The sequence below is a fragment of the bacterium genome (assembly GCA_035454885.1).
In the GTDB taxonomy this organism is placed as follows: Bacteria; UBA10199; UBA10199; order JACPAL01.
Genome location: DATIGE010000071.1, coordinates 1 through 56084, shown reverse-complemented (window position 1 = coordinate 56084; position 56084 = coordinate 1). Strand labels below are relative to the sequence as shown.

At 61.7% G+C, this 56084-nt stretch carries 48 protein-coding genes; 19 read left to right on the top strand and 29 right to left on the bottom strand.

Annotated elements, in window-relative coordinates:
* Positions 1-422, top strand: a 422-nt coding sequence (locus tag VLJ37_12255) for a L,D-transpeptidase family protein (GenBank protein ID HSA60443.1), incomplete at its 5' end; no start/stop codon positions are given.
* Here the strand turns inward: VLJ37_12255 and VLJ37_12250 are convergent.
* The 5 genes from VLJ37_12250 to VLJ37_12230 form a co-directional block, all read right to left on the bottom strand.
* On the bottom strand, positions 412-900 hold the full coding sequence (locus tag VLJ37_12250; protein ID HSA60442.1) for a hypothetical protein: 489 nt from the start codon (positions 898-900) through the stop codon (positions 412-414). The genes VLJ37_12255 and VLJ37_12250 overlap by 11 nt on opposite strands.
* 228 nt (positions 901-1128) lie before the next feature.
* Positions 1129-1638: a hypothetical protein gene (locus tag VLJ37_12245; protein ID HSA60441.1), complete on the bottom strand. Its 510-nt coding sequence runs from the start codon at positions 1636-1638 to the stop codon at positions 1129-1131.
* 442 nt (positions 1639-2080) lie between these two features.
* A complete protein-coding gene (locus VLJ37_12240) occupies positions 2081-2473 on the bottom strand; it encodes a hypothetical protein (protein ID HSA60440.1) in 393 nt (130 codons plus the stop codon).
* 11 nt (positions 2474-2484) lie between these two features.
* Positions 2485-3342: a ferritin-like domain-containing protein gene (locus tag VLJ37_12235; protein ID HSA60439.1), complete on the bottom strand. Its 858-nt coding sequence runs from the start codon at positions 3340-3342 to the stop codon at positions 2485-2487.
* Positions 3336-3917 (bottom strand): TetR/AcrR family transcriptional regulator, encoded by a 582-nt coding sequence (locus tag VLJ37_12230; protein HSA60438.1) that lies wholly within the window; start codon positions 3915-3917, stop codon positions 3336-3338. The genes VLJ37_12235 and VLJ37_12230 overlap by 7 nt, the downstream gene beginning before the upstream one ends.
* Before the next feature lie 162 nt (positions 3918-4079).
* Here VLJ37_12230 and VLJ37_12225 point away from each other — a divergent pair, with 162 nt between their 5' ends.
* The 3 genes from VLJ37_12225 to VLJ37_12215 are packed head-to-tail and all read left to right on the top strand — an operon-like array spanning position 4080 to position 6219.
* Positions 4080-4982: a diiron oxygenase gene (locus tag VLJ37_12225; protein ID HSA60437.1), complete on the top strand. Its 903-nt coding sequence runs from the start codon at positions 4080-4082 to the stop codon at positions 4980-4982.
* A gap of 28 nt (positions 4983-5010) precedes the next feature.
* Positions 5011-5595, top strand: a complete 585-nt coding sequence (locus tag VLJ37_12220; GenBank protein HSA60436.1) for an OsmC family protein — start codon at positions 5011-5013, stop codon at positions 5593-5595.
* 48 nt (positions 5596-5643) lie between these two features.
* The gene (locus tag VLJ37_12215) at positions 5644-6219 is read left to right on the top strand and encodes a hypothetical protein (protein HSA60435.1); all 576 of its coding nucleotides are present in this window, start codon (positions 5644-5646) and stop codon (positions 6217-6219) included.
* A gap of 51 nt (positions 6220-6270) precedes the next feature.
* Here the strand turns inward: VLJ37_12215 and VLJ37_12210 are convergent, their stop codons facing one another.
* Positions 6271-7599, bottom strand: coding sequence for a hypothetical protein (locus VLJ37_12210; protein HSA60434.1), 1329 nt, complete (start codon positions 7597-7599; stop codon positions 6271-6273).
* 194 nt (positions 7600-7793) lie between these two features.
* On the opposite strand from VLJ37_12210, the gene VLJ37_12205 reads away from it, so the two are divergent.
* Positions 7794-8033: a hypothetical protein gene (locus tag VLJ37_12205; protein ID HSA60433.1), complete on the top strand. Its 240-nt coding sequence runs from the start codon at positions 7794-7796 to the stop codon at positions 8031-8033.
* A gap of 1 nt (position 8034) precedes the next feature.
* Here the strand turns inward: VLJ37_12205 and VLJ37_12200 are convergent, their stop codons facing one another.
* Together VLJ37_12200 and queG are read right to left on the bottom strand one after the other, a co-directional pair.
* On the bottom strand, positions 8035-9630 hold the full coding sequence (locus VLJ37_12200; GenBank protein HSA60432.1) for an arginine deiminase-related protein: 1596 nt from the start codon (positions 9628-9630) through the stop codon (positions 8035-8037).
* Between the two features lie 74 nt (positions 9631-9704).
* Positions 9705-10607: a tRNA epoxyqueuosine(34) reductase QueG gene (gene queG, locus VLJ37_12195; GenBank protein ID HSA60431.1), complete on the bottom strand. Its 903-nt coding sequence runs from the start codon at positions 10605-10607 to the stop codon at positions 9705-9707.
* 37 nt (positions 10608-10644) lie between these two features.
* Between queG and VLJ37_12190 the strand changes: the two genes are divergently transcribed.
* A complete protein-coding gene (locus tag VLJ37_12190) occupies positions 10645-11355 on the top strand; it encodes an FAD-binding oxidoreductase (GenBank protein HSA60430.1) in 711 nt (236 codons plus the stop codon).
* A 45-nt stretch (positions 11356-11400) separates the two neighbouring features.
* Here VLJ37_12190 and VLJ37_12185 read toward each other — a convergent pair whose 3' ends face one another.
* Positions 11401-12147 carry a hypothetical protein gene (locus VLJ37_12185; GenBank protein HSA60429.1) on the bottom strand — a complete coding sequence of 249 codons (747 nt, stop codon included), beginning with the start codon at positions 12145-12147 and terminating at the stop codon, positions 11401-11403.
* Positions 12148-12305: 158 nt separating this feature from the next.
* Here VLJ37_12185 and VLJ37_12180 point away from each other — a divergent pair, with 158 nt between their 5' ends.
* From VLJ37_12180 to VLJ37_12170, 3 genes are all read left to right on the top strand, one after another.
* The gene (locus tag VLJ37_12180; protein HSA60428.1) at positions 12306-13154 is read left to right on the top strand and encodes a TIGR02147 family protein; all 849 of its coding nucleotides are present in this window, start codon (positions 12306-12308) and stop codon (positions 13152-13154) included.
* Positions 13155-13171: 17 nt separating this feature from the next.
* A complete protein-coding gene (locus VLJ37_12175) occupies positions 13172-13969 on the top strand; it encodes a hypothetical protein (GenBank protein ID HSA60427.1) in 798 nt (265 codons plus the stop codon).
* 91 nt (positions 13970-14060) lie between these two features.
* Positions 14061-14813, top strand: coding sequence for a urate hydroxylase PuuD (locus VLJ37_12170; protein ID HSA60426.1), 753 nt, complete (start codon positions 14061-14063; stop codon positions 14811-14813).
* A 58-nt stretch (positions 14814-14871) separates the two neighbouring features.
* On the opposite strand, the gene VLJ37_12165 is transcribed toward VLJ37_12170, so the two are convergent.
* From VLJ37_12165 to VLJ37_12135, 7 genes are all read right to left on the bottom strand, one after another.
* A complete protein-coding gene (locus VLJ37_12165; protein HSA60425.1) occupies positions 14872-15387 on the bottom strand; it encodes a hypothetical protein in 516 nt (171 codons plus the stop codon).
* A 53-nt stretch (positions 15388-15440) separates the two neighbouring features.
* Positions 15441-16172, bottom strand: coding sequence for a carboxypeptidase regulatory-like domain-containing protein (locus VLJ37_12160; protein HSA60424.1), 732 nt, complete (start codon positions 16170-16172; stop codon positions 15441-15443).
* Positions 16173-16196: 24 nt separating this feature from the next.
* The gene (locus tag VLJ37_12155; GenBank protein HSA60423.1) at positions 16197-16922 is read right to left on the bottom strand and encodes a hypothetical protein; all 726 of its coding nucleotides are present in this window, start codon (positions 16920-16922) and stop codon (positions 16197-16199) included.
* 83 nt (positions 16923-17005) lie between these two features.
* Complete coding sequence (locus tag VLJ37_12150) at positions 17006-18451, bottom strand: hypothetical protein (GenBank protein HSA60422.1); 1446 nt, start codon at positions 18449-18451, stop codon at positions 17006-17008.
* Between the two features lie 69 nt (positions 18452-18520).
* A complete protein-coding gene (locus VLJ37_12145; protein HSA60421.1) occupies positions 18521-31102 on the bottom strand; it encodes an acyltransferase domain-containing protein in 12582 nt (4193 codons plus the stop codon).
* Positions 31103-31207: 105 nt separating this feature from the next.
* Positions 31208-33151: a pyridoxal-phosphate dependent enzyme gene (locus VLJ37_12140; GenBank protein ID HSA60420.1), complete on the bottom strand. Its 1944-nt coding sequence runs from the start codon at positions 33149-33151 to the stop codon at positions 31208-31210.
* A gap of 105 nt (positions 33152-33256) precedes the next feature.
* Positions 33257-34192 (bottom strand): N-acyl homoserine lactonase family protein, encoded by a 936-nt coding sequence (locus VLJ37_12135; GenBank protein ID HSA60419.1) that lies wholly within the window; start codon positions 34190-34192, stop codon positions 33257-33259.
* Here VLJ37_12135 and pabB point away from each other — a divergent pair.
* Positions 34160-35434 (top strand): aminodeoxychorismate synthase component I, encoded by a 1275-nt coding sequence (pabB, locus tag VLJ37_12130; GenBank protein ID HSA60418.1) that lies wholly within the window; start codon positions 34160-34162, stop codon positions 35432-35434. The genes VLJ37_12135 and pabB overlap by 33 nt on opposite strands.
* Here the strand turns inward: pabB and VLJ37_12125 are convergent.
* Complete coding sequence (locus tag VLJ37_12125; protein HSA60417.1) at positions 35431-35751, bottom strand: hypothetical protein; 321 nt, start codon at positions 35749-35751, stop codon at positions 35431-35433. The genes pabB and VLJ37_12125 overlap by 4 nt on opposite strands.
* A gap of 138 nt (positions 35752-35889) precedes the next feature.
* On the opposite strand from VLJ37_12125, the gene VLJ37_12120 reads away from it, so the two are divergent.
* A complete protein-coding gene (locus VLJ37_12120; protein HSA60416.1) occupies positions 35890-36687 on the top strand; it encodes an aminotransferase class IV in 798 nt (265 codons plus the stop codon).
* Here the strand turns inward: VLJ37_12120 and thiD are convergent.
* The 5 genes from thiD to VLJ37_12095 are packed head-to-tail and all read right to left on the bottom strand — an operon-like array spanning position 36666 to position 41343.
* Entirely contained in the window at positions 36666-37430 is a 765-nt protein-coding gene (thiD, locus tag VLJ37_12115) for a bifunctional hydroxymethylpyrimidine kinase/phosphomethylpyrimidine kinase (GenBank protein HSA60415.1), read from the bottom strand. The genes VLJ37_12120 and thiD overlap by 22 nt on opposite strands.
* Positions 37427-38071, bottom strand: coding sequence for a thiamine phosphate synthase (thiE, locus tag VLJ37_12110; protein HSA60414.1), 645 nt, complete (start codon positions 38069-38071; stop codon positions 37427-37429). Before thiE ends, thiD begins: the two co-directional genes overlap by 4 nt.
* Complete coding sequence (locus VLJ37_12105) at positions 38061-38768, bottom strand: ZIP family metal transporter (protein HSA60413.1); 708 nt, start codon at positions 38766-38768, stop codon at positions 38061-38063. The genes thiE and VLJ37_12105 overlap by 11 nt, the downstream gene beginning before the upstream one ends.
* 35 nt (positions 38769-38803) lie before the next feature.
* Entirely contained in the window at positions 38804-40240 is a 1437-nt protein-coding gene (locus tag VLJ37_12100; protein HSA60412.1) for a sigma-54 dependent transcriptional regulator, read from the bottom strand.
* Complete coding sequence (locus VLJ37_12095) at positions 40237-41343, bottom strand: ATP-binding protein (protein ID HSA60411.1); 1107 nt, start codon at positions 41341-41343, stop codon at positions 40237-40239. Before VLJ37_12095 ends, VLJ37_12100 begins: the two co-directional genes overlap by 4 nt.
* A 109-nt stretch (positions 41344-41452) precedes the next feature.
* On the opposite strand from VLJ37_12095, the gene VLJ37_12090 reads away from it, so the two are divergent.
* Positions 41453-41941: a hypothetical protein gene (locus tag VLJ37_12090; protein ID HSA60410.1), complete on the top strand. Its 489-nt coding sequence runs from the start codon at positions 41453-41455 to the stop codon at positions 41939-41941.
* Positions 41913-42719 carry an enoyl-CoA hydratase-related protein gene (locus VLJ37_12085; protein HSA60409.1) on the top strand — a complete coding sequence of 269 codons (807 nt, stop codon included), beginning with the start codon at positions 41913-41915 and terminating at the stop codon, positions 42717-42719. Before VLJ37_12090 ends, VLJ37_12085 begins: the two co-directional genes overlap by 29 nt.
* Here VLJ37_12085 and VLJ37_12080 read toward each other — a convergent pair.
* Complete coding sequence (locus tag VLJ37_12080; protein HSA60408.1) at positions 42716-43801, bottom strand: hypothetical protein; 1086 nt, start codon at positions 43799-43801, stop codon at positions 42716-42718. The genes VLJ37_12085 and VLJ37_12080 overlap by 4 nt on opposite strands.
* Positions 43802-43851: 50 nt before the next feature.
* Here VLJ37_12080 and tsaD point away from each other — a divergent pair, with 50 nt between their 5' ends.
* From tsaD to VLJ37_12065, 3 genes are read left to right on the top strand one after another with little or no spacing between them, the layout of a single operon-like run.
* Positions 43852-44883 (top strand): tRNA (adenosine(37)-N6)-threonylcarbamoyltransferase complex transferase subunit TsaD, encoded by a 1032-nt coding sequence (gene tsaD, locus VLJ37_12075; protein ID HSA60407.1) that lies wholly within the window; start codon positions 43852-43854, stop codon positions 44881-44883.
* Positions 44880-45740 carry a 16S rRNA (adenine(1518)-N(6)/adenine(1519)-N(6))-dimethyltransferase RsmA gene (gene rsmA, locus VLJ37_12070; GenBank protein HSA60406.1) on the top strand — a complete coding sequence of 287 codons (861 nt, stop codon included), beginning with the start codon at positions 44880-44882 and terminating at the stop codon, positions 45738-45740. Before tsaD ends, rsmA begins: the two co-directional genes overlap by 4 nt.
* Before the next feature lie 10 nt (positions 45741-45750).
* On the top strand, positions 45751-46392 hold the full coding sequence (locus tag VLJ37_12065) for a deoxynucleoside kinase (GenBank protein HSA60405.1): 642 nt from the start codon (positions 45751-45753) through the stop codon (positions 46390-46392).
* Positions 46393-46405: 13 nt separating this feature from the next.
* Here the strand turns inward: VLJ37_12065 and VLJ37_12060 are convergent, their stop codons facing one another.
* The gene (locus tag VLJ37_12060; GenBank protein HSA60404.1) at positions 46406-49993 is read right to left on the bottom strand and encodes a thrombospondin type 3 repeat-containing protein; all 3588 of its coding nucleotides are present in this window, start codon (positions 49991-49993) and stop codon (positions 46406-46408) included.
* A 205-nt stretch (positions 49994-50198) separates the two neighbouring features.
* Between VLJ37_12060 and panB the strand changes: the two genes are divergently transcribed.
* Positions 50199-51029 (top strand): 3-methyl-2-oxobutanoate hydroxymethyltransferase, encoded by an 831-nt coding sequence (gene panB, locus VLJ37_12055; GenBank protein HSA60403.1) that lies wholly within the window; start codon positions 50199-50201, stop codon positions 51027-51029.
* Here the strand turns inward: panB and VLJ37_12050 are convergent.
* Together VLJ37_12050 and VLJ37_12045 are read right to left on the bottom strand one after the other, a co-directional pair.
* The gene (locus tag VLJ37_12050) at positions 50989-51384 is read right to left on the bottom strand and encodes a type II toxin-antitoxin system VapC family toxin (protein ID HSA60402.1); all 396 of its coding nucleotides are present in this window, start codon (positions 51382-51384) and stop codon (positions 50989-50991) included. The genes panB and VLJ37_12050 overlap by 41 nt on opposite strands.
* Positions 51372-51671: a hypothetical protein gene (locus VLJ37_12045; GenBank protein ID HSA60401.1), complete on the bottom strand. Its 300-nt coding sequence runs from the start codon at positions 51669-51671 to the stop codon at positions 51372-51374. The genes VLJ37_12050 and VLJ37_12045 overlap by 13 nt, the downstream gene beginning before the upstream one ends.
* 116 nt (positions 51672-51787) lie before the next feature.
* Here VLJ37_12045 and panC point away from each other — a divergent pair, with 116 nt between their 5' ends.
* Entirely contained in the window at positions 51788-52630 is an 843-nt protein-coding gene (panC, locus tag VLJ37_12040) for a pantoate--beta-alanine ligase (protein HSA60400.1), read from the top strand.
* Here panC and VLJ37_12035 read toward each other — a convergent pair.
* The 3 genes from VLJ37_12035 to VLJ37_12025 are packed head-to-tail and all read right to left on the bottom strand — an operon-like array spanning position 52622 to position 55358.
* The gene (locus tag VLJ37_12035; GenBank protein ID HSA60399.1) at positions 52622-53722 is read right to left on the bottom strand and encodes a hypothetical protein; all 1101 of its coding nucleotides are present in this window, start codon (positions 53720-53722) and stop codon (positions 52622-52624) included. The two genes, panC and VLJ37_12035, sit on opposite strands and share 9 nt — an antisense overlap.
* Positions 53719-54840 (bottom strand): hypothetical protein, encoded by a 1122-nt coding sequence (locus VLJ37_12030; protein ID HSA60398.1) that lies wholly within the window; start codon positions 54838-54840, stop codon positions 53719-53721. Before VLJ37_12030 ends, VLJ37_12035 begins: the two co-directional genes overlap by 4 nt.
* Positions 54837-55358, bottom strand: a complete 522-nt coding sequence (locus VLJ37_12025; protein ID HSA60397.1) for a hypothetical protein — start codon at positions 55356-55358, stop codon at positions 54837-54839. The genes VLJ37_12030 and VLJ37_12025 overlap by 4 nt, the downstream gene beginning before the upstream one ends.
* A 345-nt stretch (positions 55359-55703) precedes the next feature.
* Between VLJ37_12025 and VLJ37_12020 the strand changes: the two genes are divergently transcribed.
* Positions 55704-56084 (top strand): amidohydrolase family protein (locus VLJ37_12020; GenBank protein ID HSA60396.1); only part of this gene is annotated, 381 nt, incomplete at its 3' end.

Below are 56084 nucleotides of genomic sequence, written 5' to 3'. Positions count from 1 at the left end.
GGCCGGGGCCCAAGCTCCGCGAAGGCGACGGCCAGGTGCCGGAAGGCGTTTACGGCGTCAACGCGCTGAATCCGAACAGCCTCTTCCATCTCTCCATTCGCCTTAACTATCCCAACGCCGACGACAGGGCCCGGGCACGGGAAGACGGACGGGCAAATCTGGGGGGCGACATCATGATCCACGGAAGCGCCGTCTCCATCGGCTGCTTGGCCGTCGGCGATGAGGCCGCGGAGGAACTTTTCGTGATCGCGGCCTTGACGGGGCTCGAAAACGTAAAAGTCATCTTAAGCCCGGTGGACTTAAGGTCACGGTCGCTGGGTGGGAATGCATCTCCCGTCTGGACCACGAATCTCTATTCGAAAATCCGGAAGGAGCTTGGGAATTATCCCTCAGAGCCGGGGCGCTTTGAAACTAGATCCTGACGTAAACGCCGATCAACGGGCGATTCGAAGGATGCTCGGAAATGAAGTCGCTGACGAAGCCGTCTTCGGTGCGGATTTCGATGTGGCCCGCCCCGCGGCCCCCGTAAACCAAGACGGAGCCGATGGGCGCGGCGAACGGATCGCTGACATCGATCCTCTTGAATCCGAATTTCTTTTCCAGCTCTTCGCCGGCTTGCTTCGCATACCGGGTCGTGGGCCGCTCATCGAGGACGGCGGCCTCCAGCATCGCGTTCTTAACGGCGCGCCAGCAGCGGCGGTGGGAGTGTTTCCGCGCGTTGATTTCGGCGATCTGCGCCGCCTGGATCATCTGATTGTCGTAAGAATGGATCTCGATGCTGACTTCCGGCTCCGAATCGAAATCGAAACGATCACGAGCAGACTTCGCCTCCGCCGTTGAGGAGAGGATGAAGGCACTGCACAGCAGGAACAGGACGCCCCAAAATTTTCTTTGCATCATTTTAACCCTCCTGACTGTTCGAATTAGGAGGCCTATCGCCTCCTTCAGCAGAAAGTTTCTCCTTATTTGTGTCTCAAAATGGATCAACGGTTGGGGGGACTTTTGACAAGAAAATCAAGTCATTGCAACGAGAAGATTTCTTGGGCGCGATACCACGCGCGCAGGGGTCGTCGCCACGCCCGGAGGGTTATCATGCGGGTCACGGTTTAACGAGAAAATGAGCGGGAATTACTGATAATCCGGGAATCCGATCAGGAAAATATAGGGCTCTGCGGTGCTGGAGCAGGTCGGATCGCGCGTCGCGATGTCGTAGACCAAGACGAGGGGGCCCTTGCTCAAGTAGGCGTCCTCGAGCAGGTGGCAGAAATCCCGGTGCCAGGCAGCCTTGCCGGAGAGACGGACTTGAACCGAGCGTGAATCGCCGTCATTCGGATTATTGGGATTGGCGACCTGGAGTGTCGCGGTACAGGCATAGCTGCCGTCGGGCCTCACGGGAGTCCCGCTCAAGGCGGATCGATCGGAATCCCGGCGATCAAAGATGATCCTGGTGACGGCGCCGTGGCATTCCAACTTCCGGCCTCCATCCACCTTCCTGCAGTAATCGTATTCGCTCTGAGGCTCGCACGCCGTTGCCGGTTGCGGGTCGGGGGCTTCTTCGGGCGGCGCGTCCGGCTCCAAGACGATGCGGGGCACCCTCGACGGAGACAGCTGCACCGCATCGAGGCCCCCTTTGATCACGCCCTCCTTTCGCGTCGGCGAGTCGAGAACGGTACCGAAAATACCCGTCCAGCCTTGGGACGCAGGCGCGGATTTGGCCAAAGTCCAATCGTGCGAATAGCAAGTACCGGAAATGCAGCAGTGGCACCAATTGGTACTCTCGAGATCACACCGGACCGTCCCTTCCTTTCCCTCGCGAAGGCATGTTTTTCCGTGGTCCACGGGCAAGGCCAGGCCGATTCCGATATGCCAGAAAAGAAGGGCGGCAACGACAAGAACGATACGAAACGCTGAGGCCATAAAAATCCCCCGTCAGTGGGTATATTGCATTCGATGTGCCAAGAAAGAAGGACCTCAATCAGCGTAAGTATCCGAAATTATTTGGTTCAGTGGATGGGGCGGGGTTGTCATCCTGATCATTATGATAAAATTATCAAAATGAGGGAAAAGGTCTCACGGCCTCCTAAAGGCCACTCATCATATCGCGCAGGGCAAAGGGGGCCGCGATCAAGGTCCCCAGGGCGTAGATGGCCCAAATCACGTAGACGAGAACGGCCGCAATCGTGTCCTGCTTGGCTTGAAGACGCTGCATGAGGGGCTGCTCGGCCCCTCCCGCCGCCTTCTGCATGCCGAAGAACATCTTGAAGAATAGCCTCACGAAGACGGGAACCGCCGAAAAACCCATGAGGAGAAAAAGACCGAACGCGACGGGGAGGGCGATGCGGCCGATCGCCCTCTGGTCCTCCGGATTGGTGATCCGCGTCTCCAAGACCGCCCCGACGATGCCCCAAAGGATGAAGATCCCGAGGGCGGAAAGGAAGATGACGGCGAAGGGTTTGGCCGGGGGTGGGCGCATGACCATGTCCTTTAGTCGCACGGCGGAGGAGGAGGGACAAGATCCTTGATGGCCGGATCGTCCAAATAGCTTTTCGTCAAGAGCGGCGTCTTGAAGCGGATTCGTGCCCAGAGCATCCGGAACGGAAGCAAGGCGATCAACCCGATCTTCGTTGCGGCGCTGAGACCACGCGGCGGGACCTCGGAGAGTCCGAGGCGCTGGATCCTCAACTCGAAGCAGCGCAAGGAGTGCTCGTAAAAGGCGTCGAAGCGGCCCAGGACCGGATGCCCGCCCGCGGCCTTCTTCTTGAGCGTCTGGTTGACGAACCGTTTGACGAACCGGAGCCCCCACAACTGTACCAAGGCCTGTCCCAAGAGGAGCGGCCGAGCCGCGGGATGTTTCGTCAACCATGCCATCGTTTGCTTCTCGCCGAACTCGACATGGCGCTCTTCTTCGACGACGGAGGTCGAAAGGATTCTCTGGATCTCCGGATCCTCGATCGTCTCGATCATCGCGTAGAAGACGCCCAGGACCAGCCCCTCGCCCAAGGCCATCTCGATCGCCACATGCTCGCCCCAGGAATGTCCCATCATCCCGGTGGAAAGAAACCGAACCGCCCGGTGGGCCCGCCCCGGCCGCGCCCCGAGGATCGAGAGGATCTTGAGAAACCGGCGGACATGCGAAAACTCCTCCCCCGCCTGCCGGGCCAGAAAGACGGCGGCGTCGAGATGCGGGGCCCGATAGAGCCACCAACCGCATTGGATGCCGGTGATCTCGCCGTAGAGGAACTGGTCGAAGACCCAGGCCAGAAGCCGCCGGTCCCCTTCGGAGGACAGGTCGAACCGCGCCCCCTGAAAATTGAACCGAAGCTCTTCGCGGGGGATCAACATGCGCGAAGCCCGTTCAAGAGCTCCCTTTGGATCGCCCAGACGCGCGTGCGCTCCTGGGCGTTGGGTCGCATGAGGGAATACGTGACCATGCCCATATCGAAGACCACGAGGGCCTTGGCCAAGGCGCCCACGTCGGCGCCGGGACGGATCTCCCCATTCCTTTGTGCGGCCTCGAGATTCTTGAGGAGGGCCTTTTCGGAATGGATGACGAAGTCGCGGACCTGGGCCTGGATCCTCTCGTTCAAGACCTCCTGTTGGGTCAAGGCGTTGACCATGAAGCAGCCGTATGGAAAATCATGGTGGATCAAGGCCTGGAGGTAATCCGAGACGTTGGCGAGTCCCAGAGGCTCGCGGGACAGGATCGCTCCCAAGGCCTGGATGCCGGCCAAGTACCGGTTCGCCGCCTCTTCGTACAGCCCCTCCTTCCCGCCGAACTCCTTATAGAGGCTGAAGCGGTTCAGTCCCGTCACGTCGACCAGCTCCTGCAGGTGAGCGCCCTCGTAACCCTTTCGCCAAAAAAGGTTCATGGCCTTGTCCAAGACCGCATCCCGATCATAATTTTTCTTTCGTCCCATAAGCCCATTATTCGCGCACTTAGACTCGGAACGCAATATTTTTCACCTATCGTTCTGAAAAAATCTTGACTCTCCCCCTGCGATCCGTACAATGGCATTAAGCACATATCGTTCTGAAATAAGTTAGAACGATTTCAATAACTTAAACGAAAGGAGCCCTTTATGGCCACTTACTCCTACCAAGACTGTCTGAACCACTCCTACCGGGTCAACTGGAGGATTGAAGAGGTCCTGGGTGACCAGGCCTTCGATCTCTCGAGGCGCTGGCTCCCCCGGCAACTTTCGGCGGCCGAATCGATCGGATGCCTCAATGAGGAGGAAAGGAAGAAGCTCACACATGTCGAGATGGTCGCCTATGCCCACCTCTTCGGATACGTCGAGGAATTCATCGCCCCCCAAATGACGGAGCTCGCCCGGGAACAGGAGACGAGCGACCGCCCCGCCTTCGAGGCCCTGGCCAATTTCGCGGCCGAGGAGGTGAAACACATGACCCTCTTCCGCCGCGTCCGGGAACGGGCCGACGCCCAGCTGGGCTTCGGCCTCAAGCGCCTCGACGGCGAAAGGGCGACGGCCGGCTACGTCCTGGGCATGAACCGGGGGGCGGTCCTCCTGCTCATCGCGTGCATCGAATGGTACACCCAGCTCCACTATCTCTCCTCCATCCGCGACGACGACGGACTCGACCCATTGGCCAAACGGGTCTTCCGGGCCCACTGGCTGGAGGAGGCCCAGCACGCCAAGATGGACCATCTCGAGGCCCTGCGGTGTTTCGCGGACATGGAGGACTCCGAACGGGACCGGGCCGTCGGCGACCTGATCGAGCTGGTCCAGGCCGTGGATGGGCTGCTTCAAAAACAGTCCGCTTACGACGTCGAGAATCTCTCCGTCTATCTGGGGCGTACCTTCACGCCCGAAGAGAAGAAGGAAATCTTCGGCGAGGTCCTCAAGGTGAAGCGCTGGGTCTTTCTCTTCAGCGGGGTCACGCATCCGAATTTCATCGAGCTGTTCAATGAAGTCACCACCCTCCCCCAGCGGGAAAGGGTTCAATTGGCATTGGCGAGTTAAACGTCTTTTTAACCATAAGGAGGTCCTCATGAAAGCCACCGCAAAACAACAAGTCATCCGGATCGTCAACGGGATCGATGTGGACGCGCTGTCCGGCGCGATCGGCGAGGTCGCCAAGGACCCGGCCAAGGGGCAAACCCGCTGGCGGGTCGCAACGTCCTGGAAGGGAGGGACACGCACCGAAACGCAGGTCGAGGGCTACGAGATCGGCGGTCAATACGTGAAGAAGAATTTTCAGATCCGCACCGACGAGCCGCTCGAGCTGGGCGGCACCAACCTGGCTCCCAATCCCCAGGAAACCCTCATGTCGGCTTTGAACGCCTGCATGACGGTCGGATACTCGGCGCTCTGCGCGCTGGAAGGGATTGAATTGGAAGAGCTGAGAATCGAAACCCAGGGCGACATCGATCTCCGGGGCTTCTTCGGCCTCGATCCGAGCGTCAAGCCGGGCTACGACGAGATCCAATACACGGTGCACATCAAGGGCAACGGAACGCCGGAACAGTTCCGAAAGATTCACGAGGCCGTGTGCGCCACGTCGCCCAACCGCTTCAACATCGCCAATCCGATCCGGCTGAAGGCCGATCTGGTCGTGGAAGAAAGGATTCGTTGAAACGGAACGATCCCGGTGCTATGTGCGAACCTCCCTAAGGAGGATCGCATGAAAAGATTCTTGGCGGCGTTTGTCGTGGCCGGGTTTTCGGCCATTCTGTTGAACGTTTCAGGCGTGGGCGGATGCGGAGGAGGAGGCGGCAGCGATTTGAACCCCAACTTCCCGGATCTCAGCAGTGATCCGGTCGAACCGACGACGGAGATCGTCGGCGATAATACGGACCAGGTCGTGACCATCAACGCGACGGCCGACAACCAGGGCGGGCTGATCGGAACGTTTGAAGGGCAAGACGCCTCCCACGTCTTTTGCGTCATCATCGACCCCGCCGCCGGCGACTTGGCCGAGCTCGAGGTCTGCGAATTGGACCGGGTGAACGCGGATACGGATTCGATCAACGGCCTCTGCCCCGAGGCGGACGCCGTCACACGCTGCGCCTCTTCTAACGGCGACAGCGTCCCCGACTTCTGCCAGGTGACGGGGGAAACCGACTACGCCTTCATCCTTATGAACCTCTCCGACCAGGACGCCAAGGTCGCGTATGAAGTGGTGGACGTGACCGGCCTGCCGGGGCAGTCCTGCGCGGACCTGGGCATCACCGAGGATTCGATTCAAGCCGACAACTAGCGGTCGTCCGATATGGGGGTTGAGGTCCGGGATTCTTGGACAGATGCTGATCTAGGAACGCCTTCCCCCGCCTCTCAAGAGACGTCTTTCGCTCCGCTCGAGCCTTCTCACCTGCGAACGGCCGCTCGGAAGAGCGAACGAAACGGCCTTCTGCCGGAGGCGCCGCGGCGCCCTCCATAGAAACCCCGTCAAGGTCGCCGCCGGTAGGCACAGGGCCGCGAACGTGAGCACCCCGAGGGCCAACGGCGTGGAGATGAGAAGGCTGATCGCGGCCCAGAAGGCTCCGGAAACGAAAAGCGCGCCTCCCACTGCGAGACCGACCTTCGCATTCCGCATTGCCTTCCGGAACGTCCAGGGCGGACTGAATCCGCCGCCGTTCCCCCACATGCCCGCCTGAACGAGTTCCCGTCCGGTCTCTTCGACGCAACGCTGGACCGCCTTGGAGCAATGCTTCTCGCAGCGGGCCAGACTGTACCCGACTTGCTCGGTCGAGGCGGCGAGGGCGCGCCCCGGGGTTCCGTATTTTTCTTGCGAGGAACGAAAAAGACCGCCGTGAGCCGCTTCCTTGAATTTCAGGTAGGCATGCACGAATGCCGCCTGCCGTTGAGGGTCCTCCGGTACCCGACTCAACACGGACTGCAAAACGAGGATGGCCTGGACCTGGAGGCGGTCCCGGGTTTCCCGAGGCCCCGACGGGTGGGAGGCGAGCTCGAAGAGTCCCATGACACCCCGGAAAAAATCGTCGCTCTCCGCATCCAATGTGACCAGCATCTCGCGAGCGTCATTGAGGGCCCCCAGTCGATCCTCAAGACCCCGCCTCCTGTCGCGAAATCGGGCGATCTGGGGACCGATTTCCCCCATGAGCCTCATTTCGCGGTAGACACCGCCGACCCGAATCATCTCCGTCCCGGACTCCTCGCCATCCTCCGGTCCGTGGAGATGAACTTTGTGCGGGTTCTCACGTAACCGCCGGGGGCCGGGCCGGTTTTCCGGGTTTATGAACACGCCTCCAGCGGCGACCACCGGCCCACCCTCTTCTTTTTTTCCTTCTTTGATTGGAAGAAAGGCGACGGGAGGGGGCGATTGACTGGAGTTCGGCGAGAAGATTCCGCGCGGGATCCTCTGAAGGGCCCGCTCCGACTCAAGGGGGTGCCGCGCCATCCAGTCGGCGATCTTGAAGAGAGACGAGGCATTCTGATAGTCATCGATCCAGCCGGAGAGCCGTTCGTCCTGAACTCCGGCGGCCTCCAATCCCGAACGGAAGAGCTCCAACCCCAGGCCCGTCCGGACGCCGAGAGACCGTTCGGCCAGGGCCCCAGACAGAGATGTTCGGTTCAGCCAAAGATGCGACTGGAGAAAGCCCGTGGGAACGATGGCCATGATGCGGGCTTATCGAAGGTTTGAGGAGAGAGTTGCGGCCCTCACTCTCAACCTGAGAAATCCACCTCGCGGCCGGGTCGTCCTTGACCCGCCCGAATCCGGCCTCGATTTGAAAATCTCAAATTAAATTCAGTTCTTAAGTAAGGACTGCCCGGGGCCGATTCCATGGCATTGGGCTTGCAATTAGGCCCCCCATGATCCGACTCCTTTTCTCCCTGGCCAGCCTTCCCGTCTTGCTGCCCCTCTTGTCCGGAGCTTGGCCGCTCGAGTTCCGCACCGCCGAGAGCGCGTCTCCTCCCAAGATCGTGCGCCCCTCGGAGACCGACCTGCTCAAGGCCCGAGTGGACGCCTTGCAGGAACGGGTCGTCGTCTTGAACCAAAGCCTCGCGGAGTCCCTCGCGGCGTTGGAACCGAGCTCTTCTCCAATTCATTAAATCAACGCGTGAAATTCTTCCGGCGGGCGGCCGTTTGGGGTTCGTACCGTTCCGGATAGAAGCGGCGAAGTCGTTCCCAGGAACCGGGAACGTAACGGAAGAACTCGAGCCGGGCGAAGAATTCGCGGTGACGGGTCCGGTCGATGTCGCGGATTTCATTGACCATGCAGCGCGTCCCGCCGCCGGCCTTGCCGTACAACTCGTCGAACTCCAGTTCGAGGAGTGCAAAGCCGGACTTTTTCAGCTTCCTCTTGAGCTCCGCCGACGCCTCGAACGGCCCCCCCTTCACAAGAAAGACCGTTCCGTCCACTTCGTTGGCGTTGGCGGCGTAAGCCATGGCGTCGACCTCGCTCAAGACGATCGCTGGAATCTTTTCGCTTTTGAGACGTGCGGCGAATCGCTCGCGGTCGTCGGGATGGATCCAGGACGGCGCGTACATTGCGAACAGTCTGCCTTCCCGGTTGCGCACCAGGTTCAGCCACGTGTCTTGGTGGAAGGCGTACGAGTTTGGATTCATGCGGACGTATTCCGTTTCGTAGTTCTGGAGCAGGTCGACAACGGCGGCCTTGGCCCCCTTGCCGATCCTCACCCGCCTCATCTCTTCATAGGGTTGCGTGGTGGGCGTCCGGATCCCGTAACCCAAAAAGAGGAGGGGCTTTTGCCCCTTGCGCGGAACCGGCCGCGCAAAATCCGCTTGTCCTTCCTGGAAGACGAGGGGCTGGAGGATGTGATCGGCGGGGATGCCCAACTGCAGTGCATAGTCCTGGAACCAGCGATGCTCGCCCTGCCGGCCCAAGTGGCTCAAATTGGGAAGCGAGGCGTAGATCTCGCCGCCGATCTCCAAAAACTGGGGGCCGTTGGCGGTATAGACGATGCGCCAGAGCGTGCTGTCCCGGTCGCAGGCGTAGGGAATCACGAAGACTTCGGCGTGTTGCGAGAGCGCATCGACATAGCGCCCCCATTCCTGCAGGGCCCTGGCGGGGTATTTGACCGCGTCCTTGGCGTCCGCCGAGTACATCTGCTTGCCGAACCAGTCCCCGAACCCCGCGCCCGGCGGCGCCACGGAAAAGACGGGGCGCTTGGAGACGTTCCCGGAGCGGACCGCGGCGGCCGCGCGCGCCGCGGAGTCCGGAGGTCGGAGGAGCATCCGGATCATCTCCAGGCTCATGCAGACGTCCTGAGGGGCTGCCCGTGAAGGCGTCGCCGGTGTTCGCGGGACGCCGGCGCCTCGAGTGAGGGCTTCGACCGCCCCCGCACCAACCTCTCCCGGCAGGGAGGCGAAAAGCCCGAGCGTCGCGGTGAGCGCCAGGTCGACGAGGGGAATGGAATCGCAGGTCTCAAACAGCATGGCCTGGTCAACGAGGCCGGCGGTCATCAGGCGCCCGCAGATGTCGCCCAGTCGCCTGTCTGCCCTCACGAGGTTGATGGGCGACCGGACCGGCGACTCGGGATTCCGGACGTTGGCGAGGAGCCCGCCCAAGTATTGGACGTCTCGGAGCGTGATGCCGGCCTGGGACACCATGAAGGAAAGGTTCGTCGTCAGCGTCATGATGACGCACCGTTCGGCGTGGTTGGAAAAAAGGTTGCTAGCTTCCACCGCGAGCCGTTACGAACCGTAGCGAGCGCTGTCGGAAGCCCTTCCGAGGCAAGTAAGGATCGATGTCTTGAGCGTCACTTCTCACCGCAATTTCGTTTCCATTGCTTGAATGAGATCCGGTCCATCGCGCTCCCCGCAATAAGCCGAAAAAAATCCGCCTCGTCCAATCGCTTGGTTTCGTCCCTCAAGAAAACTCTTATGACCTCTCTGGTCCAAAACTCCTTCAGGGGCGACGACGGGATACGGTCGTTATAAGGACAGACCGCCTGGCAAACGTCGCAACCATACAGATGGCCGGCGGCCATCTGGGCCTGTTCCGGCGTAAAATCCTTCTTGTACTCGATCGTCAGATACGAAATGCACCTGTTCGCGTCCAGGACACCCGGCTCGGGAAACGCCTGTGTTGGGCAGGCATCCAGGCACTTCGTGCAGGTCCCGCATTGATCCAGGGCCGGTCGGCCATAATCCTCCTCACCGAACGCGAGCGTCGTCAGGATTTCGCCCAAGAAGACATACGACCCGAGGCCGTCGTTCAAGAGCATCGTGTTCTTGCCGATCCAACCCAAACCCGCGCGGGCGGCGTAGCTCCGCTCCAAGACGGGGCCGGTGTCGATATAGCTCTTTGTCTTTGCCGATGGATCGACGGTCGCGACGATGAACGCCTCCAACGTCCGCAGTTTTTCGCCGATCACGCGGTGATAGTCCTCGCCGTGGGCGTAGCTCGCGATCCGGCCCCCCGCCGCGCCGGTGTGGTAGTTCAGGGCGACACAGATCACCGATTTGACGCCCGGCAGGACCTTTTCGGGATCGCCGCGGCGCTCGGCCTGGCGGTTCAGGTACGTCATGGTCGCGCCGAATCCCTTGTCCAGCCACCAGCGGAAGAAGTCGAAATCCGGCGCCGGATGGGCGGGGCTGATGCCGACAAGCTCAAAGCCCAGTTCATGGGCTTTTTCTTTGATTTTTTCGGCGTTCCTCATCTAGTAGAAGGGCGAATACAAGATTCGCCCCTACAATATGCCTTTAGAGCCTGTCACGACGGTACTGGAAAAAATCTTCGAGCTGACGCCCAGCGTCCGGACCTTCCGGCTGCGTTTTCCCCGGGGCAAATGGATCCCCTTCCAGGCGGGCCAGTTTTGCATGGTGCAGGTGCCGAAGGCAGGCGAAAAGCCCCTGAAGAAGGCCTACTCGATCTGCTCCTCCCCATTCGAGGCGGGCTACCTCGATCTCTGCATCAAGCTGGTCGAAGGCGGTTACGCGACGAACTGGTTTTGGACCTTGAAGGAAGGCGACGAAGTCACCGTCACGATGCCCTACGGCGGTTTCGTCCTCAAGGAGCCCGTGGAGAGCGAACTCGTGTTCGTGGCCACCGGAACCGGTCTGGCACCCTTGCGTAGCATGCTCCGCGTGCTTTTGCGCGACGACTTTCAAGAACCGATCACGCTCATCTTCGGCGTCCGCTACGAGAACGAAGTCCTCTATAATGAGGAATTTCGCGAGTTGGAGAAGAAACACGCCAACTTCAAGTTCATCCCCACCGTCTCACGCCCGAAGGAGTGGAAAGGCGAAGTCGGTTACGTCCAGGAGATACTTAAAAAGCTCGTCGCCGATCCGAAGGGGAAGCAGATCTACGTCTGCGGTCTCGTCCCCATGATCGAGGCGGTGCAAAAGGCCGCCGAGGAGATCGGCTTTGACAAGAAGCAGGTGCACTTCGAGAAATACGTCTAGCTTCCATTACGAACCGTAGCGAGGGCTGTCCCGCGGGAAGCGGAGCTAATTAGTCACGCTCACCAGCTCGACGACGTCGTCTTCGATTAATCCCACGCCAGGCGCATAAAACTTCTCCTCGCCGTCATTGCTGGTCTGTCCCTCGACGGGATTCCATTCGAGGGTGTGGAGGACATTCGTAAATTTTCCACCGGGTTCCGATACCGTTTCCCCCATTCCGATGATCGCGGAGACATCGCCCGCGATGCCGGGCGCGATTTCCTGAACGAACCGCGTCTCGACGCGTGGATCGGACGGCATGATGATGCCGGGCAGGTTCTCACCCTCCCCGGCCTTCCAGGCCCCTTCGTGGTTGACGACGACGCCTCCTTCATAGATGTCGACGTCCTCCCCGAAATAGCAGACGGTGCCGTCCGGCGCCTGGGCGAAGAAATTTCGGCTGATCTCGACCACCTCTCCGTTCTCCGTAGAGGTCTCGGTCACAACCCGCGTCATCACTCCGGCGACCTCCTCGGTCTCATCCGTGACCGCAAAGGTTAAGTGGACCTGGACGCCGTTCTCGTCGCCCTCCAGTTCGATCGTTCGTCCCGGAGGCAGCGGAAAGAATGGGTTGTCGATTTCGATGGTAAACGGACCCGCCGAGGGATCGCACACGGCGGCCGACAGCTCCTCGTATTTCTCCGCCGTCCCCTGCCCCGTCACCTTGCCGCAACCGGAAGAACCCAGAAGGGAGAGAGACAGGAAGGCCATCGTCGTCCCGCAGAAGAGAAAACCAAAACTTGGATATTTCATGGCGGACCTCCTTCGTCTTTCAAAATCCTGTCACGCTTTGCTCGAGGATGGCAATCTTAATTGTATTCAATATTTTATTGAAAAATGATTTGATATATATAAACCATCGGATTTAAAATGTATTATGTAATACATCGTATACAGATGTATACGTTTTTATGTATTCTCGTCCAAACATCTTTCTCTATGAAGATTACCGGGTCTTCCTGAGAGACTTATACCGCCATCTCAAGGAGGTGCAGAGGGGTTTCTCGCACCGCTTCTTCTCCAAGAAGGCCGGTTTCACGTCTCCGAACATGCTGCAGCTCGTGATCGATGGAAAACGGAACGTAACCCCCAGAACCGTGGGGAAGTTCATCCGTGGACTCAAGATGAACCAGCAGGAGGGCGAGTTTTTCGCGGCCCTGGTCGATTTCAACCAGGCGGCGACGCCCGAGGACAAATCGATGGCCTTTCAGGTCATGACGAAGAGCCGCAAGTTTCGCGAGATTCACGAGCTCTCCAAGGAGATCTTCCGCTTTTACACGCAATGGTTCCACATCGTCATCCGTGAGATGATCGACTTGGAGGGATTTCGGGCCGATCCGGAGTGGATTTCCCAAAATCTTCTCCCCTCCATTTCGAAGGAGCAGGCCGAACGCGCGCTCAAGCTCCTCCTCAAATTGAACTTGATCAAGAAGGCGGAGAAGGCTGACTTCCTGCAGAGGACGGATCCGATCATTGCGACCCCCGCGGAGGTCAAATCGCTGGCTGTGGTCAATTTTCACCAATCGATGATGACGCTGGCGGCCCAATCGCTTTCCTCCGTACCGGGAGAAGAGCGCGACGTCACCTCGGCGACGGTGGGGCTTAGGCAAGAGGACTTGCCGCGCATCAAGAAAAGAATCGAGGAATTCCGGAATACGCTCCTCGCCGAGGCCGAGTCGGAAAAAGCGAGACCGGATCGGATCTACCAGCTGAACATACAACTCTTCCCCGTCACGAAAAGAATCGAGGCCGTTCGGTGAACCGCTTTTTCAAAAAAATGTCCGTTCTCGTCCTTCTCGGGACATGGGCATGTTCGCCGAATTCGGGAACGTCCACCGGCAATCCGACGACCGTTGGGATCAAATTCGCCGGGCTCCCGGAAGGAATCTCGCCGGCCCTTGGTCTTTCCGTCACGGGAGGCGTCCTCCTGACTGAGGCGCGGATCGTGTTGAGAAACATGGACATGGATCCCCTTTCGGCCTGCCTCGCCGAGGCCGCCAATCCCGATCTCAATATCGAGTCGGGATTTTCGTTTCCGGGGCCTTTCGTTGTCGATCTCTTGGCAAACACTTCCATCCCCGACGTTGACCGAATTCCCGTCCCCGCTGACGACTATTGCGAAATCGGGGTCGATTTCGATCCACTGCGAAGAGAAGAAGTCCCGCCCGGAATCCTTCCGGATGATTCGATCATCGGACACGCCCTGATCGTTCGAGGATCACGATCTGACGGAGTTCCCTTCGCCGTCCGTCTTGACCAGAATGATCGATTCAAGCTGGAGGCAGCCAGCCCGGACGGCTTCGCCATCCAAGGCTCGCCCGCCGTCACTCTGCTCTTCTTCAGTTTCGATTTGAACGCCTGGTTTGCAGGGGTGGACCTAGACGGCGCCACCGTCTCGCCGGACGGAAGCATCGTGATCGATGACGACGACAACCCGGATCTAAGGTCCATCATCGTCGAGAACGTCAAACGTTCGGCCCGGCTGTTCGAGGACTTGAACGGCAATGGAATCCTGGACGCCGATGAAATCGCCAACTCCCTCGTCTTGGGCATCGGGGCGGATGAACCCGACTAATCCGACCAAAAAGATCTTGATTCGCGATCGGAAACTCGTGGTATGAGCAAGGTCTCTCGTTTCATTCACCATTCTTTTTTTGGGGGGTTTTATGGATGCGATGGACGTCACGCAGTCGATCTTCCGCTGGATCCATGTCGTCGCCGGTGTTCTTTGGATCGGGCTCCTTTATTTCTTCAACTGGGTCAACGGCCCCTTCGCCGCCACGATGGACGGCGAGACCAAGAAGAAGGTGGTTCCGGAGCTCCTGCCCCGCGCCTTGTTCTGGTTCCGCTGGGGCGCCGTGTGGACGTGGGTGACCGGAATCCTCCTCCTGCTCCTCGTTTTCTATCACGGCGGCGCCACCTTCGCGAGCGGAGTCGGCTCGGCAGTCGGCTACGTCGGGTTGGCGTTGGTTCTCGCGGCGCCGTTCCTCTATGAAATTCTGACCAAGCTCATGAAGAAGAACGAGGTCCTGGCCGTCGTCGGCGTGGGTCTTATCGCGGCACTGGTCTACGTGATGCTGACGTTCTTGGGATACGGCTTCCGGGGCTACGCTATTCACATCGGCGCCATGTTCGGAACCATCATGGCCTTCAACGTCTGGTTCCGCATCTGGCCGGCCCAGAAAAAAATCATCACGGCGGTCAAGGGCGGAACGCCCCCGGACGCGGCCCTCGTCGCCATGGCCGGCAGCCGCTCCAAGCACAACACCTACCTGTCCGTGCCGCTGGTCTTGATGATGCTCAACACGCATTCGACTTGGATGGCATCACAGTGGTGGATCCTCCCCGCCGCCGTCGCCGTGGCCTTGTTCGGCGTCAAGCACCTCTATTCGAAGGCGGGCAAGGTGAAGGGATTCTAAAGGGATGTAGGGGCGACCCCTAACTACGGGGCTGCTATCGCTGACCTGGTGTTCGCCCTCAGAGTATAAACCCGAAACCGACGAGCCCGTAGAAGCCGCCTTCGCGGCCCTCTCCTTGTGACGAGGGCATCGAGAGATACCCCGTCTCCGCGGAAAAGAAGCGTGAGTCGATGATGGCCGCGAAGCGGAGCCCCCCGCTCCACATCACGCCGTGGCCGGTCTCGTCGCCGGGCCTTGCGACGTTGGCATAGCCCCCGCGCAACGTGAGCCCGGCGCCGATCCGATTGAAGAGGTTGTAGTTGATCCCGGCTCTCGCCGTGCCGGCGAAGAACTGCGGGCGTCCGTCGGTCCATCCCCCGGTCCGGCCTCCCACGCCCAAGTCCAGGGACCAATGGGTATCCATGGTGAGCTGGCTGAGCTCGACCGTCTTCGCCCCGAACGGGATCCGCCGCGAAAACTCCAACGAGGGGCCCACTTGTGGAGATCGAAAGCCGGGACTGGCGAGGGAGAGCTGAGGTTCCAGGACCCAGCGGCCATTCTGCGCATACTGCGTCACATCATTGGGACCGCCCATATGTCACCTCTTCAACCCCTTATCTTGGGATTTCAGGAAAAGTTGCAGCCTTTTTACCTTTGCGAAGTGATTACAAACGGAACCGTTTTCTCTTCCTTGACGCCCAATGTCACGATCCGCTCCGCCTCCCCCAATCGCTCGTGCCAGACCGAGAGCGCATAAGTCCCCGGGGGGATGCCTTTGATCTCGAAGCGTCCGTCCGGACCCGTCACGGCAAAGCCGGGATGCGGCAGCACGCCCGCGTAGGCCCGCATCCAGGGATGGACATCGCAGCGGATCGGGACCATCACCTCCGGCTCCGTGAAGGTTCGGCGGATTTCGGCCGCGCCCTTCGACATCGCCAGATTGAAGGACCGAGAGAACTTGGGGAGGGCATGGACGTTGTGGAGGAGCGGGTCGCTGTTTTTCACCACGAGCGTCTGGCCGATCCGGAGACCAACGACGCGCGGCGCGTAGAGGCAGCCGACCTGGTCGATCACGGTCTCGCCCTCGGGCGGCGGGAAGGTGTAAGGCTCCAAACCGGTCTTGATCGAGACGAAGGCGTTTTGAACCCTGCCCTCCCGGATCAGGACGTCGTCGTCCTCGGTCTTGGGATTCGCGCATTCGGGAAAGCCCGAAACGGGAATCTTTGACGGCGCGGGGGGCGTCCCTTCAAACAGGACCTCCCCGCGGATGACGCCGGCGGTGGCCGGATCGACTGATTTCAAGGGAACGGACGGAGACGGCGGCGTCTTGGATTGGCAGGCTGCGCCGAGCGCCAGCGCAAGAAGAACGAGATATTTCATGACGGGGCGTGACTTATCACGCCCCTAGGCAACCGCAATCAATGTCTGCGTGAAGGGATTCGAGAAGACCGGCCGGATGGCTGAGGAGAGATTGGCCGCCTGGTTGCGGAAGCGGCGCGCGCTTTCGTACGCGGCGCGGATGATCGCCGCGCGCGTCGCCGGCGAATGGTACTTGTGGCATTCCTTTTTCTGGATCTTGCTCAAGAACTTGATCATGCCTTCCGGCGAATAACCCATGAGGAAAAGCATTTTCCCGGAATACGCGTCGGCGGCGGCTTCTTCGTCCTTGCGGATTCCGAAGATTTCCTCCCAACTCAACTCGTCGGCGTCCATGTCCTTCTTGTAATCCCGGACGAGATGGCCCCATTCGTGGGAGAGGACGCCCGCGATCGTCTCTTCCTCGCTCTTGTATTCCGCCAAAAACTCCACGCCCGCAAAGACGACGTCTTCGAAATTCGTCTCTTCGCATCCGTTCAGGGCGCTGGCGACGGTGCCCTTGGCCGGGACGATCCGTCCACGCTTGCGCGAGAGGACGTTCAGTTTTTTTTGGATGCGCGGGAGCATGCCCAACCGGCTGAAGAGGGCGATCATGTCGGAGTTCCGGCTGATGTCTACGATCTGAGGGATCGGTTCCCCAAAATGCTTTCCGGAGACGGGAGCCGAGGCATCCCCCCCGCCCCAACGCACGGGTCTGAGGAGGCTCGTTTGGGTCCCCCCGGACGTATTTGAGGAGATTGGGTCGATAGGCACAGTGTGATTATCGGCAAAAATCGCCGCCGGTTGCTTATTTGGGAATATAAAAATTAACTGAATAATTTCAAGTACTTATGCGGCTATTTTGGGGGTAGATTTTCCTGTTGTGCATCCAAGACCGCCTGGGAGACCTCCTGCAGGAAGGCATCGATTTCGGACGTGGCCGGCGGGGCCTCGGCCGTCACGAGATTCAAGAGCCGGTGGATGAACCGTGTCCGGGCGTGGTTGGAGGGGCGGATGGAGCGGATCCGGTCGGCGAGGATCCTGTAGGCGACGTCCGTGGAGGCCCGTTGATCGAAGAGACGGCCCGCCTCGACGTCGCCGCGTTTGAGTCCCCACTGCTGGACCACTTCCCGGAGATAGAGGTCGATCGCGAGGTTTTCGCGGGCGATCCGGTCGACCTTCTCACCCAGCTCTCCCCTCCTCTTCCGGTCGTCGCCCGTCACTTGGAAGGAGTCGGCGACCTCATAGACGATGTCGCCTCCGATCGTGTTGGGCTGGATGAACGGGAAATCCCCTGAAATCTTCCGCATGCATTCGGCGCCGCTGATGGTCACGACCACCACGGTCACCGGCTCGTCGGTCTCCCTGGCGATGTCGATGGCGTTGGCGACGGCCCCGGTGGCCTGAACGTAGATCCGAGGCTTTTCGATGTCGATGACGTTGGAATAATACCCGGGCCGGGCGAGCGTTCCGTCGTCCTCGTAGGCCGGAGGCACCCGTCCGCCGTTGATGAACCAGCCGGGGCGGTAGTTGTATTCGATGGCGGCATCACGGATCTGTTTCATGCACTGGATCGCGTTCCGTGGGTTCCGGCGGTCGATCAAGGGCAGGCGGATCAGGTCGACGATCAAGGCCATCCCGAACTTGCGCGACGAGGGATTGTCGCGGAAGTTGAAGAGATCGGCGACGGGGACCATCCGATGGTCGGCGTAGGTGAAGAAAAAGTCAGGATAGATCGCGCTGTGCGGGGCCATGGCGTAAACGACCCGCTTCCCCTCCGGAGGAATCTTCTCCACGCCCCGGAAGCGCACGTTCCAGCCGTTGGCCGCGGCGTACTTCATGACCCAGTCGGAGTAGATCACGCCGACTTTTTCCAGGACGCTCCTCTGCGCGCCCTTCAGCTCCTCGGAAATCGCCAGGCGGTTCCCGTTGCTCAATGTGTCCATGTAGGTACGGAGATAGGTCTCGAAGCCGACCTCGTGGGCGTAATGGCCCATGGCGTTGCCCATGGCGCGGAAGGTCTGGGCGAGCCCGATCAGATTATAGAGGACGTGCTCGTCGCCGAAGGCGCGGAAGAGGATGTCGTTCGCAAGGTTGGGGTCGTCGGCGAAACGGATGCCGTCGCTCACCGGGGGAAACCGCCTTGAAGACGGGACGGAAGGCGCGCGCACGATGCCGGTCAAACCATTATAGGCCACCCAGGCCGCCCCGGCGATTGAGGAGGCATCCCGCGTCGCGGCGACTTGCCGCGCCAGGTCAACGGCCGCCCCGAGGGCGCCGAACGGGGCGATGCGTGAAATCATGAGCCCGGCCTCCGAGCCTTGATCATCGCCGATTTGAGGGAAAAGTTGCGTGCGAGGGAGACCCGCGCCTTATCGGCGGCCGCCGGCCGCGGCGCGCTGGGCCACGAGCCATGCGGGCGGCCTCTGCCAGGGCAACCGGACGTCCGGCTCGCGGGCGACGATCCGGCGGGCCAGGGCTTCCGCCTGCTCGTAACCCTCGCGGGTGTCCTCGTAGACCGTGTGATCCACGCGCTCGCTCTCGTAGTACTGGATCGCCGGGATGCGGCCTTCCCCGGTCGCCCGGTGGAGGGCGATGGAGCGCGCCTCGCTTTGAATGGCCTTCGTATACCACTGGATGGCCTCGTCGCGTGTCCGGAACCTCTGCCCCTGAGGAACCTCGTTGACCACGAAGCCGTCCAGGCCGTTGAACCCGAAGGAATTGCCCGCGGTTCCGTACGGCGCCGGCGCCTGATCCGGAGGCGTCCGATAATTCGCGCGCGCGGGCTGCACGCTTGAAATATCCGTTGCGGCCGGAAGGGTTGTGGCGATCGGGGTCCGGCCGGTCGCGTCCTCGATGTTGTTCAATCCCGGATGCGGAAGCGTCAGACGCTCGTTCGCCTGCATCATGAGAGAGACGTCTTCCACGAAAGTGCCGCCCAGCGTGTGCCGGAAGTTATACTTGGCGTGGCTTTCGAAGATCTCCGCATCGAGACCGAGTTCCGAAAGAAGCTCGGACGGCCAGTCGATGAGCTGCTGCATGAGATTCTGCGGATGATCGAGATCCAGGCCGATGGCGCGAATGAGGGAATCGCCGCCTTGCGTGCCGCGATGCTGACGAGGATCGACGCCCCTTTCGCGCAGCAGATCGGCAAAACGCGGATGACTGCCCGGCGCCGTGGCGACGTTCAGGGCCGCCCATTCCAGGGCCTCCATCACCGCTCCGATCACGAAGGACTCCGACTGCGTGCCGTCGCCCCCCGTGCCTGTGCTATGGCTGTTCATCTGCCGGATCCTGTTCAACGGAATGCCGTGCATGCGGGACTCGCGTAGCCCGTTGAAGAAGACCTTCCGCTGGCCGTACCGGCCCAGACCGGTCGACGCGCGCAACTTTCCGTCCGGCTCCTTCGAGGGACCGTCGGTGCCCGTATCGGCTCCACGAAGGACGCCCAAAGGACGGTATCCGTAGTGGCGCATCGCCCAACCCGTGACGATTTTGAATCCGCCTGTTCCCGTCCCGGCCTGGAATTTCGGGTTACGGCCCTTGTCGTGGGGACGTTGTTGGCGGTCGATGGAGAATTCCCTTTCCTCCGCCTCCGCCTGTGTGCCCATGGCCCCGACCCGATGAAACATCTTGAGTGTCTCGTTCGTGGCCGCGTCGTCTCCGGAGGTCGCGACGATGGCCGTCTTCAAGGCGTTCTGCCGCAAACGCTCCGCTTCGAGGCGGAGAACCTGCTGCGCGGCCCCCGAGGCCTCCCCGGCGAGGCGGTCGATCTCCTCCGCCTTGCGGAAGGCATCTCTCATCTGTTTCTGAGCGGAACGAATGGTCTTCTTGGGCGTCGCGCAGGCATAGGGATCTTCCGTGGCCTCGCCCATGGCTCCATACTGGCTCGATGCGGAACTCCCGGCCGATGCGACGGGAATGCCAACCACGACGTCCAACTTTTTCGGCTCGTCTCCCAGGATGAAGGCCTGCTCCTGGTCTCTTTGGACTTCCAGCCCGCCCATTCCGAAACTGTCGATGACGTAGACATTTTCCCGGCCATGGCGGCCTTCCAATTCGCCGGGTACCAGGCCCATTCCGCGAGCCGATTCCGTATGAACGATCTGGGCGTTCAAGATGTGCCGGGCCCCGTGATCGATCAGATCCCTGTTCCCACCCAAACGGTTGTAATCAAACGGCGGGGTGTCCGCCATGACCTGCGGGCCGAGCTTTTCGATGACCTCGCGCTTGAGGTTGGCGCCCTGTTTTCGCGCAACAACAACCTCCTGCGGACGTCCCTGATCATCCCGAATGGTCTCGGCCTCGAACCTGTAACCCGTGTTCCCTAGCCGCGCGATCTGCTCTTGGAGTTCATCCGAATTCAAGGCCTCGACCTCGGCCACCGTGCCGACGACCAGACGGTCGTCTCCGACGAAGCTCTGGAGGCGGTGATAGGCGTCGGCCCGCTGGCCGCTCCTCTCCAAGACCCTGGGCCCCATGTTGGGGAAGAGGTGGGTCGGTCCGTAGGCGGTCGCGGCGTCCGCCGGCGACATCCCCGCGATATCGAGACCCACCGAGAAGGCCGCACCCTTCAAACCGATGTCCTTGCCCCAAGGCCCGACGTAATCGCCCCGGATCTGGAGCATGTTGGTGAAGGAGTCGATGGCGCTCCCGCCCCAGGTCGAGACCATTCCGAGGCCGACGACCACCAGATCGTCGTCCCGGATCTCGTTATAGGGGTTCGCCACGCCGTTCGCTCCGTCCGTCTCGTCGATGAAGAAACCGTAGTCCGTGACGGTCCGGATCTGGCCGTCGTGATAGGGGTGCCAGGCGGGGCCCTCGGAGGCCGTGACCTCCGAGGACCTCACCTCGCCAGTGCGAGCGACGTCGGTCTTCGACTCTTTCTGGACCTGAGCCAGAAGACCTTGCAGGCCGCCGGGACGCTCTCCCAGCCTCGTGAAGCCCCCATCCGCCTCGCGATCGATCTGATCGGCATGGCCGTGAACCGGATTGAACGCCGCCACGTTGACGGCGCCCATGTCGGCGCCGTTGAAGATCCACAGAGGACGGCCTTCCGCCCGCGCCGCCTGCTCGAGGCGGTCGCCGAAGGTCCGGAAGCCGCCCATGATGCCCTTGTCGGAAGGAGGCACCACCGCGCCGGTGAGCACGGAGACCTCGCGGTAGACCGGGCGCCCGTCCTTGTGAAAGTAATTTTCGGAATCGCGCCGCTGGGCCCATTGGCCGGCGGGCATCGACGACTTGGCGATCGAATAGCTGCCGCTGCCGCCCAGGGCGAACTTGTCGTTCGGGCTCGCCTGGTTGCCCACGGAGAGCACGGGGCTCGACTCGGGGTCCTGCTTGTACCATTTGACGTATTGGCCGACGGCGTAGCGGTAGGACTCGACCAGGGTCTGCGTGACCGTGTGGAAGTCGAGCTTCATGTCAAGGAGGCCGTAGTCCTCGGCCGCCATCCCGTTGATAATGACGTCCGGCTTCCAACCCTGCTCCTCCTGTTGCTGGCGCAGGGCCTCCATGTTCGCGAAGTTGGGCACGAACTGGGTCGACACGCGCAGGGACGCCCCGCGCACGGCCGAGCGGTTGCGCATGTCGCGCGCACGGTCCTCGACCCTGCCCAGATCCTGGCGGGTGGTGATCCACACGTCGGCCCCGAGCTGGAGGAAAAATTCAACGGTCGGCTGGGAGATCGTCCCCGTGCCGCCGTAAACAAGAATGCGCTTGCCCTTGAAGCTGACCTCCCCCTTCGCCAGGGCGCGCAGGTCGGCCACGGTCCTCGCGTCGACCAGGCCGTCCCGCTCCCACTGATCGAGGATCTCGCCGGGCGTCGCTCCACGCGGGACTTCGCGGATCTTTCCGTCCGCGTCCGGGACCATGCGGGTGGAGTTCCACCAGACGGGCTGCGGCAAGCCGCCCACGCGCAGGCTCTCCTCGCCCTCGCTCGCAACCCGTTCGAGGGTGTCGGCCACGTCGGTCAGGCCGCGCGAACGGGCGTTGGCCGCCAAACGCCGCGCCTGGCGGACGCGGAGGGCGTCGACCTGGTTGGCGAGGAGACGGACGCGGTAATCGTGCTCGGGCGTGCCGGAGCGGAGAGTCCCTTCGGCCACGTCGCCGTAGAGGCGGACCAAGTTCGCGGGCGCGCCGTTCATCTCCACCTCGCCCCACGGGTGGTGGAGCCGGGCGGGCCAGGTCTGCGTCATCATGGCAACGAACTCGAGGCTCGTCTCCTGGCGGAGGCGCTCCAATTGGAGCTCGTTCTGCATCGCGACGGTCGCGCCCACCGGGCGCACGCGTCCGGACCTGGCGTCGAATTCCAGGAGGCGTCGGTCGACGGCCCCTGCGGCCGCGTCCCCGTTCATTTCGCGGATCAGGTGGAAGGCCTCCTCGCGCGCGAGCGCGCGCACCAGATCGGGGTCGACCGCCGCGGCGACTGGGGCCAGGCCACCCGTCATCGGCATCGCCATCCCTGGAACAACGGCCGAGGCCTGGGTTGCGCGATTGCGCGCCTCGCGCTCGTCGCGCATCGCCTCAAAGCGGACGCGCGTCCTCTGATAGAACGCGCCCTTGACGGCGCGCAGCGCGGCGCCCTCCTTCGCGAACTCCTTCGAGTACTGCCAGCCTTCCACGCGGGCGATGAGGCCGTCCAACCCCGCCAACGCGCCCTCGTCCGTTCCGGACAAGACCGTCTCGGTGACGCGATCCACTCCCGGCGTGTCCGCCTTGAGCTTCCCGTCCTTCATCAGGTCGAAGGCCGAGCGTCCGGCGATCCCCGCCGCCTGCAGGATCTGCTTGTAGCTCTGGCCCGGCGTCCCGATCGCGGCTCCTCGGTTCGCCAACGACGGCCTTTCGCCTTCGTGATCCCAGTAGTTCACGACCAGGTTGAAGAGGTCCGCCACCGTCCCCGTCTCGAGCTTTTTCACTTCCTGGTCCGCGGGCATCTTCGCGATCCCCGCGCGGTGGCGCACGAGACCGAACAGGCCGGCGATCGCCAGAGAGTCCATGTCCAACTGCGCCAGTTTCGTCTCCGGCAGGACCTCCGCCGGTTTCACGCCCTCGTTCGTCTCCGAAAGGCTCAAGACCACGTTCGCCCACAGGAACTCCGAGGGGCTCGACGTGAGCGAGGGCGCCAAGGGCGACAGGGCCGCCGACTTGACCGACCCCTTCTCCATCTCCACCCGCGCCGTCGTCAGGCGCAAATCCACCACCTGCATCTGGTGCGAGGCATAGGCCGCAGGGGCGGATTCCAGACTTACGGGAGCGGCGGCCACGCCCGGCATCATCATCGGGGCGGCGGCCTGGGCCGCGCGGCTGCGGGCCTCGCGGTCCTGCTTCATGGCTTCGAAGCGCGGGCGCGCGGCCTTGTAGAATGAAGTCTTCACGGTCCGGAGGGCGGCGCCCTCCTTCGCGAACTCCTTCGAGTACTGCCAGCCTTCCACGCGGGCGATGAGGCCGTCCAACCCCGCCAACGCGCCCTCGTCCGTTCCGGACAAGACCGTTTCTGTGACGCGATCCACTCCCGGCGTGTCCGCCTTGAGCTTCCCGTCCTTCATCAGGTCGAACGCCGATCGGCCCCCGATCCCCGCCGCCTGCAGCATCTGCTTGTAGCTCTGGCCGGGCGTCCCGATCGCAGCGCCCCGGTTCGCCAACGACGGCCTTTCGCCCTCGTGATCCCAGTAGTTCACCACCAGGTTGAAGAGGTCCGCCACCGTCCCCGTCTCCAGCTTTTTCACTTCCTGGTCCGCGGGCATCTTCGCGATCCCCGCGCGGTGACGCACGAGACCGAAAAGTCCCGCGATCGCCAACGAGTCCATGTCCAGGGCCGCAAGCTTCGTCTCCGGCGTCACCTCCGCCGGCTTCACGCCCTCGTTCGTCTCGGCGAGACTCAAAACGACGTTCGCCCAAAGGAACTCCGAGGGACTCGACGTGAGCGAGGGCGCCAATGGCGACAGGGCCGCCGTCTTGACCGAACCCTTCTCCATCTCCACGCGCGCCGTCGTCAGGCGCAAATCCAAGACCTGCATCTGGTGCGAGGCGTACGACGCCGGGGCGGGTTCGAGGGCCGGGGCGGCCGCGCGAGGCGCAGGCGCCGCGGCCGGAACGGCGGCGGGCGCGGGCTTGGCCGACGGGGCCGGCTTGGGGGCCTCTTCCACGGGCGCAAGCGCCGGACGCGGACCGTAGAGGGCCTCGTCGGCGTGCGTGACCATCGAAATGCTTTGAGCGACGGTGTCGGGCAGGATGCGGCTGACCATGCCGGTCAAGACCGTGCCGGGGGCGAATTCCACGAATGCCTTCGCTCCCCCCGCCTGCATGCCGCGTACGTTGGGGTCCCATGCGACCCTTTCGTGGTTCAGGACGACCAATTCCTCGCGGACCTCTTCAGCCGTTCTCAAAAGGCGGCCCGGCTGGACGATCGATGCGATGGGAATGGCCGGGTCCGCGATCGGCACGGCGTCCATCACGGGCCGGAATTCCGGCTCCATGGCCCGCAGGAGCGACGAATGGAAGGCCACGTTGCCCGGAAGGATCGACGCCCGGTAGCCGTCCTCTTTCAATGCGGCCACGGCGCGCTCGACGGCGGCCTGATGGCCGCTGATCACGACCTGCGAACTTTTTTCGGTCAGCGTATTGATGTTGGCGACTTCGAGGACTTCGCCTTCTTGCGCGATCCCGTTCAGGCGCTTCTGCAACCCCTCGGGGTCGATGAGCCCGCCCGCCACGACGGAGGCGATGCATCCCCGGGCGTGCTTGCGCATGAACTCGCCGCGCAGGCGCACCCCGCCCATGAGGTCCCTGACCTCGAGGGCGCCGGCCGCGACCGCGGCGACGTACTGGCCCAGGCTGTGGCCGGAGACGACGGACGGGGCCGGGAAACCGGCCGCGACGCGCGCCCGGTACATGGCGATGGAGGTCGCCAGAACGGCGGGAGACGAATTGACGACGTCGTCGAGCCACTTCTCTTCGACGGCCTTGTCGAAGGCCGCCCTGCGCTCGACGTTTCCTTCGGGGAGAGACGCGCCGCCGGTGATGACGTCCAGGAGGAGATCGCCGCCCTCGCCCAAGGCCGCGCAGGCCTCGACCAGGGTCTCGCGCCCGACGCCGCCCGCCTCATAGAGGGCCTTGGCCATGCCGACTTTTTGGGAGGCGTTGCCGGGGAAGACCGCCGCGTACGGCGGCGTCCTGAGTTCCATGGTGCCGGAGGCCTTCGTCTTGCCGTCGGCCTGGGAGATCAAACGGAAGGCGAGCACCTCGCGATCGCCCTGGAGGCCGACGCGGTCCACCTCCAGCGTCAGCGGCTCGTTCGGGCGCACGGGGGCCGTGACGGCCGTACCTTCGCCGAAGCCGATGAAGCGCGAGGCGTCGTTGCCCAGATACCCTTCGATGACCGAGTGCGAGACGGCGTGCATGAGGCGCCAGCCCTGCGCGATGATGCCGTCCTTGAACCCCACGCGGCGCGCGAACCGGTCGTCCGTATGGAGCCACTGGGCGTCGATCGCGTAGCCGGTGATGTCGGAGCGCGAGAGCGTCAGCCCCTCGCGTCGGTAGACCTCGATGGGATCGACCTCGAGGCGGGACGCCGTGGCGGCGAGCGGATTGGCCACGTCCTGGGCGAACAGGGTGGTTTCGGCGCCGCGGGACGCGCGGCTCAAGAATTTGGTTTCGTAAGTCGCCACCGCCTCGCCGTCTTGATTGACGACGGAGGTGACGATCGTCGCCTCGCGCCCGTACGTAAGGTCCTTGACCGAGCCCAGGGCCGATGAGGCCGTGAGCGTATCGCCCACGCGGACGGGGGCGCCGATCCTCATCGTCTGGCCGCTGTGGACGACCTTGAGGAAATCGATATTCGCGTCCGGGTGCATGCCGGCCCTCATCATGGAAGGCCAAGCCGCCCGGAGAGGGTAAGTCGCGTGAACCTGGAAGCCTTTCGCGCGGGGATTGGCATAGCGGCGGCTCGTCGCCCCGACCTGACGGTGCCAGGCCAGAACGTCGTCTTCCGTCACGTTCCAAGTCGTCACGGCGGTGTCGCTCAAATTCTCATTGGGTCTGGCGTCGGCCCCGACCCAGAGACGGATATAGGCCTCGCGCCCTTGCGCGGCGGTCTCGCCCGGCACGGCCACGATGCGGCGGCTGCCCGCCAGGCCCTCTCGCACTTCGTAGGTCCAGGTGACGGGAGAGGCTTCCGCGCCGGGCTGGGCGAGATACCATGTCTCTTGGATCGACCGGCGGTCGCCGGAGGGCCGCACTTCCGCCACGAGACGCCCGGACTTGTTGAAGACGCGGACGTTCTCCAAAAGCGTCTTGCCCGCTTCGGTCCTCCGGAGAATTTCCACCCGGTCGCCGCGTTCCACGGCGAACGTGCGCTGAAGCGGATTGCCTTCCTTCTCTCCCAAGCCGACGTCGGCGGCCCGCAAGGCCCGAGCGAGGTCGCCATGCCCGGCGGTCTGCACGGCCTTCAGGAAGTCCGCCTGGTTCAAATCCTTGCCGATGCCGACGACCAGGTTGGTCTCGCCGTCGCCCAGCCCCTGCTCTTCGACGGAGGTCACGCCGGAAACGGCCTTGAACGTTTCGGGCGTGGAGGCCTCAAAGCGGTCCTGTTCCGCCTGCTCCAACGCCATCGCGCGCTGGTAGAGCTCCGTGAGGTAGCGGAGCGCGCGGTCGCGCAGGTCGCGGAAGATGTCGGGCGCGGACATGCCGAGGTACTTGCGGGGGTTCTCCCCCTCGCGCTCGAGCGACTGGCCCATGGCGCGGATCGAGCGGCCGCCCAGGACGTAGGCCGTCTTCGGATCGACGTTCGGGTCCATGACCGCCCAGGTGCGGTAGGTCTTGAACAGTTGAAAAAGGCGCGGAGCCGAAAATTCCGACAAAGCCTGGACGAGGGCCTCGCGATCGCCTGAAAGCCAATGCGGCCAGACGCGGTCGACGAGGGGCTGGAATTCGACGCGGTTGAAGTCGCTCATCCCCTTCTGCCAGAAGCCGTGCAGAAGGGTGCGCTGGGCATCGGGTTCCTCCAAGAGGATGTCTGCGACGCGCTCGGCGCGTTCCCGCCCCACGGGGGCTCCGTCTTTTCCTTTTTTCGTCTTGTCGCCGCCGATGGGGATCTCGATGTCCCAGGTCTCGCAGCCTTCGAGGATATCCGTGAGTTTCAGCAAGTTCCGGCTGAAGGTGCTGTCCAAAACGTTGATCCAGCGCTCGAACTCGCTCTGAATCTGATTGAAGCCGACGCGACCCGCGGCCGCCTCGGCGATATATTCCTTCACCTGCATGGGCGGGGTCGATTCCTTGGCGAGCTGCATGATACCGCCCACCTGCATCCCGCCGCGAGCGTCTCCGTTCGCCATGACGAGCAGGGCGTCCGCGATCGCCTCGGGCGTTGACTGGCCGCCCGTCATGAAGTGCGGGACCGTCGCGCCTTCGGTCTTGAAGGCCCCGCCCTGGGCCATGAGACTGCGCGTCAGGTCATGGCCGTAGCGGATGTTCGGCGCTTCCTTCCAAATGTTATGGCCGCCGCCTTCCGCGCCCTCGGGGGCGATCGCCAGGAGATGCCGGTATTCCTCCGGCACTTCCGGATAGATGTTCTCCATGAAGTGCTTCCAACGCCTCTCGTTCTCGCCCAAGGGCATCACGGCGATTCCGGCCTTGAGGAGGGGCATGTAGTGCTCGTTCCAAAGGGCGAGCGAGATCTCCGAGAAGGCGATGGAGACGAGGGCGATGGGCACGCCTCGCTCCTTGGCCTTGATGATTTCCTGCAACTGCTTGTCGTACGGGCCGTTCATGTGAATGACGTTCGCCCCGAACGGCGCGCCTTTTTCCCAGTCGGGGTTCCCCATCTCCCTCAGTTTCTCCTGGGTGAGTTGGTGGCAGCGGTCGAGTTCCGAGGAGAGTCTCTTCAGATTCGCTCCGACGGTCGTCACCGCGTAGATGCCCAAATAATGGCTGGCGGCCAGTGCCGCCACGAGTTCGGGGCCCGTGTTGCCCGTCATGCCGGCGAGGGCCAGAGGCATGGTGGGATCGAATCCGAGGCGCTCCAAGAATTCGGAATGAATGCGCGGCTCGCCGGCGCCGATATTGAGGGCCTTCTCCAGGCGCTGGATCAAATCGCGGCGCTGGACGGGATCGGCGAGCGAAACCTGCGAGAGGTACGCATACGGACCCGTGTACTCGCCGTTGATCATGGGGGCCCCGGAGGTCACCTGCCTGAGAACGGGGCGGTAATTCGGGTCGCTGAACAAGCGCGGGTCCGGCAGTTTCGCCGTCGCTTCCTTCAGGTTTCCGGACTCCAGGAGGGCGCGTCCCTCGGGCGTGGCATACGGAATCACCGCCACGGGCGAGAGTCCGCGGGCGTCGGTCAGGTTGCCCTGAATGAACGAACCCGTCGCCTTGCCCGGTCCGCCGTCGATGACGATCGTGGGCTTGGCGGGATCGATCCGCCCGAAGGCGCTCCACGTCACCTCCGGCCAGTTGACCGGGTTGACGTACTGCCCTTCGGTCACCGCCGCGATGCGCGCGTCGATCGTGTACTCGGTCCCGTCGGGGCCGCGGCGCACGACCGTGCCGGTGATGTCCTGGAGTCTGCTTCCATCGTGGTTCAAGAGAACGGGCGCGGCGACATGTCCCAACGACTTGCCGACCAAATGCGGCCAGACGCGCTCCAATGCGGGCCGCATGAGCTCCGAGTGGAAGGCGGCCGTGGTAGGCAGCACCCTCACCTTGTATTTGTCGCTCACCGCCGAGACCCGGCGCGCCAGCTCCTTCAAACCCTCGGTCGTGCCCGAGACGATGAGGGCCGTCTGCTGGCCGCCGGAGGTCGGTTCCCAGCCTTCGGGAAGGCGATCGCGGTGGACGTCGCCCGCCTCGATGTTCTTCAGGCTCACCTGGGCGAGCTCGCCTTCGAGGTCCTTCGTCACGGACGCGGCGATGACCTCAAGCTCGGCGCGGGGAATTCCCAAGGTGGTCACCATGGAGATCTTGCCGGTGTAGCGCTGCATCATCTCCAGTTGTTCGGAGGTTTTGGCGGTCGCTATCTTCATGAGGTTGAGCGTGTCGCCCACCTCCGGCTCAAAGAGCGGATCGGCCTCCTGCATGAGCTTGCCGTTCATCGCCAGAAAATCGATGAACTCCTCGTCCGGCATGTCGCTGACCGCCTGGATCCCCAGGATCTGGCCCTGCGAATGTCCGATGACGGCGGTCGCCTTGGAAAGGTCGTAGCCCATCTCGCGGAGCTGGGCGTTGATGACGATCTGGGTGAGTCCGATCAGGGGCTGCGAAAAAGCGGAGCTCGCCAGTTGGTCGGCGGAAATCTCCCCCGCCACGATCTTTCGAAGGTCGATGCCGTGCCGGAAGAGGACGCGGCCCAGGCGCTCGATGATCTCCCGCGCCGTCGGGCTGGCCGTGTATTGCTCGACCAGGAAACTCGCGTATTCGGAGGCCTGTCCGGGCAGGGCGTAGATGAGATTCGCCTCGCCGTCCTCGATCATCCGCGCGAGAGCGGGACGCTCCTCGGACGGGGCCGCGACGAAATCCGCCGCCGGCCGCGTGGGCGCCTGAGGTTTTCCGTTCGTTGGGGAATGGGATTCCCGGCCGTTCCCCCCGCGTTTGGAGGAATCGCGCGACGCCTCTCCCTGGCCCGCGGGCGCCACGTCCGCCTGCGAAAGGACCGTCCCGGCGGGTTCACCGCGCACGACGATCAGCGAACCGATCAGGTTGCCCAAGTGGAGCTGAGCGCCGATCGCCTCCCGTCCGCCCAGGCGGCGCATCGCCTCGTCCGTCGTCCCCGAAAACTGAAAACGTCTCCGGCCGGGGGCGAGCGTCTCCCCCGCCTCCACCTGCTGGATCACGTTGTTCATGAAAAAGGGCTGATGGCCGCCGAAGTAGGTGGCCTTGTAGGCCGCCTCCCCGTCGGCGTGGTACTGGGCCTGTTCCGGGGCGCCGAAACGGCGCGCGTCGGTGATGTCCAGACCCAGGCTGACGACGCCGCTTGAACGCGGAAAACTCTCCACCGCCACGATCGCAGCGCCGGTCCAGCCGTCGTCGGCGAAGTTGGCGAACACGCCGCGCCCTGCGAGGGCCCGTCCGACCTCCCCGTCCAACCGGCGAACGCGGCGGTACCGTTCTTCTCCTTCGCTGTTGCGGAAGCTCTCGCGGGCGTATTCGACGTCCGTCCATTTGAGCGATTCGCCTCCGGCTTCCCCCGGGAGGGGGAGTCCCGCGGCCCGGAAGGTCGCGGCCTTGAGGGACAGGATGCCGGCGATGCGGGAATGCAGCTTCGATTTCCGGTCGTTTGACGGCGCGAGGTAGGCCCCGAGGTTGTCTGGGTCGAGTTCCCGATCCGTGAAGAAGCGCCTGAGAACGCCTTCGAGGGCCTTGCCGCCGCGCCCGATGGCGTCTCGGGGCACCAGGTCCTGGGCGTCGAAACTCGCGAGGGCGACCGCCTGCAAGGCACCGCCGGGGTTTTGGGACACGATGGAGACTCCGCGGCCCAGCTCGTGGGCCATCACTTCGGACCGCCACTCGTGCCCGTCCACCAACCCGCTCTGCTGCGCCATTTGTTTCAAGAAGGCCGTCGTCTGCTCCCGCGTCAGCGCCAAAGGCGTTTCGCGAACTTCGCCGGACACGTCGACTTCGGAGACGCCGCCGCTGCGGACGGAATCCCAAGCCGCCTGCTGCGCGGCCAAGAGATGGCCGAGGGAAACGACGATCCTCTCGTTCCATTCGCCCTTGTCGGAAAACTGCCGGAGGATCTCGACGGTCTCGGAGGGAAGCTCCAAACCCTTGAGAGACGGACCGTCCGTCAGGAGGCTCGAGACTTGAGAGCGCAGGGCGTCGATCGCGATGGTCCCGTTCGGTTGGACGAGCGAACCCCATCCCAATTGATTGAAGCTTGAAATCGCCTCCGGGGAGGGCGTCACGGTCGTCGCGGTGATGGCGGAGAACGGGGAGAGGGCGGGGCGGATGAACGTCATAGTCTTACCTTTTATAGGTACTGCTGATTTTCAGGCGCCCCCGTATCTCGCGGGGTGTTTCGTAAATGTTGCTATTTTTTTCCCGGACCGTTGAAGCACTGTTTTCTATCTATTTTCAAGCCTTTCGATAAACTTTTTGATCGATTCTTTGATCCCCTCGTTCCGGACCCGGTATCGGCCGAAATGTCCCTCGCGCTCAGCCGGCGTCATGTCCGGCCGGAGCCGTTCGATCCAGTCCGGACGGTTCAGGTAGACGTCCATGACGTGCGTCTCGACTTGGAGTCGGTGGAGGGTAAGCAGCGGAAACTCTTTCAGTATTTCGGAAGCGGGCGCGCCGTCGCTCAGGCCCCTGAGGGACAGTTCCAACTGCTGCCCCCGATTGCTTTCCGGGTGCGTGAGGGCCTCTTCCTTGCTGTGGTTCCAACGCTGGTGGTACTGGCCGAAACTCCGGAGGCTGCCGTTGATGTCCTTCTTTTCCTTCCACGGACCGAAGTCCAGGAGCTCGAAGGCGTCGACCAAGTCCCAGCCCTCGGGTAGGTTGGCCAACACGCAATCCACGAAGGCGATCCCCTCCTCCGGCGTCTCGAGCGAACGCACGGACCCGCCCGCCAAATAACCGGCCGTGGCGAGACGGGCCCTCAAACGGTCGAACTGTTCGCGGAGCCGCCGCCATCGCCCCTCGCCGTGTTCCGCCGTCATCCGGGTGAGGAGCGCCGGGTCGATGTTCCGCCCCGAGGCCACCAAGACGACCGGTTGGTCTTGAGAAATACCGTAACTTTCCAAATCCAGGGCCCCGAAGACGAGACCCGCCACCGGCGTCGCGGCCGCGCCTTCCAGCGTGAGACCATTCTCCTGCAGGTAGGCGAGCGCCGCCTCGATCAAACGCTCCGGCACGACTTGGACGCCCCGCGCATAGTTCAGTACGTTTTGAAACCCGGCCTCGCCGATCCTGAGGAGGGCGATGCCGTCGGCCACCGTGTCGTAATGCTTGATCTCCTCCGGCACGACGACCTTTTTGAGATTGAAGGAGCGGGAGACGTACGGGTGCGCCTTGGACTCGACGCCGACCACCGCCACACCCGCGACGTGATCGCGGTTCAGATAGGTCGCGATGCCGGCGATCAGGCCACCGCCGCCGGCGGGGACGATGACGCCGTAGTCCTTGTGATAACCATGGATCGCCATCTGGAGCGAAATCTCCAGGCCGATCGTCCCCTGCCCCATCACGACCAAGGGCTGGTCGAAGGCGGGGAGAAACAGATAATTCGCATCCTTGGCCGCGCGGTTCGCGACCTCGTCGGCGCATTCCTCGAAGGTATCGCCAAACAGCTCGACCTTCGCTCCCAGGGTCTCCAACTGGGCGATCTTGAGCGGCGAGGCGTTCTTGGGAAGCAGCACCTCCACGTTTCGAATCCCGAGATTGCGCGCGGCCTGAACGGCTCCTTGCGCGTGGTTCCCGTGGGATGCGGTGCCGACCTTCAGGGTGTGCGGATCGTATCCGGCGAGCAGGGCGGCGACGAGAAAGTTCGTCGCCCCGCGGTTCTTGAACGACCCGACGGGCTGCTCGTCCTCATGCTTGAGATAGACCGGGCGGCCGGCCAGTTCGGACAACGGAGAAAAACGCTCCAGCCGCGTCCGTCTCACGTGATGCGGGGCTCCGAACGGCCGAACCCCCCTCTCTCTCAGAAAGGAAACGATCCATGGGGCCCGGATGCGCCGGTGGGCGTCCACGATGCCCGGAACGTCGATCTCCCCGCGGCCCGAGAGAAGACCGCGCAGCCTCGCCGTCTCGTCTTCGGGAAGCCCCCCTTGGCGAACCAACCGTCCCAGGATCAGCCCCTCGATCTCCGCCAGGAGATTGACGGACTCGCAATCGGGGAACTGGGGGGAAACGCCGTCACCGAGGAGGCCCCGGAGGCGCGTGAATTGGGTCTCGGTGAGCACCCCGTCGCGGCGCAGAAAGTAGAGATCGGGGGCGAGCTCGCGAACGCCCCCGAGGGAGCCTTCCACCGCCAACAAGGAAGAGGCGCCGCCGAAACGCTGCGACAAAGCAAAGAGAGAAGAGCCGCCGGAGGTCACGATGGCGCGGTCATCGCCTTGTGTTCAAAAAGGTTTCGTTTTGTCTTGTGACGCGGCGCGTCTTCCCGGGGGAGGCTAGCGGATTTCGGAGGGCAATTCCTTCCAAACAGAAGGGTCGTGGCCGGGAATGATCAAGGCGTCCGGATTCTTTTCGGCGAATTCGCGGATCTTGAGCGTGGAGGCCCAGGCCGGCCCGGCGTCTTCCTCCAAATGCCGGATGAAAAAGGACTTCGGGGCCGGTCTCTGATAGTTCTCCCTGACCCAGACCGCGTCGCCGGTGAGCAGGACCTTTCTTCCCGAGCCGGTCATGACAAGGAGCGATTGATGACCCGGCGTATGGCCCGGGGTCGAGAGGAGGATGAGAGCTCCGTCGCCGAAGAGGTCGAAGCGATCGCCATCACCGTAGTCGACGGCTTGCACGCGGCCGGAGAGTCCCGACAATTGTTCCGACATGACCCCTCGAAACCGGGCCTTCCAGCGTCCGACATTCGCATGCTCCCACTCCGCCCGGGAGACGACGATCGTCGCCTTCGGAAAATCCAAGAGTCCTCCGGCATGATCGTAATGAAGGTGGGACACGACGACGTACGTCACGTCCTCCGGGGCGATCCCCTCCGCCTTCAATTGCTCGACCGCCGCGTCCTTCGGTTGAAACTCCGCCGGAAAAAAATGGTTCACGAGACGATGGGGCCACCAGGCATCGGACTGCTCCAGAAACGAAACCCCGAGCCCGCTGTCGAAGAGGACGATGCCCCGGGGATGTCGGATGACGTAAAAGGGAATGGGGATCCTGATTTTTTCCGGTGCGCCGCCCTCGACCATGTACTTGAAGTCGGTCCGGAACCAACCGGTCGTCTTGGGGGCGATCGTGACGCCGTCGCTTGCAAAGAGGACGGAGGCCCTCAGCCCGACGGCCAGTGCGAAGAAAAGCGCGAGCCTTGATTTACGGAGCATGCGCGTGATGGGATGCCACACCTGATGACTGAAATCCATGAATTCGAACGGCCGCATTTCGCGCTTCTGGAGTCCTCCCTGGGCGGGCGTTATTCGATCGCCGCCTCCGACCCGCTTTACGTCCTGGAGCCCAAGGACGGCGTCTCCTTCCTCGATGACCTCCGGGGACGGCTGCGAGAGACGCCCGCGGTCGACGCGCCGGACCTCCCGTTCGCCGGCGGATGGATCGGATACTTGGGTTACGAGCTTTATCCCGAGACCATTGGAAAGGTTGCCCCCAGGGAACCAGCGCTGATACCCAAGGCGACGCTCGCGTTTTATGATCGGTTTTACCTGTTCGATCACGTCCGGAACGAAGGTCGTTGGTTGCAATGGAGGCCCGGAGGGCGGGGGGTCGACCGGGGACCGCCTGAGCGTCCTGCGAAGAGGTCCACGGGCGGCCCCCCGCCCTCCGGGCTGCGAGTCACCCCCCTCCCCGCTGGCGCACTTGAGAGCAACTTCACTCGGAACGAATATCTGGCGGCGGTCCGCAAGATCCGCGAGTACATCGCGGCGGGCGACTGTTACCAGGTCAACCTCTCCCAGAAGTTCACCGCCCCCGTCTCCCATCCCCCGGCCGTCATCTATGAACGCCTGCGCTCCGTCAGCCCTTCTCCTTATGCGGCTTTTTTGAATCTGGGCGGTGCCCAGATCCTCTCCTCGTCTCCGGAATGTTTCCTGGAGCTGGCGGGCTCAAAGATCGTGACCCGTCCGATCAAAGGCACCCGGCCGCGCGGAAACGACGGCGACGAAGACGCCGCGCTGAAGGAAGAACTCCTGTCGAGTCCCAAGGATCGTGCGGAGCTCTTGATGATCACCGACCTGGAGAGGAACGACCTGGGCCGCGTCTGCCGGACGGGCAGCGTTCGCGTGCGGGACTTAAGGACGGTCGAGACCTATCCCCAGGTCCATCATCTGGTTTCGACGATCGAAGGGGAATTGGAGGTCGGCCGGGACATCCTCGACCTCTTGAAAGCGACATTCCCAGGCGGCTCGGTCACCGGGGCGCCGAAGGTCCGTGCCATGCAGGTGATCCGGGAGCTTGAGCCCCATGCCCGCGAGGTCTATTGCGGGGCGATCGGTTACGTGAGCCTGAACGGCAAGGCCCAGTTCAACGTGGCGATCAGGACGATGGTCGTCAAAGAAGGTCGAGCGCACTTCTGGTCCGGAGGCGGGATCGTGGCCGATTCTGATCCGGAGTCGGAATACAAGGAAACGTTGGTGAAGGCCAAGGGGATGGTCGGGGCGTTAAACGCCTAGATGCACACCATGGGGATGGCCTGGACCGGCTGAAACTCCTGGAACGCCTCCGGGAAAAAGACGCCCATGACGATGCGGGCGGCGACGAACATGTTGTAGATCCAGATCGGCTGGAAGTAGGTAAAGAGCATGAGGCAACCGAGGCCCAAGAATCCCAAACCGACCTTGCGATGGGCTTTGTAGAAGCGGACTTCCACCTTTTCCAGCCTCTTGCGGAACCAGGCCTGTATCTTCTTCATCTTGCGCGGCGTCAGGATGTAGCCCAGGCCGATCATGACCGGAAACAGGGCTATGACCAGAAAAAGGGTGCTAATCATACTGTCCCTCCACTTATATTATCGGTAGGTTGTCTCAAAAAGATGCGGGGTATTTCATGAAAAATGAGGCGATATGACGCAGGGAGTCGACAGCTAATGCGCTCCAGAAGGGCTTTAGCGGTCTGGATCGGCGGTAAAATGATCCCGGAAAGGCGCGCTTCCGTGCCCGTCTCGGACTCGTCCTATCTCTATGGTATCGGGCTTTTCGAGACGCTCCGGGCGGCCGGAGGCCGGGTCCTCTTTTTCCCCCTCCATGACGCGCGGCTCCGGAAAAACGCCCGGCGGATCGGCCTCAAGATGCCCCTTTCCCCGCGACGCTTCTTGGGCGCGATCGCAGGCCTCCTTCGCCGAAACCGCCTGAAGGACGCAACCGTCCGCGTCATGCTCTCGGAGACCTCCGAGGGAAAGCCGCGCGTCGTCATCACGGCAAAACCTTTTAAGCCGTATCCCGCCCGCTGCTACCGGGAGGGCGCGAGGGTCGTCTTCGCCCGCTCGTTCCTCGCCGACTCGAAGTCCCTCGCTCCGATCAAGACGACCAGTTACTTGAGCCGGATGATCCCCAGACGCGAGGCCGCGCGACGGGGCGCCGACGAAGCGCTGCTCCTCAGCGAATCGGGCCTGGTGACCGAGGCGGCCTCGAGCAACGTCTTCATCGTCAAGAACGGCGTCTTGTTCACGCCTCCGCTCATCGACGGGCTCCTCGCCGGAACCCGGCGGAAAGTCGTGATGGAGCTGGCCAAGAAGCTGAAGATCCCGGTGAGGGAACGTTCGCTCCGCCCGAAGGACCTCTTCGGCGCCCACGAGGCGTTTCTCACCAGCACGCTCAAGGATGTCATGCCGGTGGGATGGGTGGAGGGAAAGAAGATCGGCGTGGGCGCGCCGGGTCCCGTAACGCGGAGACTGCTGGGCGCGTTTCAAACCCTCGCCCGGATGTAGTCGGAAACGAACTCCTTCGAACGCTCGATCGCCTTTTCGAGGGAATATCCGCGAGCCAGGTGCGCGGCGATGGCGGCGGAGAGGGCGCAGCCGGTCCCGTGAGCGCCGCGGACGAACTTCTTGCGCGACGGGAAGATCGTCCAATCCTTGCCGTCATAGAGGACGTCCACCGGGTCCTCCTTCAAATGTCCGCCTTTGACGAGCACCGCTTTCACACCTTTGCACACCGTGTGGATATGGAGGGCGGCCTCGCGCATGTCCTCGACGTTCTTCACCTTCATCTTGGCCATGATCTCGGCCTCATCCAGATTGGGAGTGACGAGAGTGACGAGCGGAACCAGGAACTGCGTCAGGATGGCCATGCCCTTGGGGTCGATGAGAAGGGCCCCGGTCGACGATTTGAAGACGGGATCCAAGACGACCTTGGGAATCTTGTCCTTGTCCTTGTACTCGCCCTTCATCTGGTCGAGGAAACGGTAGATGGCGAAGACGTTGTCCTCGGTGCCGAGCATGCCGATCTTGATGGCGTCGACACGGTGGACGGCGGTGATCGCCTGAATTTGTTCGCGCAGAAGGCGGGAGGAGACGGGATTGAGAGAGAAAAAGCGCTTTTCGTTCTGGGAGGTGACCGCGGTGATGGCCGTCACGCCGTGCACCCCCAGGGAGTGGAACGCCATGAGGTCGACCTGAATGCCGGCTCCGCCGGAAGGGTCAGAACCCGCGATTGTAAGGACGGTTTTCACTTAAAAAGCGCGGAAAAATATCTCGCCTCCTCGATGCGATCCCCCGTTTTTGCCAATGCGGAGATCATAGCCACAGAGTGAACGCCGGTCGCAAGCACATCCTTGATGTTTGAGCGGTTGATGCCCCCGATCGCCACCACGGGGATCTTGACCGCTTTCACGACTTGCCTCAGCTTTTCCAGCCCCTGGACGGGATGGCCGGGCCCCTTGGTGGGCGTGGAAAAGATCGCTCCGAAGGCGATATAGTCGGCTCCGCGGCGTTCGGCGCCCACGGCCTCCTCCAGGCCATGCGACGAATACCCGATGATCTTGTCCGGCCCCAGAATCCGCCGGCATTCCTCGGGGGAGGGGTCGTCCCTGCCGACGTGGACGCCGTCGGCGCCGATCGCCTTGGCCACCCCGAGATCGTCGTTCACGATCCAGATAAAATCGAAACGAGCCTTGAGATCCTGAATGCGGCCTGCCGTATCGCGGAAGATCCGTTCGCGGTCCGGGGACTCAAGGCGCCGTTTGTCCCGAAGCTGGATGACGGAGGCCCCGCCCCGAAGGTATTCCTCGGTCAAGACGGACAAATCAGTCTCAGGGGTCACGGTGGAGTCGACGATGGCGTATAAGCCGCGGACCGCGGGTTTAGAACGCATGTCCGTGCCGGTGAACGAAGAGTTCCACCGCCCACATGGCCGCCAATCCCAGAACGAACGAGATGACGATCGGAACTTGGCGCTCCGCGTGTTCGTGCACGTGGGGGAGCAAGTCGGACAGAGAAACGTGGAGAAAGGTCCCGGCGGAGAAGGCGAGCGCCGCTCCGATGAACTCGGGATGCACCGCCCCGAAGGAGCGCACCAGGACCGCGCCCAAAGGGACCGTCAGGATGAGGACGACGTTGAGCAGGATGATCCGCGACCTCGCGTGGCGCTCGTGAAGGAGCACGGTGGTCAAGGCGAAGGCTTCGGGAAGCTTGTGGAAGAAGATCGTGAGAAAGACGACGAAGCCCAGCTCGCTGACGAGAAGGCCCGAACCCAGAGCGATACCGTCGGTCAGGGAATGGGCGCAAATGCCGATGGTGGCGGATATGCCCAAGCTATGGACCTCGCACTCGAGCATCTCGCAGATATGGACCGTCAGGAATTTCTGGAAGACGTAGAGAAAGAGAAATCCGGCCAGAACCCAGAGCGAGGCGCTCTCGCCCAGGAGCCCCACCGACGCGGGAAAAAGATGGATGAGCGTCGCGCCCAGCATGAGTCCGGCCGAAAAGGCCAGGAGATAGTGGACGTACTTGCGCGTCCACGAAAGAAAGACGGGCACGATCCCGCCGGCCACGACGGACGTGGAGATCATGCCGGAATAAACTCCGAGATCGGGCCAGAAGGAGTTCATGGTTTCGTCGCGATCTTCAGGTCCTTCATCTTCTTGTGAAGCGTGTTCCGGTTGATGCCCAGCATCTTCGCGGCCCGGATCTGGTTGCCGCGCGTCCTCTCCAAGATGAGCTCCAGGAGCGGCCTCTCGACCCGGTTCATCACCGCGTCGTAGAGATCCTCGACGTCGTAGCCATCCCACTTGGAGAGAAAAGAGGCAAGTTTCTTGCGGACGATGTCCTCGAGCGCGATCTCGTCCATGTCGACGTTGCCGAGGGCATCGCCCAGGAACGGCGTCACGACCTCCGGACCGATCGTCGGGCCGGGAGAGAGGACGATGGCCCGCTTCACGACGTTCTCCAGTTCCCGCACGTTCCCCGGCCACGGGTAGCCCTTGAGCACCTTCATGACTTCGGGAGCGATCTGCTTGGCGGGCGAGGCCAGCTCGTCGCAGAATTTTTTGACGAAGTAATTCGCCAGGAGCGGGATATCGTCCTTTCGCACCCTGAGGGGCGGAATCTCCAGGGGCACGACGTTCAAACGGTAAAAAAGGTCCTCCCGGAACTTTTTTTCCTTCACCATCTTGGAGAGGTTCTGGTTGGTGGCCGCGATGACGCGGGCATGCACGGCCATCGGCTCGGAGCTGCCCAGCCTTTGAATCTCCCTCTCTTGGAGGACGCGAAGGATCTTCGCCTGCAGATTGAGGGGCAATTCCCCGATCTCATCGAGAAAGATCGTCCCCTTGCCGGCCTTTTCAAAATAACCGATCCGTTCGTCGTTCGCCCCGGTGAAGGCCCCGCGCACGTGGCCGAACAGCTCGCTTTCGAGCAGTTCCTTGGGAATGGCCGCGACGTTGACGGCCACGAACGGCTGCGAAGCCCGGTCGCTCTCGTAGTGGATCGATCGCGCCATGAGCTCCTTGCCGGTTCCGGACTCGCCCTGGATCAGCACGGTCACGTCGCGCGCGGCCAGCTTGCCGATCATCTTGTAAAGCTCCCGGACCGGACGGCTCTCCCCCACGATCATGTGGGGCCCCATTTGAAACTCCTTCACCTCCTGACGGAGATGCTCCACCTCCGTCTCCAGGGCCCGCTCCTTCAACGCCTTCTGCACCAGGATGTCGAGTTCATCGATGTCGAAGGGCTTGGTGAGATAATCGAACGCGCCTTTCTTCATCGCGTCGATGGCGTTCTTCATCGTGTCCTGGGCCGTCATCATGATGACGGGAGGCGGGTTCTCGATCTGCCGGATCCGCTCCAGCAACTTGAACCCGTCGATCTCCGGCATCCGGATGTCGAGGAGAACGACGTCGTACTTCTGTTGGTCGACCATTTTGGACGCCTGCCTGCCGTCCTCGGCGCAATCGACCGCGTAACCCTTGTGCCGGAGGGAATTGCGGATCACGACCCGGAGACTTTCCTCGTCGTCAGCCACCAGAATGCGAGCCTCTGTCATAAAGAACTCCTCAGTAGGATTTGAAACGTCGTCCCCTTGCCTTCTTCCGTCGTCAGATTGATCGCCCCGCCGTGCTCATGGATCACGCGCTGGGTGACGGCGAGTCCCAACCCGTACCCTTTCTCTTTCGTGGTGAAGAACGGCGTGAAAATCTTGTCCGTGTCCTCCGCCTTGATTCCCGTGCCGTTGTCGCGGATTTCCGTCGAAACCATCCGCCACGGCTTCCGCCTTTCCGCTCCCTTCATCTTGAAATTGGTGATGATGCGCGTTTTGAAGCGGATCTCGCCCTCTCCTTCGGGGTGCCGTTCCGCCACCGCATCGGAGGCGTTCACGATGAAGTTCAAGAAGACCTGTTTGAGTTCGTCCGCGTCCCCCAGGACGGGCGGAAGGCTCGGGTCGAACTCGCGGACGATGCGGATGCCGCGCTTCTCGATGGGTTCTTTCTGAAGGATGAGGAGGGCGTCGATGAGCTCGTTGATGTTGACCTTGTCGATTTTCAAGTCCTTGGGACGGGCGAACGTCAGAAGCTGGTTCACCAGGCGGTTCACGCGGTCCGCTTCCTTGACGATGATCTGAAGATATTCCGCCGACTCCTGCGGGAGCTTGCCGCGGGTGAGGAGCTGGGCGGCGCCCTTGATGCCGCCCAGGGGATTTTTGATCTCGTGCGCCAGCCCCGCGGCGATCGTCCCCATCATCGCCAACCGGTCGGCCTTCCGGACCTCCTCCTCCAGCTTCTTGACCGGCGTGATGTCGCGAAAGACCAGGATCCAGCCCGTGAGATCGCCGTCGTCACCCGTCAGCGGCGTCACCGAGACGTCCACCGTGGCGCGCGCGCGCCCGTGGCCCGACCAGGGCATTTCGCGGAGCGTCAGCGCCGCGCCCTCCCGGAGAGCGGCCTCCAGTTTTTCAAAGACACCGTTGTTCCGGGGAAAGGCTTCGGGAAGCGGAAGACCCAGGGTCGACTCGGCGGAAAACCCGGTGATGGTCTCCGCCGCCGGGTTCATGGCGATGACCCTCCACTCCGTGTCCAAGATCACCAAACCGTCGCCGAATGATGAGAAGATGGTCTCCCAAGAGGGTCGTATTTTGCGGGTAAAATGCATAGCTGCCTAATAATTAGGCATCGTAGAAGGGCCCTCGCGAGAAGGCAAGTGGGATTTCCGGACGCCGGTTGACTCTCCGCGACGGACGTAGGAAATTCCAGCCCCTCGGATGTCACTGAAGACCCTCTTCAATCGTGAGAGCCCGGTCGTCCGTTCGCTCGAAGTGGCGGGCGTCGTGCTGGCGGGCCTCCAACTTTGGAAGCACCTCCTGCCCTTTGATTGGCGGGGAGGATTGTTTCTCTTCCTCGTGGCGTGCTGCCTCTTCATTTTTGCCTGCGATCTGATCCGGTGGTATCCCGGCTCCGAGCGGACGGACGGACCGCGGCAAAAGATCGGGATCGAGGTCCACTTTCTGAAGGCCCGCGTCCCCACGTCCTACATCCTCGCGATCGCCTCGGCCCTCGCGCTCCTCCAAATTCCTTATGTCTCCACGGGTGTCGTCCTCTTGGCGGATCTCATGATGCTCGTTGTCGCGCCCGTGAACGGAATCCTCATCTGGTTTCACCGCTTCGACAAGGACACAACGCCGATGAATTATTTCAGCCTCAACAAGTACCTCGGGAGCCGACATGAAGACCTACCGTCATATCACCGTTGAACGTCAAGGCCCCGCCCTCTGGATCGCCTTCAACCGCCCGGAGGCGAGAAACGCGTTTCACATCGAAATGGCGGGCGAAATCCTCCAGGCCGTCCGCGAGGCCGTCCGCGCCAAAGACGTCCGCGTGCTCGTCTTGACCGGAACGGGCGAGGTGTTTTCGGCCGGCGGCGACATCAAGCTCATGGGCCAAATGGTCTCGAACAAGAAAAGGTGTTCCGCGTTCTTTTCGGAGATTTCCCGTCTCATTCACACGGCGGTCCGGGAGATGAAGGCCTCGGACAAACCCGTACTGGCGGCCGTGCCGGGTTTTGCGGGCGGGATCGCCTTCGGCCTCGTCCTCGGGGCCGACCTTCGGATCGCCTCGGAACAGGCCGAGTTCAGCGCGGCGACGATTCGCCTGGGACTGGTCGCCAACGGCAGCGCCACCTACCACCTGCCGCGGATCGTCGGGCTCGCGAAGGCGGCGGAGATCCTCTTCCTGGGGGACACTCTGACGGCCTCGGAGGCGTTGTCGGCCGGCCTGGTCAACCGCGTGGTGCCCGCGGCCGATTTGGAAAAGACGGTTCAGGACATCGCCGAACGCCTGGCGGCCGCCCCGCGAAAGGCCTTGGGCCGCGTCAAGAAGCTGCTTCAGGCGAGCCTTTATTCCACGCTTTCCGCCCAGCTCGAGCGCGAGCGCCAGGCGATCGCCTGGTCGTCGACCTTGCCGGATTTTCAGGAAGGGGTTTCGGCGTTCTTGGAGAAGAGGAAGGCCTCATTCAACAAGGTCCGGGATTAGTCGTCTTCGAGACCCAGAGGGCGCATGAGCCGGGCACCGAGATCGATGTTCGACGTGGCGGGCGCGACATATCCCTCCAGGGCACCCAAGAGGTTCAGGATCAATCCCGAGAGATAAGGAAATCTCCGGTCCCAAAGGCCAAGTTCCGGGTCGCGATTCACGACCCTGACCCATCTCTCCGCCACCCCTTCCGGAAACCACTCCTCGTCGGAGATTCGGGCATAATCCGACGGGGCCGCCTCGCCGGAACACCAGATCTTGATCATCTCGCGCCGGATGAACCGGTTCTTGTAGGCCAGACCGTGACCGAAGATCTCGTGCAGGAACGTGTAGAGCGTCCTGATGTGGCGGGCCTTCAACTCCTTCAGAGAGGGGGTCCCGGCGGGGACATCCGTCTCGTCGCCCAGGGGGTAGAGGACGGAGACGAGACGGCCGCCTTCGCGAAAGGTATGGCCGACCTCGCCGTTCCGCTCGCCGGACATGCGGATTTCATCGAGTTGGGTCAGGGCGGACAAGGGGATGTGGCCGAGGTAATTCAAGAGACCCTTCAGGGATGGCATGAGACCGTCCCGCTCGTAGACGATCCGCAGGCGGTGACGGTTCTGGAAAGAGACCTCATGAACGCGAGCGCCGTTCGCCGTCTCCGCGGTGGTCAGCGATTCGACTTGGGGAGAGGTGATCTCTTCCGGCAGGGCCCTGATGTCCTCTTCCGCGTAGATCGCAAGGAGGTAGTCCCTGATCTGCCGGGGAACCAACAGATCGCAGTCGGCATCCTCCGGCCTGGCCTGAAAGAAAACCGCCCACGGCTCGCTTAGGCCGGCCGGATCCACGCGCCGGGCGTAGTGGAGGATGCCGTCCTCCGTCCTTTCGACGTCGAGCACGCGGTAGGAAAGGCCGAAATCCACGATCCTCGGCGCCTGTCCGTCCTGCAAGGCCTTGAGCCTGCGCCAGGCCGCTCCGGAGTCGAGGTCTGAAGCCTCCACCCCGCCCAGAGCGGTTGCCGAATCGGACCCGAGCGCGCTCGCGGAGGCCTCGAGGGCCGCGGACAACCAACCAGGGGGAAATGCGATCGTTGCCGGCACAACCGTCAGATCGTCTGGAAATGTTCCAAGTTGCGGAGTATGTGTCAGTGATGATCGTCCTCGGTATCGAAACCTCCTGCGATGAAACGGCGGCTGCGGTCGTGGAGTTTCGCGAGACATCGCGGCGAAGGGCGAACACTAGGTTCGCCCCTACAGCACGCATCTTGTCCAATTTGATCGCCTCCCAACACGAGATCCACGCCCCCTACGGGGGGATCTTTCCGGAATTGGCGAGCCGGCGGCACATCGAGATCATTCGTCCGCTCGTGGAGGAGGCGCTGAAGAAGGCCGGCGTCCCGCAAAAGGAGATCGGAGGCATCGCCGTCACCCACGCGCCGGGTCTGATCGGCTCGCTGCTCGTGGGCCTCTCCTTCGCCAAGGCCTACGCCTTCGGGCTCGGCATCCCGTTCATCGGCGTCAGCCACCTGGAAGGACACTTGAACGCGCCTTTCTTGGAGCATCCGGGGATCCGGTACCCGCATATCGGACTGGTCGTCTCCGGCGGACATACGGCGCTCTATCTCGTGAAGAAATTCGGGGACTATGAATTCCTGGGTGGCACGCGGGATGACGCCGCCGGCGAGGCCTTCGACAAGGTGGCCAAGATCCTGGGGCTCGGCTATCCGGGCGGGCCGATCGTCGACAAAAAGGCGCGCGAAGGCGCTCCGGAGGCCGTCAACTTTCCCAAACCCAGGGTGCCCGGATACGATTTCAGCTTCAGCGGCTTGAAGACCGCCGCGAAGCAAATCGTCGAGAAGGGCCCGCCCCCCCTCCCCAACCTATGCGCCTCGTTCCAAGAGACCGTGGTCGACATCTTGATCGAAAAGACGTTGGCCGCCGCAAGGAACCGGCGCTGCAAGACGGTGCTGGTCACGGGGGGCGTGGCCTGCAATTCGCGGCTCCGGGTGAAGCTGACGGAAGAGGCCGCACGGAGGGACGTGAAGGCGTTTTTCGCCTCTCCGGTTCTTTCGACGGACAACGCGGCCATGATCGCTTACGCGGGCGGACGGAGGATCCTGGCGGGGCAGTCCTCGCCGCTTTCGCTCAACGCGGTCTCCAACCTCGCCCTGGGGGCGCCATGAGCTTCGCGGCGAAAAAATCCCTCGGCCAGCACTTCCTCTTCAACCCCGTCACGCTCGACAAGATCCTCGCTCTGGCCGGGATCGGACCTGAAGACCGCGTCCTCGAGATCGGCGCCGGCCCCGGCGCCCTGACCGGGAGGATCGCCGCGCGCGCCGGACGTCTCGTCGCCGTCGAGAAGGACCCGCGGTTCGCGAAGGCCCTCCAAGAAAAGTTCCAAGGCGATCCCAAGGTGACGATCGTCGAAGGCGACTTTCTTCAAATGAACCTCGAAAAACTACTCGGAACCAGCTCCGAAGGAGCGTTGAGGGGGAGGCTCGATCCGGCTTTGCCGGCCGAGGGGGCGACGCGAGCCCCTCCATGGAAGGTCATCGCGAATCTTCCCTACAACGTCGCGACCGAGATCATCTTTCATCTCCTGGAGCTTTCGACCTTCTTCCACAGCTTCACCGTGATGGTGCAAAAGGAAGTGGCGGATCGCATCGTCGCCAAGCCCGGCTCGAAGACCTACGGCATCCTCTCGGTCATGACCCAGCTCTTTTCGGAGAACAAAATCGTCATGAGGCTCAAACCGGGCTCCTTCGCCCCGCCGCCCAAGGTGGATTCGGCCATCGTCCGCTTCCGGATCAGCGACGGCTGCCGGTTTCCGATCAATCACCTTCCGACGTTCGAAACGGTCGTCCGTTCGGCCTTCGGGCAACGCCGGAAGACGATCTTGAATGCGCTCAAGGGAGGCGGATTTGCCGCAGAAGAGATCGCGGCGGCTCTGAAAGGGGCCGGCATTTCCCCTCAAGCGCGGGCCGAAATGCTTCCCATCGAGAAGTTCGCGGCCCTTGCGAACACCCTCTCCTTGGTCTAAGGACGTTGCAATGCCCCCCCGCTACATCGCCATCGAAGGCCCCATCGGAGCCGGAAAATCGAGCCTCGCGAAGAGGCTCGCGCAGGACTTCAACGCCCGTCTCGTTTCGGAGGCGGTCGACGAGAACCCCTTCCTGCCGGAGTTCTACAAAGACCGCCGCAAGAACGCCCTCAAGACGCAGATCCTCTTCCTCATCAACCGCTACCAGCAGCAAAAAGACCTCGTGCAACACGACCTCTTCTCCGGCGGCGTTATCAGCGATTATCTTTTTTCCAAGGACCGCATCTTCGCGACCCTCAACCTCAACAAGGAGGAGCTCTTCCTCTACGAGAAGATCTACGGCCTGCTCGACGTCCAGCTCCCCAAGCCGGACCTGGTGGTCTTTCTGCAGGCCTCGATCGACGTCTTGAAGAAACACATCCGCAAGCGGGGCATCGGCTACGAAAGGCATATTGACGATCGCTACCTCGAGGAGCTGGCCGAGGCCTACAACCGATTCTTCTTCACCTACTCCGAAACGCCGCTCCTGACCGTCAACGTCACCGACATCGATTTCGTGAAGAACGAGGCCGACTACGAGAGCCTCGTGAAGGCCATCGTCGCCGCCCCCTCAAAACGGGGTGGAAAAACCTACCTGTCGATCGGGAAGTAATTTTAGGCCTGCTTTACGGACACAGTTGGCCGGTCCAATACCCGCTGTCGTCCAAGCTGACTCCTGCGGGCGCGCCCCCGTACCCTCCCCAATAGTAGAACGTCCCGCAGGTTCCGACATTCGCCGAGGCGCTGTAAGTCGCGGATGGGGCGCTGGCCGATGTCACCTTCACCTTATAGACCCCGACGGTTGCACCCGTCAGACCGGAGGTGTTCATTTTGGCTGATCCGTTTGAGTCCGTGATTGCCGATCTGACGGCCCACAAGGAGCCCGGACTCAGACATTGGCTCCCGCAATAAACCTCCGTCGTCACCGTCGCTCCACTGACGGCCCGCCCCGCCTGGTCGACGACCTTCGCCACCCACTCGACGACCGTGCCGGTCAGAAGCGAAAGCCTGAAGTCGGAGACATGGATCGCTGTCGTTGGCGCCGGAGCCGGGGTCGGGGGACTGGCACTTGGCGGCGGGCTCGCCGGCTCATTGATTGTCGTTTGTCTTGTTGAGCCATTATTAGCCAGGTCACGATCCTTCTCAGCCGAATTAACGCTCACGGTGTTAATGACCGTCCCGGGGCTCATTGCTTTCAAGCTCAGGGTTTGATCTCTGATCAGCCTCACATTCATCTGGCCGGGTTCGAGATTTCCCACATCCCACCGTAGAATGGTCTGCGTGCCTCCATAGGGGCCCGGCCCCCAGCCGGCCTGGGTCGGTGGATCTTGCCGCATCTCGGAGGGGGGATAGGCTAAAACATAGGCACCCGTGGCGCGATTCGGTCCATTATTCCAGACGCTCATCTTGTAGGTGACGACCCCTCCGACCGTCACGGGATCCGGCGAAACGATCAGTGAGATCGCTAGATCCGCCGAAGGCGTGACCTTGGTGTCGACCGAGGCGGTGTTGTTGTTTGGATTGGGATCGGGAAAAGTGGTGGAAATGACGACGCTGTTTGTAAACCATGTCTTATTATAGAGAGAGACCGTAAGCCGCAGCGTCGCCTCTGCGCCGCTATTCAAGGTCCCTATATTCCAATTCCATCGGCCCGTGGCCACATTCTTGACGTAGCCTTGGCTGGCCTCCACCCTCTCTTGCTTGACGTCAACGGCCTGAAGGGCAACTCCGGAGTGATCGAATAAGGTATCGGCGAGTGAGAGGCTTTTGACCGGCGCCGAGCCGTTGTTCTTGACTTTGATGGTGTAGGTCACCGGATTTCCCGCCAGGATCTCGAAGGCCGACGCGCTCTGAGTGACCTCCAGATCCGCCTGGTTCCGCATCACGGTCTTCGTCAGGGCCGCTTGGATGAGCGCGTACGCATGCAAACCTTGTTGGACGATCTCATTGGGACCCAGGAGCCGGCAACACGAGGTGACCCTGGCCCTGTTTTCGATGGGAAAAGAATCTTCTATGGGTACGGGGGGTATGGGCAAAACAGCACGGTTGTCCAATTCAGGAGGAGGAGTTTGAAAGGAGGGAGTCACACTCTCTATCCTCTGAAGTTTAGGTTCTATTGTTTCGCGGGTTTCAAAATCCTTTGGATACGTGGCCTGATACTTGGCGGCCTCGGCCTTCAGTCTCGCCTGGGCCTGGGCATAATCCGTTGTCGTACTCTTGGTCCGAAGCTGCGACTCCTCGTTGATCGTCACATCGATGTTCAGGATCGCCTTCTCCTTGGGGGCCAGCATCCCGACGTTCCAGCTCAGCATCGAATCCTTCTGCACCCACGGGACATCGGTTCCGTGGGTGACGGGGGTGGAGTTGTTGGCCGCATCGACCCTGACCTCGGACAGCGCATTGACCCTGACCTGCGTCGGCAGGACGTCCACCACGGTCACGCCCTGCGCCGGGAAATCGCTCTGATTGACCACCTCGACGTAGTACGTGAAGGAGTCTCCCGTCGTCAGAGGCCGGGGCGGAGCCGGAAGACTGACGGCGCCCGTCGGCGAGCGGACCAACGTCTCCCGTTCGGTCGGGATCGGTCCCGGGGTTTCCGTCGAGTCGCGGATCGCGATGGCTAGGAGGGCCATGGGCGGGTCGACGGGATAGTTCGGCGGGCAGACGTCACCGACGCCATCTCCATCCGCATCGGCTTGGTCAGGATTCGAAACGCCCGGGCAGTTGTCATTCCGGTTGGGGATGTGGTCATCGTCAAAGTCGAGTGATTGAGCGAAACTTTTTACCTCCTGCTCGTCGAGTTCTCTAGGGAGTTTGCTGACTTGATCCGCTATGCCGGACGGAGAAGCAAATTCCCAACTCTCCGAATCCCCTTTCCCATAATCGAGATTCAACCAATCATTGTAGGCTAGGAGAAGAGGCCCTCCTCCATCGTTGACGCCGACGATCTTTCCAGAACAGTCGCGCTTGGGCCATGCGTTTATATTTGATCGGAACTGCTTCAATTCTCCCGTCTCGCCGTCAACATTCCAATCGATCTGCAACTTGCCGGATTTTTTTATCATCGCAAAATCAGGAGTTCCGTCCTCTCTTTCAAAACTGAAAATCATGCTCCAATCTTTGGGAATCTCAAAAAGAACGGTTTCATCCAGCGAGTCTTCATCAACGCCCGTCAGCGGCTCCGAGGAATAGGTCAGCGGGCGGTTCGGAAGAAAGTCGGAGTACAGATACGCATAGTTCATCAGGCTAAAATAGTTCGGCTTGAAATTGATCTCGTCTCGTCCTCCGTGATCGAGGTTCAACGTATGCCCCAATTCGTGCATGAAAGTATCCGCTTCTTCCTGCCTTCTGATGACCTGATTGCGCTCCTCCCAGAGCCCCTCGGTGACGAGAAGGTCATTCCCTCCTATTTCTGCTATTCCGCTATCGCACGTCTTGTCGCCATCGCAGTCCTCGCTAATCCCTTCTGCGAAGGCATTGGCAAAAAGCGCGTAACGAAAGACTTCCGCTCTGGCTTTATCGATCCAATAGCAATTTGAATCCTGCCGTACCGTCATACTTCCAAAATGCCCGTCTGTAACTCTCACCCCGCAAACGTTTTTTTGATAGCCCCACTTTAAATCCCAGAAATCAAAATCGACACCTGCCGGGCGGTCGGAAAAATAGATTTCCGCGATGTCCGGAACCGCCTCGTCCAGATACTCCGCCGGCTTTGCGCCGTCAGGGCTCAAAAGAAGCTTGACGCCTTTCACCTGATCGGGATTGGGCACAGGGGCATTTCTGAATGCCCGGATCACATCCTCTAGTGAACCTTCGGGCGGCTTGTTCTTTGACATGTAATCCACCTCCACAAAGAGATCCTTGTGGAACGGATTCACGCCGTAAGGCCGAAGATCGAGGTCCGTCGTCCCGTCTCCGTTGATATCGATCGGCAGGATCTCCCAGCAATCGGGGATGGCGTCGCCGTCCGAGTCTTGGTCCTTGGGAACGGGGCAGCCGGTCGCCGCCACGGCCACCGCCGTCTGGACAACCGTGGGGGCGACACTCAAGATCTGCTGGGCCCTTTTCACGATCCCCGTGGCCCAACCCCAGGCGGAAATCCCCCCGCCCAGTTTCGCCGCAAACGCCGCGGCCCCAGCCAGCGAAAACAGGAGGGCACAAAGGCAGAAAAGAAGCTTGGCCGGGCGGCATCTCCCCAAGGGCGGTTGATCCATTTTGAGATGAAATCTGCAACTCTCATGCCGATAGAAATTCGCAACGACTCCGGCGGATGTAAGGTAATCAGTTGATTTAACTCAAATTTATTGAAACTATGCGTTGGATCCGTGTTGTCGGGAACCCCGATCTACTTATCAAAAGGATAATCCTTATCATTATGATAAGAATTGAAATTCACCCCTCACGGAATAGGATGCCGCGGTGACCCAGCTTACGATCCCGAAGATCCAGAAAATGAAGGCCTCCGGCGAGAAGATCGCCATGGTCACCTGCTACGACGCCTCGTTCGCGAGACTCGTGGACGAGGCGGTCGACGTCGTCCTGATTGGCGATTCGCTCGGGATGGTCATCCAAGGCCACGACTCGACCCTCCCCGTCACCGTGGACGACATGATCTACCACTCGGCCGCGGTCGCGCGGGGGCTGACGCATCCGCTGCTCGTTACCGACATGCCCTTCATGAGCTACCAGGCCGAGTTCGGCTCGGCGCTGAAGGCCGCGGGGCAGATCCTCAAGAAGGGCAAGGCGCAATCGGTGAAGGTGGAAGGCGGCGAGGAGGTGACCGAGCTCGTCTACCGGATGAGCCGCGTCGGCATCCCGGTCATGGGCCACATCGGTCTCGAGCCTCAAAAGATCCACCGCTACGGCGGCTTCAAGATCCAGGGCAAGGGCGCGGAGGAGGAGAAGCATCTCTTGAAGCAGGCCAAGGCCCTCCAAGAGGCCGGCGTCTGGTCGATCGTCCTGGAAGGGATTCCGATGGAGCTCGCGGAGAAGATCACGGCGGCGCTCAAGGTCCCGACGATCGGCATCGCCTCAGGACCTCATTGCGACGGCCAGGTCCTCGTCCTTTACGACCTGCTCGGGATGAACCCCGATTTCAACCCGCGGTTCCTCAAAAAATACGCCGATCTCGGCAAGACCGTCCCCAAGGCCGTGCGGACCTACGTGAACGAGGTGAAGAAGGGCCTTTTTCCGGACGAAGGACACAGCTTCAAGAGGCAGGAAGCGGCTTCACGAAAGAAAGCGACTTGAGTTTTCGGACAAGTTTGGCGTCCGCCGTCACAAAATCCGCCCCCAAAGCCTCGGCCAGGGCCACGAAGCTCGCATCATAGGCGGTCAAACCAAAGCGTTTGGCCAATTCGACCGCACGGCGGAAAGCCTTTTGCGGCAAAAGAAAGACCTGCAAGGGCAAGGCGTAAAGTCGGTCGACAAAATCTCGCGCTTCTTCCGAGGTCACGAAATCCTTCATCGAGAGGTAGTTGGCGAATTCATAATAAAGGAGATCCGGGGCCCCGATCGCTTCACTCTTTAAGAGAGACCTCGCCTGCGATGAGTCCGCCTCGCCGAAGAACCACTTAATGGCGACCGACGTGTCTACGACGACCATCGGGCGTCCCTCATCTTCCGGACGTCCTCGGCGGCGTCACCCTTGGCCAATCGTCTCGCCTTCGAAGGATTGGCTTTCTTCCAGGCGTCCACCTCCGCCAGAACCTCACCGACCGTCCTCAGACGTTCTTTATCCAAGCACTGCTTTTCGTGCTCCTTCACCGGAATCAGGACGGCCAGTGCGAGATGACCCCGCATGATCGTCACATGCTCGCCTTTTTTGACGACCCGGTCCAGAATGCTCCCGAATTTCTTACGCATCTCCAAGGCGGTCACTGCGGATTCCATGGCATCACCTCCTGCATATCATATAGACTATTATAGTGACTCTATCAATATCTTTCTTGGACCGGCAAAGAAACCGTTGCTTCGGGGGCCGGATTGTTTTTCACTGCGAAAACATGATGATCCTGCGCACAGCCAGGGACATGGCGGCCTTCTCGGAAACGGCCCGCCTGGCCGGCCGGAAGATCGCCTTCGTCCCCACGATGGGCGCCCTGCACGAGGGCCACCGCGCCCTCTTCCGCGAGGCGCGTCGGCATGGGGACGTCGTTGTCGTCAGCATCTACGTCAATCCCCGCCAGTTCAACGACCCCGAGGATTTCCGCAAGTACGCTCGGAATCTGGAGGGCGATCTCAAACAATGCGAGGCGGAGGGCGTGGACGCCGTCTTCGCACCGGCCGATGCCGAGATCTACCCGGCCGAGGACGACTCGGCGGAGGTCCCGGTTCCAGAAGTCGCGATGCGTCTGGAAGGGGCCTCGCGCCCCGGGCACTTCGACGGCGTCGTCGCCGTCGTCTCCCGTCTCTTGCGAATCGTCAAACCCCAAGCCGCCGTCTTCGGGATGAAGGACTACCAGCAGGTCCGCGTGATCGAGGAGATGGTGGAGGAGCAGAAAATGGGCGTGGAGATCGTCCGCCATCCGACGGTCCACGAAAAGGGTGGGCTCGCGATGAGCTCGAGGAACGCCCGCCTCTCGCCCGAAGGACGGAAGAAGGCCCTGGCCCTCTCTCGTTCATTGGAAAAAGCCTCTTCCCTCTTTTCGGCCGGAGAGAGAACCGCAAAAAAGTTACGGGACGCCGTCCTTAAAGAGGTCTCACGTGATCCTCAGATAAAAGTGGACTACGTTGCGGTCGTCGATGCCGAGACGCTGGAAGATCTTTTGATCCTCGACCGTCCGTCCCTCGTCGCGGTCGCCGCAATCGTGGAAGGAGTCAGGCTCATCGATAATTGCCTCTTAGAATGAATCTCTCTGTCCCTCTTCCCCATAGAAATAATCGCGAATCGCCATGGTCCGATACGTATCGCGGCCAGGATTCTCTCTGAAGACGAGCCTCGCGCAGAGCCGATTCGGAAAATCCGGCGGCGTTTGAGGGTCTTTTTGAACGCACATCTTGACCCAGCCTTCGACCAGGGCGGACACCGCGGAATGGTCCTCCGGAACATCAATCAAGGTCGCCTCAAGAGGATTATGAAGTCGCCCCTCTAACGGCCCAATTTTTAACTTGGCCATCAAGTTGCTCAGGAAGGGGGTGTCTTGTAGATCATTGAGACGAAGCTCCTTCTGAAGCCTCCAAAAATAAATGGTCGGCTCCGAGGCTTCGTATTCGGGGTAGCGGGAAACGGGCTGAGGTAGGGTGACCCGGCGGCGGACCGCCCGAATCTCGCGAACCTCGGGCGGGCGAATGTAGTGGGAGGGCATGGCTCCCCGACAGGGGGTCCATGAGACCGGTTCCTCCCGGAACGCTTCCGGATAAATGGTACGCGCCAAGAAATAGACATGGGGATTCCCAAGCTGCGGTTCCTCCGGAAAGCCGTCCCAGCGCTTGAGAAAATCAAGGACCAAGCTCCTTCTGTCGGAGGGCCAAGTGTTCCAGAGGGGGACCTCGCTCCGAGACGGCAAATCCGGCCTGCCGAAGTGGCGCTTCCTCAGCCTGGCCAGGATGTCCTTGATGAAATAGCGGAAGAACTTGGGGACGGCGTCGTTCTGAAGATGAGAGGGGACCTTGGCCATGCTGTGGGCTTGGAACCATCCCCGATAGACGGCGTATTGATGTTGAAAGGAATGATTCGGGTCTTGAATCGCGTCGATGAAAACGCCGACGTCTCCGGAGGATTGCAGCTGCATCTTTCTGACAAGGTCGGCCGCGTCATTGCGTTCGAAAAGGCGCTCGTCCTTCCAGATATTTGGGTACCGTTGATAGACCTCGATGACCGCCTCGGGCGTGTTGGCAGAGCCGAGCCACGCAGGCGGCCCGGATGAGACGGCGGTCATCATGGCCGCCCTACCCGAGGACACGGCGTTCAAGAACGAGGGGGTGAGAAAAGAGACGGTCATTTCGAGGGGCCTCCTTGCATGACACCCAACCCGCGAACGAGATCCTCAACGAATTCCCGAGTTGCCAGGATTTCTTCCTCCCCTCCGTGGTGATGGATCTGACGCTCGATCTCTTGTGCGATCTTCCGAACAAAATCGACGAATGGCTCTGGAAACGGCGGACCGGCGTTTGTCCTCACGAAGTGGACGCTCAAATCGGCGGATCGGTGGGCACCCGCGTCGGTCGGACTGTAGAATAATTCAAAGGCGGGCTCGTAGGTCGCACTGAAGAGGCGATCCGCGCGGATCGGCCGGGCCGAAGCCAAGGAGAACCGTCGGCGGACATCCACGTCTCTAAAGAATGACCAGTCGCCCGCTGGAATCGGATGGCGGAATGGTCTGTCTATGGTGCTTCGATCCACGTCCTCAAGGATCAGACCATCCATTAAAAGGGTCGCCTGGTCGCGCCCCGCGATGAGACGGTCGACGAGCCAGTGGCAAAAGACGATAGCCGCTCCCCCAAAGAGGTGGAGCGCTATATCGTCAAAGGCCTTTTGTCTCAATCGAAAGCTGAGGCCCTGAAAGTCGCTATCCCGCTGAAGGCCGACGGTCGTCTCCTGGCTCACCTGAAAATCCGCGACTCCGTAGGTCACGCCGACGCGGACCGCCTCGCGGATTCGGGACACCCTCACCTCCTTGACCTGCCTCTCTCCTCCACTCTGAAGCACGGCGAAGGACGAAAATCCGTCCGGGTTGCGCCAGGCGTCCGATACGATCCACTGAAGCCTCCGGTCTTCCGGGGCCTTGCCGACCGCCCTCGGGAGTCCGCTGATCGTCCTCTTGTAATTTTGGAGGCCCCTGAACTCTTCGCCCTCGCGCCCCGCCCACTTCCACAGCCGCCGGATCAAAGAACCCTTGGCAACCGGAGCCGGCCTTCGCTCGGCCCTCATCTTTTCCGCCTCCTCCTGCATCGCGCCTGCGATTTTCAAAAACTGGTCGCCGTGAGGCACAAGGGAGCCGATCAAGGGGTGCGTCCTGGATGCGGCCGAGAAAGGAACAAGGGGCCCGAGTCCCGGGGCCTGAAGCCCCAACTGAAAGGCGCTGAGAAGGGAGGGTGTTAAAGAGGAAGATGCCGTCATTTTCCGCCCCCCTCTTTGATCTCCGAATTCACCAGATTCAGAAGCTCCGTCGAGAGGGTCACAAGCTCTTTCGGCTCATAGCCATTGGCCCTCAGTTGGCGATAAAGGGTCTTGGCGAGGAGTCTCAGGGCCTTGTCCTTGGTCGAAATCTCGGACGCCATCGTCAGGCTGGAGCCCCATTCGATTCTCCAATCGCCGAAATCTGGATCGATGGGCTCCGTCTTCGAATGATAGGGGTGGGGATGGTCCCACATTATCTCCTCCAGCCTCTCGCGCACGAGCCCCGGGGAGATTCGTTCCGGGTAGGCGATCCCATATCCTGTCACCAGCTGCTCAAGAACCTTGGCGTAGAAAGGAGGCGGCAAGATATTGCCGCAGGCTCTCTCCAGCCTGTTTTCGAAGTCCGGCGCGTTGGACCGATTGAGGCAAAATACGGCCGCCTCATAGGCCAGATTCCTGGCATAGGCCAGAGACATAGGGATGAAGACGCTGGCGCCTAGGGGAAAGGAAACGATCATGAGGAACCTCCTTTACGGACGTTCCTCGAGGGAATGACGCGTGGGCTCACCGTTATCATCGTCGGTGCACGGAAAAAGTTGTGTGGGGGGAAAAAAAGGAGGGCGGGGCGTCCCCCGCCCTCCCTGAGCCCACGAGACGATCACTCGCCCCGAGGATTGGTTTGTACCCTAAGGAATAGCAATCGTGATGCCAGCGATGCTGAGATCTAACTTATTGAAATAATTAGAGCAGAAATGGCTTTTATGGGCCCATAATAGGAACCAAGGTCATAAAGTGTGTCCCTTGCCTGAGGGTCTTAATGCCGATTGTCTTTCCATCGCACCTAAGATAAAAAGTCTCCCAACGTGAGAGCGCTGCGAGCCCCTTTTATCCTGCCCATTTCCCAGAAACCGATCCCGGACGGCGTCGTGGTCATTGAAGACGGCCGGATCGTGGATGTCGGTCCCGCCGCCAAGCTGCTGTCCGAATACCCCTCGGCCGAGCGCGAGGACTATTCTCACGCGGTCTTGATGCCCGGACTCGTCAACGCCCACACGCACCTGGACCTCATGAATTTCGACGGAAAAACCGCTTCCGGCGAGTCTCTCGAATTCTTCGACTGGCTCACCTTGGGCTGGAACCACCGGCGGTCGCTCACGCCCGCCGGGCGCCGCCAGTGCTTCGACGACGGCATCCGACAGCTCCTCCGCTCCGGGACGACGTGCGTGGGCGACGCGGGCCAGTAC

What these genes read in the sequence shown, in the direction of transcription:
- VLJ37_12125 (HSA60417.1), bottom strand. Translation starts at nt 35,751, where the DNA reads ATGATTAGCACCCTTTTTCTGGTCATAGCCCTGTTTCCGGTCATGATC.
- VLJ37_12185 (HSA60429.1), bottom strand. Translation starts at nt 12,147, where the DNA reads ATGAAATATCCAAGTTTTGGTTTTCTCTTCTGCGGGACGACGATGGCC.
- VLJ37_12105 (HSA60413.1), bottom strand. Translation starts at nt 38,768, where the DNA reads ATGATCTCCACGTCCGTCGTGGCCGGCGGGATCGTGCCCGTCTTTCTT.
- VLJ37_12180 (HSA60428.1), top strand. Translation starts at nt 12,306, where the DNA reads ATGTATTCTCGTCCAAACATCTTTCTCTATGAAGATTACCGGGTCTTC.
- VLJ37_12170 (HSA60426.1), top strand. Translation starts at nt 14,061, where the DNA reads ATGGATGCGATGGACGTCACGCAGTCGATCTTCCGCTGGATCCATGTC.
- VLJ37_12220 (HSA60436.1), top strand. Translation starts at nt 5,011, where the DNA reads ATGAAAGCCACCGCAAAACAACAAGTCATCCGGATCGTCAACGGGATC.
- VLJ37_12190 (HSA60430.1), top strand. Translation starts at nt 10,645, where the DNA reads ATGCCTTTAGAGCCTGTCACGACGGTACTGGAAAAAATCTTCGAGCTG.
- VLJ37_12065 (HSA60405.1), top strand. Translation starts at nt 45,751, where the DNA reads ATGCCCCCCCGCTACATCGCCATCGAAGGCCCCATCGGAGCCGGAAAA.
- VLJ37_12205 (HSA60433.1), top strand. Translation starts at nt 7,794, where the DNA reads ATGATCCGACTCCTTTTCTCCCTGGCCAGCCTTCCCGTCTTGCTGCCC.
- VLJ37_12090 (HSA60410.1), top strand. Translation starts at nt 41,453, where the DNA reads ATGTCACTGAAGACCCTCTTCAATCGTGAGAGCCCGGTCGTCCGTTCG.
- VLJ37_12210 (HSA60434.1), bottom strand. Translation starts at nt 7,599, where the DNA reads ATGGCCATCGTTCCCACGGGCTTTCTCCAGTCGCATCTTTGGCTGAAC.
- VLJ37_12025 (HSA60397.1), bottom strand. Translation starts at nt 55,358, where the DNA reads ATGATCGTTTCCTTTCCCCTAGGCGCCAGCGTCTTCATCCCTATGTCT.
- VLJ37_12230 (HSA60438.1), bottom strand. Translation starts at nt 3,917, where the DNA reads ATGGGACGAAAGAAAAATTATGATCGGGATGCGGTCTTGGACAAGGCC.
- VLJ37_12240 (HSA60440.1), bottom strand. Translation starts at nt 2,473, where the DNA reads ATGCGCCCACCCCCGGCCAAACCCTTCGCCGTCATCTTCCTTTCCGCC.
- VLJ37_12225 (HSA60437.1), top strand. Translation starts at nt 4,080, where the DNA reads ATGGCCACTTACTCCTACCAAGACTGTCTGAACCACTCCTACCGGGTC.
- VLJ37_12035 (HSA60399.1), bottom strand. Translation starts at nt 53,722, where the DNA reads ATGACCGTCTCTTTTCTCACCCCCTCGTTCTTGAACGCCGTGTCCTCG.
- VLJ37_12175 (HSA60427.1), top strand. Translation starts at nt 13,172, where the DNA reads ATGTCCGTTCTCGTCCTTCTCGGGACATGGGCATGTTCGCCGAATTCG.
- rsmA (HSA60406.1), top strand. Translation starts at nt 44,880, where the DNA reads ATGAGCTTCGCGGCGAAAAAATCCCTCGGCCAGCACTTCCTCTTCAAC.
- VLJ37_12095 (HSA60411.1), bottom strand. Translation starts at nt 41,343, where the DNA reads ATGCATTTTACCCGCAAAATACGACCCTCTTGGGAGACCATCTTCTCA.
- VLJ37_12120 (HSA60416.1), top strand. Translation starts at nt 35,890, where the DNA reads ATGATCCCGGAAAGGCGCGCTTCCGTGCCCGTCTCGGACTCGTCCTAT.
- thiE (HSA60414.1), bottom strand. Translation starts at nt 38,071, where the DNA reads ATGCGTTCTAAACCCGCGGTCCGCGGCTTATACGCCATCGTCGACTCC.
- VLJ37_12045 (HSA60401.1), bottom strand. Translation starts at nt 51,671, where the DNA reads ATGGAATCCGCAGTGACCGCCTTGGAGATGCGTAAGAAATTCGGGAGC.
- VLJ37_12160 (HSA60424.1), bottom strand. Translation starts at nt 16,172, where the DNA reads ATGAAATATCTCGTTCTTCTTGCGCTGGCGCTCGGCGCAGCCTGCCAA.
- VLJ37_12150 (HSA60422.1), bottom strand. Translation starts at nt 18,451, where the DNA reads ATGATTTCACGCATCGCCCCGTTCGGCGCCCTCGGGGCGGCCGTTGAC.
- VLJ37_12135 (HSA60419.1), bottom strand. Translation starts at nt 34,192, where the DNA reads ATGCGGCCGTTCGAATTCATGGATTTCAGTCATCAGGTGTGGCATCCC.
- panC (HSA60400.1), top strand. Translation starts at nt 51,788, where the DNA reads ATGATCCTGCGCACAGCCAGGGACATGGCGGCCTTCTCGGAAACGGCC.
- queG (HSA60431.1), bottom strand. Translation starts at nt 10,607, where the DNA reads ATGAGGAACGCCGAAAAAATCAAAGAAAAAGCCCATGAACTGGGCTTT.
- pabB (HSA60418.1), top strand. Translation starts at nt 34,160, where the DNA reads ATGACTGAAATCCATGAATTCGAACGGCCGCATTTCGCGCTTCTGGAG.
- VLJ37_12250 (HSA60442.1), bottom strand. Translation starts at nt 900, where the DNA reads ATGATGCAAAGAAAATTTTGGGGCGTCCTGTTCCTGCTGTGCAGTGCC.
- VLJ37_12030 (HSA60398.1), bottom strand. Translation starts at nt 54,840, where the DNA reads ATGACGGCATCTTCCTCTTTAACACCCTCCCTTCTCAGCGCCTTTCAG.
- VLJ37_12215 (HSA60435.1), top strand. Translation starts at nt 5,644, where the DNA reads ATGAAAAGATTCTTGGCGGCGTTTGTCGTGGCCGGGTTTTCGGCCATT.
- VLJ37_12235 (HSA60439.1), bottom strand. Translation starts at nt 3,342, where the DNA reads ATGTTGATCCCCCGCGAAGAGCTTCGGTTCAATTTTCAGGGGGCGCGG.
- VLJ37_12145 (HSA60421.1), bottom strand. Translation starts at nt 31,102, where the DNA reads ATGACGTTCATCCGCCCCGCCCTCTCCCCGTTCTCCGCCATCACCGCG.
- VLJ37_12165 (HSA60425.1), bottom strand. Translation starts at nt 15,387, where the DNA reads ATGGGCGGTCCCAATGATGTGACGCAGTATGCGCAGAATGGCCGCTGG.
- VLJ37_12100 (HSA60412.1), bottom strand. Translation starts at nt 40,240, where the DNA reads ATGACAGAGGCTCGCATTCTGGTGGCTGACGACGAGGAAAGTCTCCGG.
- VLJ37_12060 (HSA60404.1), bottom strand. Translation starts at nt 49,993, where the DNA reads ATGGATCAACCGCCCTTGGGGAGATGCCGCCCGGCCAAGCTTCTTTTC.
- VLJ37_12085 (HSA60409.1), top strand. Translation starts at nt 41,913, where the DNA reads ATGAAGACCTACCGTCATATCACCGTTGAACGTCAAGGCCCCGCCCTC.
- VLJ37_12050 (HSA60402.1), bottom strand. Translation starts at nt 51,384, where the DNA reads ATGGTCGTCGTAGACACGTCGGTCGCCATTAAGTGGTTCTTCGGCGAG.
- tsaD (HSA60407.1), top strand. Translation starts at nt 43,852, where the DNA reads ATGATCGTCCTCGGTATCGAAACCTCCTGCGATGAAACGGCGGCTGCG.